Origin of the sequence: Pseudomonas sp. C2B4, assembly GCF_013359695.1 — a bacterium.
In the GTDB taxonomy this organism is placed as follows: Bacteria; Pseudomonadota; Gammaproteobacteria; order Pseudomonadales; family Pseudomonadaceae; genus Aquipseudomonas.
The window spans coordinates 54779-111648 of record NZ_JABFMU010000001.1; the positions used below are offsets into that span (position 1 = coordinate 54779).

The following is a 56870-nucleotide window of genomic DNA, read 5'->3' on the forward strand; positions in this document are numbered from 1 at the left end:
ATGGGATTCTTGAGTTGCATGGGATTTCCGATGTGGGCGGCGCCGGGAATGGGCGCGGCAAGCAGTGTCGCTTCCGTTTCAGTGACGCCAGTATATAATGCCGCAGATTTTGTGTGCGCTTTGTCCCAGCGTAGGATGAAGTTCACGAGAGCGACAGACCTTGATTGCGCACTAGAACGCAGCACGCTCTCAACCCTGAAAAGGTCGTTTTATGACGAAATGGCTGCTAGCTGCCGGTGTCTTGATGCCGCTTTACAGCGCTCAGGCTACACAGGATCCGGAAGCTGTGTACAACCGTGTTTGTGGTGCCTGTCATTCCGGCCAACTACCCATGGCGCCCAAAAGAGGCGATCAGGAAGCTTGGACGCCGAGGTTGGCGAAAGGTATGGAGACGCTGGTGCAACACGTGACCCAGGGTTTCAAGGCGATGCCGCCGCGTGGTTTGTGCATGGACTGCAGTGCCGAGGATTACCGAGCCATCATCCAGTGGATGAGCGAGTAAGCCCGGCCCATAACTCTTAACCCTTAGCCGTAGTTGGATTAGCTGATGAACAAATTGATCGTGAGTCTGCTGTTGACCGTGGGAATCTCCGGCATTGCCCATGCTGCAGGTGAGCCAGTAAAACCTGGTGACGCCGCCGCAGGCCAGGCAAAAGCCGCCGTATGTGGCGCCTGTCATGGCCCGGATGGCAACAGCATGGCGCCAAACTTTCCAAAACTGGCGGGGCAAGGTGAACGCTACCTGACCAAGCAACTGCACGACATCAAGTCGGGCAAGCGCACCGTCCTGGAAATGACCGGTCTGCTGACCAACCTGAGCGATCAGGACCTGGCGGACATCGCCGCCTACTTCGCCAGCCAAAAAGGCAGCGTCGGCGCCGCGGACCCGAAAATCGTGGCGCGCGGTGAAGCACTGTTCCGTGGCGGCGACCTGGCCAAGGGCTTGCCGTCCTGCACCGGTTGCCACTCGCCGAATGGCGCGGGCAACGCAGCAGCCGGCTTCCCGCACCTGGGCGGCCAACACGCTCAATATGTTGCCAAGCAACTGACCGATTTCCGCAAGGAAGAAGGCGGCCGCACCAACGATGGCGACACCAAAACCATGCAAACCATCGCCAAACGGTTGAGCGACGAAGACATCGCAGCAGTGGCCAGCTACATTCAAGGCCTGCACTAAGACCGGCGAATCGGGCGTTGCGCGAGACATACATCTCTTGCAATGTTAACGCTCGATTAATCCGTCGCAGCAAGTATAAAAAGGGTGGCTTTGGCCGCCCTTTTTTGTGGCCGCTGCCGTTACACTACAGAACTCAGGCCCGCCATGACCTGTCTGAATACAGGTCACGCGAGGCGATAAAATTTGTCCAGGAGTAAAGCATGCGTAATCTGATCATCAGCGCCGCACTCGTCGCTGCCAGCCTGTTCGGCATGTCTGCCCAGGCCGCTGAAACCCCCGCCGCCCCTTACGTCGAACTGAGCAATCCGGTTCCGGTCGCCGTTCCTGGCAAGATCGAAGTAGTGGAACTGTTCTGGTACGGCTGCCCGCATTGCTACGCCTTCGAACCGGTGATCAATCCCTGGGTCGAGAAGCTGCCTTCCGACGTGAATTTCGTCCGTATTCCTGCCATGTTCGGCGGACCGTGGAACGCACACGGCCAGATGTTCCTGACCCTGGAAGCCATGGGTGTCGAACACAAGGTCCATGCTGCCGTGTTCGAAGCCATTCAGAAAGAACACAAGAAGTTGACCGACAAGAATGACATGGCGGACTTCCTGGCCACCCAGGGTGTCGACAAGGACAAGTTCCTGGCCACGTTTGACTCTTTCGCCATCAAAGGCCAGATCGTCAAGGCCACTGACCTGGCCAAGAAATATGAGATCACCGGGGTTCCAACCTTGATCGTCAACGGCAAGTATCGCTTTGACGTGGGCTCTGCCGGCGGTGCCGAACAAGCCCTGCAACTGGCCGACAAACTGATCGACAAAGAGCGAGCGGCTAACAAGGCTGCCGCCAACTAAGGGCAGCACCCGCCATGCGCCGCTGGGGAACTGAACGCATCGTTGGCCTGCATGATCCGCGGGTCAACGAGCATCATCTGGAGTCGACGGGCCTGCCCGAAGACAGCCGTTTGCGCTTGCTCAGTTTCAATATCCAGGTCGGCATCAGTACCGAGCGGTACCGGCATTACCTGACCCGGGGCTGGCAACACCTGTTGCCGCACACCGGGCGCGCCGACAATTTGCAGAAAATCGGCAACCTGCTGGGCGATTTCGATCTGGTCGCCTTGCAGGAAGCCGATGGCGGCAGCTTGCGCTCAGGCTACGTCAATCAAGTCGAACACCTGGCCCAGCTCGGCGCCTTCCCCTACTGGTATCAACAACTCAATCGCAACCTCGGACGCCTCGGCCAGCACAGCAACGGTGTGCTCAGCCGCCTGCGCCCGTGGGCGATTGAAGATCATCCGCTACCGGGACCCAAGGGTCGCGGGGCCATTCTGGTGCGCTTCGGCGAAGGTCCGGAAGCGCTGGTGGTGGTGATGATGCACCTGGCATTGGGCGCCCGGGCCCGCAGCCTGCAGTTGGCTTACATCCGCGAAGTGATTGGCGGCTATAAGCATCAGGTGCTGATGGGCGACATGAACACCCATGCCAGTGATTTGCTGCAGCACTCGCCGCTGCGCGACCTCGGCCTGCTCGCGCCGCAACTGGAGGCAACATTCCCCAGTTGGCGCCCGCAGCGCTGCCTGGACCATATTCTATTGAGCCCTACCCTGACCCTTGAAAAGGTCGAGGTGCTGGCCCAACCCATTTCCGATCACCTGCCGGTCGCGGTAGAGATTCGTTTGCCGGGTTCGCTCACGGCCGACGCATTGCCCGCGTTGAGTCCTGCCCCTTCGCGGAACCCCTGAATGAGCGACGAAGTACAGCGCTGGAAAGAGAAATACCTCAAAAGCATCGAACAACAGGAAAAGCTCGAACGTCGTTGGGATGCCCGCCTCGACCTGCTGCGTCGTGGACTGGTACGCAGCACCCTGGCGGCCGAAGGCACCGACCGCACCGTTGACCAATGCATGAAGGAAATGCGTGAAGTCGTGCGCACCGATGACATGGATGCCGGCCTGGCCGCCCTGCTCCCGCGCCTGGAAAAAGCCGTGCTCGACTCCGAGCAGCGTCGGGAAACCCGAGTCAATCAGACCAGCGCAGCCCTGACGGCGTTGGTCACTCAGCTGCAAAAATTGCCGCTGCCGCGGGAAGTCAGCCGACCGCTGAAGCACTTCGCCAAACAGCTCGATAGCCGCGTCAGCCAGGCTCGCGAGATCCCGTTGCTGCTTAGCGAATTGAGCGGTTTGCAGGGCAAAGCCTTGAGTCAGGTGGAGAATCCGCCAGAACACGCTCGCCCAGGTCTGTTGCAACGGTTGTTCGGCCATCGTGAGGCCGATGAGGCGGCAACGCCGGCTCCCCCTGTCGTCGAGCAGGTCGCCAAGGCGATGCCTGCCGAAGCGGTCTCAGCGCAGGTGATTTCGACCAGTGAACTTGCTTCGACCGTCGATGAACCGCAAGTCGAAGCCCAAGAACCGATCATTGCCGCTACCGAGCCACAAGTCGCTCAACCCCGCACCGAGACTCCGCAGCCCCTTGCTGCACCAGCGCCAGACGCCGTTCCTCCGCAGACACCAACCCCGGTCTCGGACGCACAACCGGATCAGCCCGACGAATCGGCGTCATCTGCCGAAACACACGCGCTCCACGCAGAGCCGGCAGGCAACCCCGATGAGCTGATCCCGACAGAAACGCTCGCCCCCCTGCCAGCGCCTCTGATTCACCATAGCGGTGATGCGCAACAGCCTGAGCACGACGTGCTTTACGCGCTGCCGGACTCCCCCGAACCGTCCTACAGTTCGGTGGCCAAGCACATCGAAGACACATTGCTGGGCCTGCTCGACGATTTGACCCTCCCCGAGCGTCACCGCCCGCAAGCCGAATCGATGCGCGACCGTCTGAAAAACGGCTTGAACTGGTACGAGTTGCTACCGATCCTCGATGATCTGGCGACCTTGATGTTGGCGATCTCAGACAGCGGCCAGCATGAGTTCGAAGCGTACTTGCAGCGTCTCAACGAGCGTCTGGAGTCGTTCCAGAGCAATCTGCAAGCCGCCAGTGCGGGTCATGCCGACAGCCGCTCCGCCGCCGAGGCCATGGACACGCAGATCCGCGAACAGGTCGACGGCCTGCAGAACAGCATGCACGAGGCGGCCGACCTGGACGATCTCAAGCACGTTCTGGAAAACCACCTCGAAGGCCTGCTCGGCACCATGGACCAGCACCGCAAGCAGCGCGACGAGCGCGAGCAAGAAGTCGCGGCCCGACTACAGAGCCTGGCGGAACGCGTGGCTCACATGGAACAGGAGGCCCTGGGCTTCCGTGAGCACCTGGAAGAACAACGCCAGAAAGCCTTGATCGACCCGCTGACCGGACTGCCCAATCGCGCGGCCTGGAGCGAGCGGCTGGATCACGAAATCCGCGAATGGCAACAACACGGCAACACACTGATGTTGGCCATGCTCGACCTCGACCACTTCAAACGAATCAACGATAACTACGGTCACCTGGCGGGTGACAAAGTGCTGAAAATTATCGCCACTGTGTTGCGCAAGCGTCTGCGCGGGACGGACTTCATTGCACGATTTGGCGGTGAAGAGTTTGTACTGCTCATGCCATCCACAGTCCCCGCGGCCGGCATGAAACTGCTGGAGCATTTGCGGACGTCAATCGAAGCCTGCCCGTTCCACTTCAAGGGTGAGCGAGTGACGGTCACCATTTCCATGGGCCTGACTGCGTTCAAACCTGGCGAACATAGTGATCTGGTGCTCAAAAGAGCCGATCAGGCGCTGTATCGTGCAAAGAATGCGGGTCGCAACCGAGTGGAGCTGGGCTAGAAGTTGGCGGCGGGCCAATTGTTCCATTTTATTTAAAACGTGGCGATTGCCCTCCGCAGGCAAGGCAGTACGTTACACTGTTGCATTACTGTCTTGCGTGTATTGCCTCTCGCCATGAAATTTCTCGCTCTCATCGCGTCGCTGTTACTACTGGCCGGTTGTGCCAGTGGCCCCCGTTTCGACACCAGTCACCCATCAGCCAATCACGACAGCCGCATCCAGTTCGTGGTGGTCCACTACACCTCCGCCTCGCTGGAGCGCTCGCTGCAACTCCTGACCCATGGTGAAGTCAGCGCCCATTACCTGATCGGCGACGACCAGAAGGCGACCATTTACAAACTGATGGATGAAAACCTGCGCGCCTGGCACGCCGGAGAAAGCCAGTGGCAGGGCCGGACCTGGATGAACTCCAGCTCCATCGGTATCGAAATCGTCAATCCGGGCTTCAAGGACACCCCTACCGGACGCCTCTGGTATCCCTACAGCGAAGCGCAGGTCCAATCCTTGATCGTCCTGCTCAAGGACATCAGCAAACGCTACGCCATCAGCCCGCGCAGCATCGTCGGTCACAGTGACATCGCCCCCTTACGCAAACTCGATCCCGGACCACTGTTTCCCTGGAAGCTCCTGGCTGCGCAAGGTATCGGCATCTGGCCTGACGAGAAGGCCGTGGCGCGGCAGCAGCCACAGTTCGAACAACAGCTTCCGAGTATCAGTTGGTATCAGGCACAGTTGGCCCGTGTCGGCTATGACACACCGCAGACCGGTGAACTGGATGTCGCCACGCGCCATGTGATCGCCGCCTTCCAGATGCATTTCCGACCGTCCCGTTTCGACGGCACGCCGGATGCGCAAACGGCGGCGCTGCTTCAGGTGTTGAATCAGACAAAATAATGACGCCCGCCCGACGGTCAGCGCGCATTTTCCAACCAGCAGCTATAACTCATTGGTAATCGTCGGATATTCCATAATGCCTGCTGCCCGAGAGACATTCCGTAGTTGGTTCTATCGCCCCTGGTTTTTGGCGATGATGGCGGCTGTCTTGAGCGCGATACTGCTGATGGTGGGCAGCCTGTTCATCGCCCTGCATCAACTCGAGCAGAACGAAAGCCAGGAAATGAACGCTCAGGGCGAACGCTTCCTCGCTCGCCTGGAGCAGCTGTTCGGGCAGTTGCGAGAAAGCCTCGACGACCTGGAAGCACAGCCTTTACGCGGTTGCGATGACGAAATGATCGCGACCTTGCAGCAGGTCAGTTTCAATTACCGCTTCGTTTACGAAGCCGCTTATATGGACTCCTCGCGGATTTGCTCCAATCGACCCCGCCAGGAAGGGTTATCGCTGGTACGACCACCGGACATCAAAGGTCCCACCTACAGCTACTGGCTGAACACCACCACCGAACCCGATGAAAACCGTGCGGCTCTCATGTTGGGACGCGGAAATTTCCGTGTCGCAACTTCCCGTGGGCATTTGACCGATATGGTCGATTTGTCCCCAGGCAGCAGCCTGCTGGTGGTCCTTGATCACGGCACCCGGGCGATTCCGGTGCTGGGGGTATCACAGGCCTGGCCCCCGACCGGGCACTGGCCGCCGGAAACGCCTGATGCGCTGCAAGTTACGCAGACACGCTTGATTTATCGCATGCCCACCGACAACCCCGAGTACCAACTGGTGCTGATCAGCCCGCGCGGTGGGCCCCATATACCGCCCGTGTGGTGGTGGTTACTGCCGGTTTGCCTGGGGCTGGCCTTGTGCGTCGGTTTCCTGGTGTTTCTGCTGGTGCGCCAGCGCCAGTCTCTGGACGCCGAACTCACCGGCGCCATCCGCCGTGGCGAGTTGCAGGTTCTGTATCAACCGATCTTCGACCTCGACAGTCGCAACTGCGTGGGGGCTGAGGCCTTGCTGCGCTGGCGAAGGCCGGATGGGACGCTCACCAGCCCCGACCTGTTCATTCCCATGGCGGAGAACACCGGGCAGATCCGCCAGATGACCGATTTCGTCCTGCAACGCTTGCTGGAGCAACTGGGGCAATTGCTGCGAGCCAATCCCCAGCTGTATATCTCGGTCAACCTGGCAGCGTGTGATGTGATGGTGCCGCGTATCGGGCAGGTAATGGCGCGCCTGCTGACGCTGCATCGAGTCGCTGCCAAACAGATTGCTTTCGAAGTCACCGAACGCGGACTGATCGATGTCGTCGTCGCTCGGGAAAACCTGCAAGCCTTGCGCGATGTCGGGCATCAGGTACTGATCGATGACTTTGGCACGGGCTATTGCAGCCTCGCCTATCTGCAAACGTTGCCGGTGGACTGCCTGAAAATCGACAAGGCCTTCATCGATGCGCTTGGCCATGACGCGGCCAGTAGCGGTGTAGCCCCCCACATCATCCACATGGCTCAGTCATTGCACCTGAAGGTCATCGCCGAAGGTATCGAGCATGAAGCCCAGGCAGCGTTACTGAGCAGTGAAGGGGTGAAATTTGGTCAGGGCTGGTTGTTCGCCCATGCGTTGAGTGCGGTGCAGTTCATTGAACTGATTACCCGCGGCCGCCGATTGGCCAATCGACGCCTGGATGATGAAGCGTAACGTCCGCTAGACTGTCAGCGCCATATAGAACTGCGTGCCCTGCCCCGGCCGCGAATAGACCCCCATCCGCCCGCCATGCAACTGCACGATTTCCTTGCACAACGCCAGGCCTAGCCCGGCCCCGCCTTTCTTGCGACCGACCTGCACAAAGGGCTCGAAGATTCGCCCCTGCTGCCCGTACGCAATGCCTTCACCATTATCTTCAACGCTGATGATCACCCGCTCCCCATGACGCCGGGCCTGCAAGCGTATGAGGCCACCCGCTGAGGTGTGGCGCAATGCGTTATCGATCAGGTTGTCGAGCACACGGTCCAGTTGCGGCTGATCGGCCTGCAACCGTGGCAGCGGCCCTTGCACCTCTACCAACAACTCGACGCCCTTCTCTTCTGCGCCGCTGGCAAAGCGTAGCTGTGCCTGCTCCAGCAAGTTCTCGATGGAACACGGCGCCAAGGTCAGTTTCTGCAAACCGTTCTGATAGCGCGAGAAATTCAGCAAGTCGTTGATCAATTGCATCAAACGCTGCATTTCTTCGTTCACCGTGTCCAGCAGATCGGCTTCACGGGAGTCCTGGGCGAAATGCGTTCGCTCGCGGAACAGGCCGAATGCCATGTGCATGCCGGTGACCGGAGTCCGCAGCTCATGGGAAGCGCGCAGCACGAATTCGCTGCGTACCCGCTCAAAGGCGCGCTGCTCTGTGACGTCGTGCAGCACCATGACCGCCCCGAGAATATGCCCCTGCGTATGGATGACAGGCGTCAGGCTGAAGGTCAGGAGCCGCGTCTCGCCATCGACCTCAATGCTCAAGTCCTCCGGTGCTTTTTCCAGCGTGCCGCCGCGCAGGACCAATTGCAGCTGCTCATCAAGCTCGGGACGCAGCAGTGCCGCGCCCAACCCCTGGCCGACCCGATCGTTATCCCATCCCAACTGGCGCTGCGCCACGGGATTGAGGTGTTCCAGATGCCCCTGGCGATCGATTATCAATAAACCGTCGTCAATGCTGTCGAGCACGGCCTGCAGTCGCTGCTGGCCTGCCAGCAGTTCATCGACGTTGGTGGCCTGGTGCTCGCGCAACGCCTCGGCCATGATTCCGAAACGTCGGGTCAGTTGGTTCAGCTCGACAGCCGAGGAAACCGGCAGCGTAACGTCGAAATTGCCTTGGCCGATGTTGTCCGCTGCCTGTGCCAACGCTTCGATGGGCTCACCGAAACGCCGCGCGATGGCATGGGCGGTCACGAAGCCGATGACCAACACCGCCAACCCGACCAGGCCGAGCAGGCCGGCAATCAACAAGGCGCGTTCACGGGCCTGGCGCTCGGTGTCGTTAATGTTATCCAGTGCGCGCTTGTGCTCGGTAATCAAGCCATTGCGCAGTGCGTTGAATTTTTCGGTGAGCTCGTCGTTGCCGCTCAGGACATGCGTGGTATTGGGCGCAACTTCATAGGCCTGGATAAAGCTGAGGTAGTCCGCCTTGGCTTTCTTGAAACCGTATTCACTGCCAGCATCCGCCGGCTCCTGGGCGATGCCTTCTTCCAGCAATTGGAAGTAACGCTGCTTGGAAGCCTCGAAGGCCGAAGAGTCTCGTTGCTCGCTGAGCATGATGATCAACTGGTCGCCCAGCGTTTGACGCAACTTCAGCCCGATATCGAGGGTGACGAAATTGTTGCGCACCAGCGCTTCCTGGCTCCCGGCCATCTGCATCACGCTGACCAGCCCAAGCAGCAGCCCAAGCAACGCGACGGTGATCAGTGCGGAAATGCTCAGGAACAGCCGGGTCCGCAACTTCATCGCCAGTTTCATCGGCGGCGGCTCACAAGTTGTACTGTTTGCGTTTGCGGTACAGCGTCGACGCATCGATACCCAGGGTCTTGGCAGCTTGATCCAGCGTGCCGGCGGTAGCCAGAACCGCGCCGATATGCGCTTTCTCCAGTTCATCCAGACTCAACGCGGCGCCAATGCGCGGCGCATTATTGACCGGTGTTTCGGCCATGCCCAAGTGGCTGATCTCGACCCGTTCCTGCGGACAAATGATGCTGGCCCGCTCCACCACGTTGCGCAGTTCGCGGATGTTCCCCGGCCAGCGATAACCCAGCAGCGCTTCGCGGGCCTCATCGCTGAACCCCCGGGCCGGGCGTGCGTATTCCTTGACGAAACGCGCCAGAAAGCGATCGGCGAGGTTAAGAATGTCTTCCCTGCGTTCGCGCAGGGGCGGCAGGTGCAAGGTGATGACGTTCAGCCGATAGAGCAGATCTTCGCGAAAACGACCGTCACGGACCATGTCCTCGAGATTCTGGTTAGTCGCCGCGAGGATACGGACATCGGCGCGACGGGTGACCGGGTCGCCCACGCGCTCGTATTCCTTGTCCTGGATGAATCGCAGTAACTTGGGCTGCAAAACCAGTGGAAAGTCGCCGATTTCGTCGAGAAACAGCGTGCCTCCATCAGCCTGATTGACTCGACCCAATGTGCTTTCACTGGCCCCGGTAAACGCGCCACGGCTGTGGCCGAACAATTCGCTTTCCATGAGTTCGGCGGTCAGCGACGGACAGTTGATGGTGATGCAGGACTTCTTCGCGCGTTTACTCCAGCCGTGAATGGCCTGGGACAGCTCGCCTTTACCGGTGCCGGACTCGCCGAGAATCAGGATATTGGCATCGGTAATGGCAACCTGGCGGGCCGTTTCGAGCACGACTTTCATGGCCGGGCTGTGGGAGTCCAGGCCATCCCTGGGTTTACGCACCTCGCCTTCCAACGCCTCGAGACGCGCCGACAACTGCCGAACTTCCAGCTGCTTGGCAGTGGCCAGGCGCAATTGATCGGGACTGCACGGCTTGACCAGATAGTCGGCGGCACCGGCCTGAATGGCATCGACAGCTGTGTCCACGGCCGAGTGCGCCGTGACGATCACCACCCGCATCCAGGGCGCTTGAATGCGCATCTGGGCCAACACGTCCAGGCCATTGTCTTCACCCAGGCGCAGATCGAGGAAGCACAGATCAAAGACCTGACGTTGCAGCAATGCTTCGGCTTGCGCGGCGCTGTTGGCTGTCGCCACGCTGTAGCCTTCGTCTTCGAGGCAATAGCGGAAGGTACGCAGGATAGCGGACTCATCATCCACCAGGAGAATACGGCCTTGATGCTCAGCGGCTGATTCCATTTTCCTACGCTCCTTAATGAAAGATCTTAATTAGTCCCGGAAAAATCGGGCAAGTTGCATGGTTCATTCTGATCCATTCCCGCCATAGCAGGTAGCAATCCCCCGAACCGGCCGGTTTTTCGCCTGATTGAGTAAGCTTCTTATAGATAGCTCCTTTTCAGACGATGGATCACGTCTTTTTCTGACAGCTGCGCCCTCCTCTCAATTCAAAAATATTGCGAAGACTGCCGCCTCGATCGTGCATTACGCACGACCGCGCCACGGCCCATCGTGCAGGATGCGTCCACAAAGCCTTTTTAAAACAGCTCAACTTATTGATTTATATATATTTTTTTCTGAAAAAAAATCTGGCATGCGGGCTGCAACAACCTGAATAACGCAGGGCAATAACAAAACGCCCTCAACCCGATGACCCCCGTGTGGGAGGAGCTTCAGGATGAATCGCCAACGTGCCACCCCATTGCATCTCTCGCCCCTGCACCTCCAGCAAGGCATGTTTGCCGTACTGGCGCTGTTGATCACCCTGATTGGCGGCCAGCAGTTTCTGCGTTGGGAGCAGAGCCAACAGCAAGAAGGGCCAAGCGTATCGTTTCAGCACCCGATCCAAACCCACTTCAGCGCCGCCAGCAGCGGTATGGCCGACAGCACTTCGATGCGAATGATGGACGTCGACCAGCATCAGGCGATGGACGAAACGCCTCGCCAGGAACGTTGGGTGTTCTAAATACACACACTTGGCGCGCCCGATGCGCCGGGAAACGCAGCACCTCTAAATAGAAGCGTAAGGAGAATCATCATGTTGAGCTGGGCAATCACCTTCCTGATCATTGCCATCGTCGCTGCCGTCCTGGGCTTCGGTGGTATCGCGGGCACCGCCACGGGTATCGCCAAGATTCTCTTTGTCGTGTTCCTGGTGATGTTCATTGCTTCCTTCTTCTTTGGCCGTCGCGGCCGAGGCTGAGCATGAGCGCTATAGACACTGGCAGCCGCCCTGCTTTCGGGCGGCAGGCTCAGGAATGACCCGAACGGGTACAGATTTCAGATATACGAAAGAAGCCATCGCTTCTTCCCTGCGCCCACCTGAGGAAGGCCGGCGCATGACCAAGGGGTCGGGACGTTCTGCCTGTTTCAGGGGCGGAGTGACCTACGGGTACAGGGAGTGCCTGCGCAGAGGGCCGGGTCAGGAAAAGCTGCGACGCAAGTTCGCCGGTCGATCATGACTCGACGGACTTGCGAAGAGCTTGAACACATAAACGTACAGCGAGCGCGATCCATCGTTTTCATCCTTTCTCCCGGCAATCCCCCCGCCTCTGGCCTGAAAATACTTTTCCCGGTATTTCATCATCGACCGTATATCGAGAAAAAAGGCGCTTCTTTTGCCGTAAATAATACCCGTGCGCTGTGGGATTTTCCTGAAAACATCCCCCCTTTGCGACTGATCAAAAAATACTCAATCTACGCTGTGATGGCCGGTTCACGGCACTTATACCTGCCGAAATGTCACATTCGAACCGTTTGCGACGTCGCTTTCAGTGAAAAAACCTCATGCCGATTCGGCATAGGGTAGGCGTTTACGGCATTAGACGTCGCTTCCTTGCATCGGAATAGTTGCGCCTTTTTTCGCCTGCCAGAGAGCCATAAAAAGCGCTCCGGGGCTCCTTATACGGGGGTAGATGCACACGACTTTTTCGCCACGAGCGTTCCAGTTCGCGCATCTGCCCGAGTCAAACTGAAGTAAGGGTAAAGATATGAAGAAGGCAAAGCTTAGCCTCGCCTGGCAGATCCTCATCGGTCTGGTCTTGGGGATTGCAATCGGTGCGCTGCTCAACCATTTCAGTGCCGAGAAAGCCTGGTGGATCAGCAACGTTCTGCAACCAGCGGGCGATATCTTTATCCGTCTGATCAAGATGATCGTGATCCCGATCGTGATCTCCTCGCTGATCGTTGGCATTGCTGGCGTCGGTGACGCGAAGAAGCTCGGTAGCATCGGCCTCAAAACCATCATCTACTTCGAAATCGTCACCACCATTGCCATCGTCGTCGGCTTGCTGCTGGCCAACCTGTTCCATCCGGGTGCCGGCATCGACATGAGCACCCTGGGTACCGTGGATATCTCCAAGTACCAGGCTACGGCGGCCGAGGTTCAGCATGAACATGCGTTCATCGAAACCATCCTCAACCTGATCCCGTCCAACATCTTCGCGGCCATGGCCCGCGGTGAAATGCTGCCGATCATCTTCTTCTCGGTGCTGTTCGGCCTCGGTCTGTCGAGCCTCAAGCCGGAACTGCGTGACCCGCTGGTGACGATGTTCCAGGGCGTATCGGAAAGCATGTTCAAGGTCACTCACATGATCATGAACTACGCACCGATCGGCGTTTTCGCACTGATCGCGGTCACCGTGGCCAACTTCGGCTTCGCGTCGCTGCTGCCGCTGGCAAAACTGGTGATCCTGGTTTACGTCGCCATCGCCTTCTTTGCCTTCGTGGTACTGGGCCTGATCGCTCGCCTGTTCGGCTTCTCGGTGATCAAGCTGATGCGCATCTTCAAGGATGAGCTGGTGCTGGCCTACTCCACCGCTTCCTCCGAAACCGTGCTGCCACGTGTGATCGAGAAGATGGAAGCCTACGGCGCGCCAAAAGCCATTTGCAGCTTCGTGGTGCCAACCGGTTACTCGTTCAACCTCGACGGCTCGACCCTGTACCAAAGCATCGCGGCGATCTTCATCGCTCAGCTGTACGGCATCGACCTGTCGATCAGCCAGCAGCTGTTGCTGGTCCTGACCCTGATGGTCACCTCCAAGGGCATCGCCGGTGTGCCGGGCGTGTCCTTCGTGGTGCTGCTGGCCACCCTGGGCAGCGTGGGCATCCCGCTGGAAGGCCTGGCCTTCATCGCCGGTGTCGACCGCATCATGGACATGGCCCGTACTGCACTGAACGTGATCGGCAACGCTCTGGCCGTGCTGGTTATCGCTCGCTGGGAAGGCATGTACGACGAAGCCAAGGGCCAGCGCTACTGGAACTCCCTGCCGCACTGGCGCAGCAAAGAGAAGCTGCCGGTTGGCGAGGTTTCCAGCAACTGATCAAAGTTGTGGGGATTGGCTTTTCTGTGGGAGCGAGCCTGCTCGCGATTGCGGTGCATCGAACAACAGCAATGTTGAATGTGCCGCCCTCTTCGCGAGCAGGCTCGCTCCCACAAAGTTTGAGTCAGATCTCAAATTCCTATTGCCCCCACAAGCAAGCCAAACAAACCCCGGAGAAATCCGGGGTTTGTCGTTTCTGGCCACCCCGCTATCATTCGCGCATCTTTTGGGGGATTTGACTGATGCTTAATGGCCTGTGGCTTGGCTTCTTCATCGTGGCCGCCGTGTCGGCGCTGGCGCAATGGCTGATCGGCGGCAACGCCGGAATCTTCGCGGCGATGGTGGAGAGCATTTTCGCCATGGCCAAGCTCTCGGTCGAAGTCATGGTCCTGCTGTTCGGTACCCTCACCCTCTGGCTGGGCTTTCTGCGGATCGCCGAAAAGGCCGGGATCGTCGAATGGCTGGCCAGGGCCCTCGGCCCGCTGTTTCTGCGGTTGATGCCGGAGGTTCCGGCGGGCCATCCAGCCATCGGCCTGATCACCCTGAACTTCGCCGCCAACGGCCTGGGCCTGGACAACGCCGCCACGCCGATCGGCCTCAAGGCCATGAAATCCCTGCAGGAACTCAACCCCAGCGACACCATCGCCAGCAATGCGCAAATCCTGTTTCTGGTACTCAACGCGTCGTCCCTGACGCTGCTGCCCGTGACAATCTTCATGTACCGCGCCCAGCAAGGTGCGCCTGACCCGACACTGGTGTTCCTGCCGATCCTGTTGGCCACCAGTTGCTCGACCATCGTCGGCTTCCTGGCCGTCGCGTTCATGCAACGTTTGCGTGTCTGGGACCCGGTGGTCCTGGCCTATCTGATTCCCGGCGCCCTCGCCCTTGGCGGCTTCATGGCGTTGCTGGCGACGCTCTCGGCGACCGCGCTGGCCGGTTTGTCGTCGATCCTCGGCAATCTGACGCTATTCGGCATCATCATGACATTCCTGGTCATCGGCGCGCTGCGCAAAGTGAAGGTCTACGAGGCATTCGTCGAAGGCGCCAAGGAAGGGTTCGACGTGGCGAAAAATCTGCTGCCGTATCTGGTGGCAATGCTGTGCGCGGTGGGTGTATTGCGGGCGTCCGGGGCGCTGGATTTTGGCCTGGACGGGATTCGCCACCTGGTGGAGTGGGCCGGTTGGGATACGCGCTTCGTCGATGCGCTGCCGACGGCGATGGTCAAGCCATTCTCCGGCAGCGCCGCTCGGGCGATGCTGATCGAAACGATGAAAACCTCCGGTGTGGACAGCTTCCCGGCGCTGGTAGCGGCGACGATCCAGGGCAGTACCGAAACCACGTTCTATGTGCTGGCCGTGTACTTCGGCGCGGTGGGCATCCAGCGGGCGCGGCATGCGGTAGGGTGTGCGTTGCTGGCGGAGCTGGCCGGTGTACTGGGCGCGATTGGCGTCTGCTACTGGTTCTTCGGCTGATAGAAAAACCTGTGGGAGCGAGCCTGCTCGCGAAAGCGGTGTGTCAGCCAACATCAATGTTGAATGATAAAACGCCTTCGCGAGCAGGCTCGCTCCCACATTGGGTCCTGTGTCGGGCTTATGGTCTTGGCGGCGGCGCGACTTTCTGCCCTTGCTCCACCGCCCAAGCCACCACCTGCGCCGTCAATTGATCATTGGCCTGACCGAATCCAGTGACAACGGCGGGCACCTTCACATCGTTCAATGGCTGACGCACCTCAAAGCGGCGACTGGCAAGAATGCGCTGGTCATATCCGCGCACCAGCAGCGCATCCAGCCGCACGACCACACTGGCGGCGGTGCCTTGATACTCCGTCTGGAACGCCTGCAAATTGCCGCCTAGCTCCAGGTCTGCCAGGAAGTTACTGTCGTCGGTGCTGAGCAACGTCACCCGACCATCACGCTGAAAACCATCCAGCAGTCGATTGCGCAGCAGCACCGGTGCCGGGTCGCTCCAGCGCGAGCCCTTGTAGCTGCTCATCACATCACCCTGGGGGATGACCGCAATATCCGGCCGGTTCAAGGCCTCGCTGGCCTGGGGTTTGTTCAGGCGCAATGACCAGCGTTGGGGCATGGATTGGCTGGCTGGCGCGCTGGTTTGCGCTGACGGCAATCGATAGATTTCAAACGGTTCGGGTTTGGGCAGGATCGAGCACGCACCGATCAGCGTGAAACTGGCGAGGAGGGCGAGAGCGGTAAGCTTCATGGAGTGAATTCCTTGTGCTTGTCGCTGCCCAGCAGGTAACCGCTGGGGTCTGCCTCCAGGCGTCGCGAGATGGTGCGCAATGAGGTCAGGGTTTCGCGAAGCTCACGCACCGCCGGGGCCAGGCCATTGAGGCCCTGCATGCCACTATTGAGCGAGTCCTGGTTGGCAATGATCAGCTTGTTGATCGTCGCACTGCTCTGTTCCAGCGACTTCATGGCCTGCTCGGCACTGCCGATCATTTGCTTGCCATGGTCATTGAGCAGCCCGTTGGCATTGCGCATCAGCGCCGATGTTTGTTCCAGCATGGTGCCGGCTTGCTTGCTGATCGAAGCCAATTGCTGCATTGCCTGCCGAATATCATCGCGCTGGTCGGCGATGGTGCCGGTGGTGACGTCCAGATGCTCGAGGATCTTGCTGATATGTTGGATGTTTTGCTCTGAAAACATGTGGTTGGCGTTCTGCATCAGCGTGTTTACGCCGGACATCAAGTCATTGCTGTCGTTAATCAGCCGAGCGATGGGCGAGGGCGAGGCGACGATCACCGGCAGCTTGCCACCCTTACCCTTGAGCGTCGGACTCTGCGGAGTACCGCCACTGAGCTGAATGATCGACGTCCCTGTGACGCCGGTCAGCGCCAGCTTGGCCTGGGTATCCTCCTTGACCGGCGTATCACCAGCCAGGCGAATCCGCGCCAGCACCCGGCGCGGGTCTTGCGGGTCCAGACGCAGCGAAATCACATCGCCGACCTTGATCCCGCTGTACTGCACGGAGCTGCCGTTGGACAGGCCGCTGACCGTTTCATTGAACACCACTTCGTAGTCCTTGAACTCGGTGTCGACGCTGGACTTGGCCAGCCACAGGCCGAAGAGCAGGGCGCCTGCCACCACAATGACGGTGAACAGGCCGATCAATACATGATGGGCGCGGGTTTCCATGTCAGACCTCGTTGAGCTGTTGAGCGGCACTCAGCGCCGCGCGGCCGCGAGGGCCATGGAAGTATTCGTGAATCCACGCATCGTCGGTTTCCGAGACGACATCGATGGCATCGGCCACCAACACTTTCTTCTGCGCCAGCACCGCCACCCGGTCGGTGATGGTGTAGAGCGTGTCGAGGTCGTGGGTCACCAGAAAAACGCTCAGGCCCAGGGCGTCCCGCAAGGTCAGGATCAACTGGTCAAATGCGGCGGCGCCAATCGGATCGAGGCCGGCGGTGGGTTCGTCGAGGAACAGGATGTCCGGATCCAGTGCCAACGCCCGGGCCAGCGCCGCGCGCTTGATCATGCCGCCGGACAGGGACGCGGGGTACTTGTCCGCCGCCGACAGCGGCAACCCGGCCAGCGCCATTTTCACCGCCGCCAGGTGCTCGGCGTCATCACGGCTCAAACCGGCGTGCTCGATCAGGGGCAGGGCGACGTTCTCGGTCACGGTCAGCGAAGAGAACAGGGCGCCTTTCTGGAACAGTACGCCGAAGCGCCGCTCCACCAGCGATCGTTCCTGCTCGGACAGACTCGGCAGGTTTTTACCAAGGACCTTTACCATTCCCTCACTGGGCTGGCGCAAGCCGACGATGCTGCGCAACAACACCGATTTGCCACTACCGGAGCCGCCGACCACCGCCAGGATTTCGCCCTTGTACAAATCCAGATCAAGGTTTTCATGCACGCTCTGGCGGCCGAAGCGATTGCACAACCCACGGACTTCGATCACCGCCTCGGCGGGCGCTCGGGCAATACGGCTCACCAACTCATCTCCATGAAAAACAGGGCGGCCACGGCGTCGAGCACGATCACCACAAAAATCGACTGCACCACGGCGGAGGTCGTGTGCGCGCCAACGGACTCGGCGCTACCGCTGACCTTGAAGCCTTCAAGGCAGCCAATTGCAGCGATCAGGAAGGCAAACACCGGCGCCTTGATCATGCCCACCAGAAAGTGCTGAACACCGATGTTCGATTGCAGCAGCGACAGAAACATCGCCGGGGAGATGTCCAGTGACACCGCACACACCAGTGCCCCCCCGACAATCCCCGACACCATCGCCAGAAAAGTCAGCATCGGCAACGCAACGAGTAGGGCCAGGACCCGGGGCACCACCAGCAGTTCCATGGGATCGAGGCCCAGGGTGCGGATCGCGTCGATTTCTTCGTTGGCTTTCATCGAGCCGATCTGCGCGGTGAAGGCGCTGGCGGTTCGCCCAGCCATCAGGATCGCCGTCAGCAACACCGCGAACTCACGCAGGAAAGAGAACGCCACCAGATGCACGGTGAACACCGTGGCACCAAAGTTGGCCAATACCGTCGCCCCAAGAAATGCCACCACGGCGCCCACCAGAAAGGTCAGCAGGGCGACGATGGGCGCGGCGTCGAGGCCCGTCTGTTCAACATGCGCAACCATCGAGGTGACACGCCAGCGTTTCGGGCGAAACAGACCGCGGACGATGGTTTCCAGAATCAGGCCGACGAACCCCAGCAGTTGCAAGGTGTCCTGCCAGACCGTGTCCACCGCGCGACCAATGCGGGTCAGCAATTGAATGCCGACGCTGATTTCCGGCTCCTTGATCGGCACGCAGAAGTCCGTCAGGGAGCGATAGACCGTTTGCAGCAACGCGCGGTCGGCGGGGGAGATCGTGCAATCGGGGTGTTCGGCGGAACGGCCCAGGCGTTCGGAGCCCAGTAGCTCCACCAGCAGCGAAGCACCCGCCGTGTCGAGGGCGCCGAGGCCGTTGAGGTCGATGCGGGTGCTGTCGTCGTATCGGCCTTCGAGCTTTTCGCTCACCCGCTTGAGGTCGGCGTAGTGGGCGAGCGTCCAGTCCCCCGTCACCCGTATCTGAGGCGGAGTGTGCGAGGTATCCAGTTGGGCATTGCCGGCCACTGTGCTGCTGGTCATAAGCTCCGTGCTTTCTCGGCTGTTACGCAGACCTACGTAATAGCACGAACCGCACTACTTTTCTTTGATCGGTGTGCTGTCGGTGATCTTGAAGCGCAGCACACCGATGACCTGGCCATCTTCGGTCAGCACCCGCACCTGCCACTTACCCGCCGGATTGCCGGGGAAGTTCTGCTTGTGTGTCCAGGCCCGGTAGCCTTCCTTGCGTCCGCCGTGGATGTCCAGCGCAATGCGGTCGACCTCTTTACCGTTGAACTGCCAGACGTGATAAATCCGCTCGTCCAGGCCGCGTGGCGCGTTGATGGCGGTGTAGGCGTACAACCCGTCGGCACGGATCTGCGCAGCGCTGACCTCTTCCAGGCTCTTGCCCGGGGTGCGGTCCTGCAATTGCGTGCTGATGGCCACGTCCGTCATCCACAACGTCGCGGGAGGCACCCACGAGCGCAGAACCCAGCCCACGCCACCGATGCCTATGGTGATACTCAGGATCGCCAGCGCGTTGCGCACCGTACGGATCGGGAAGATCGAAGCGAGACTCGGGAATGACAGCAACACCGCGATGCCCAGCGCCCATTTGAAACTCTGCGACGTGGTCAGGTGCATGATCACCGGCAACGCCGTGAGCAGGGCAGCGAACAGGGTCAGGGTGTGCAACGCCAGGAACGCCCAGCGCCGTGGCGCCAGCCACTTGTAGTACAGCGGGTCGATGATGGAAATCAGTGCGGCGATACCCAGCAGCCCGGTGAAGAACAGTTGGCCGCTGTTCCAGGTGGTGGTGATGAAAAAGAACGGCAGGACGAAGAACAGGCTTTCCTGATGAATCATCTGCGTCGCGTAACGCAGCAGTGGCTGGGGAATTTCCCGCTTGAAGATTTTGGTGAACAGCTTGGTCAGGCTGTTTTCCAGCATCAGCCAGACCCAACTGATCAGCATGATGGTGGTGATCCAGCTCGCCAGGCCCTGCTGACGGTCCACCAAAATGAAGCTGCCGACCCCGGAGATAAAACCGCCAAGCGCAATGACCCCAGGATAGCGCTTCATCAATTCGAGGATGCGCTGTACGAAAAGGGTCAGAGTCGGCATTCGGAGGTTCACAGTAGTCGTAGGAAAATCCTCGACAGGGTAACGCCGGCGGGGCGGTGTGGCGAGAGGCCAGCGCCGGTTAACGTGCGAAACCTGTGGGAGCGAGCCTGCTCGCGAAGAGGTCGGCAGAATCCAGCATTGATATCGCCTGCTATACGCCTTCGCGAGCAGGCTCGCTCCCACAAGGACCCGTTACTTTGCGCGATGAAAGCGCCAGGCCGCCAGACTCAGCACGATCAATCCCAGCAGTCCGGCAATCATCCACAGCAACTGGTCATCACTGAGCAACGGCTTCTCGATCCTGATATACCCCGGTTGCAGGAGCAATTCGCGCATGGCCTTGTTGGCTTCTGCCAGGGTCACCGCGTGCAGTTCCTTGACCGGGTCGGCGAAACGGCCGTCCTCGTAGTCCCCAAGGGCGCTCCAGTAGTAATCGGCCAGCGCGCTGTTGCCTTGCACGGCCCAGGCCTGACGGGCGATGGCGGCCTGTTTGAGGCGGTTGAAGGTCTCTGCATTCAGGCCGTCCTTGAGTAACCCGGCCTTCAATTCTTCCAGCACCTTCTGTGCCTCGGCGACGTCATCGCGCTCCAGGTCGGCATTCAGGCTCATGAAGCCGACACCGCCGAACACTTCGCGCTCGGCCCACGGCCCGTAGGACAAGCCATGCGCCAGGCGTAACTGGCGATACAGCGCCCAGTCCAGATAGTCCTTGAGCAGGTCGAAGGTTTCGTCGTGTTGATCCTCCAGCACCGGTTCCGGTACCAGCCAGTGCAACTTGGCCCCGCCACCGACAAAGCCCCGCGTCAGATTTCGCTCATGGGCGGCGCTGGCCTGAATTTGCGGAAGCGCCAGGTGGTCGGTCGGCTCGATCGGTTTCAGCGCGCCATAGGTGCGGTCCAGATAGGCTGGCAACAAGCGGTCAAGATCGCCGACCACGATCAGTGTCATGTTGTTGGGCGCGTACCAATCCTTGCGCACTTTCTCCAGTTGCTCGCGGGTCAGTTGATCGACCTCGGCGCGTTCGGGGCATTTGAGGCCCAACTCCACGGCCAGTTGCTTGCTGGCGGTATGCCCCAGATCCTGGCGATCCAGCCAGCGCTGCAAGTGCGAGTAATGGCCGCCGTCTTCGCGCTCGACCACTTGCTTGGCGGCGTTGATGGCGTTGTCGTCGAATCGGGTCTGGGTCAGTAGCGCGAGCAGCAAGTCGAGGACCTTACGCTGGTTTTTCGCCGGGGCTTCGATCACGAACGTGGTGTCGGCGTTACTGGTGAAGGCGTTCCATTCGCCGCCCAGCGCCTGCATGCGCTCCTCCAGGCCGCCTTCGCCACTGGCGTCGATGCCGCTGAACAACAGGTGTTCGAGCAGGTGCGGCAGTTCTTTTTCGGCACAGCCGAAATCATCGATACCGACACCGATCACCAACCGAATCGCCACGTGCCCGCGTTCCGCGCCGGGCTTGAGCAGCATTTGCAGACCGTTGCGCAGCGTGTAGCCCTCGACCTGGAAGCGATCCAGGGCCAACGAAGGGAATGAGCCCAGCAACAGACAGACGAACAACAGACAACGCATAACGAGCTTCCAGGCAACCAATCGGAGATCCGTGTCGTCAATCAGGCCGTCTTCGCGAGCAGGCTCGCTCCCACACTTGATTTGCAGCGTTCACAAAACCAATGTGGGAGCGAGCCTGCTCGCGAATAGCCATCAGGCAGAACCAATGTTACTGACTGGCCACACTGCCAGACGTTCAAGGCGAATGCGTGATGTCCGCCAGATCATCGGCCGCCAGCGCTCCAGTTTCGGACGTTTCCAACACCACATAAGCGCTGCTGCAAAACAGCGAATTCAGCCGCTTCATATCGGCGATCAACTCCAGGTGCAGGGAACTGGTCTCGATACTCTGCACGATCTTACGTTGCAAACGGCTGACATGCGCATGGGCCAAGCGGCGCTCCTGTGCGCGAAAGCGACGTTTCTCACGCAGCAACTGACGGGCACTTTCCTTGTCGGCGCTGAGAAACACCGACAGGCCCAACCGCAAATTGGCAATCAACTGGCTTTGCAGCCCTGCCAACTCCTCCAGCCCCACCTCGGAAAATGAGCGGCGCTGGGAGGTTTTCTGCTGCTGAACCTTGCGCAACATGCGTTCGATCAGGTCGCTGGCGAGTTTAAGGTTGATCGCCAGCTCGATGATTTCGGCCCAGCGCCGACTGTCCTGATCACTGAGGTCTTCCCGGGGCATTTGCGCCAGATACAGCTTGATGGCGCTGTAGAGCGATTCCACGTCATCCGTCAGGCGACGCAGTTCCTGAGTGACGGCCGTTTGCTTGCCGTGCAACACGTCCTGCATGGCCTCGAGCATGTTATCGATCAGGTCACCCATACGCAGGGTTTCCCGGGCGGCGTTGGCCAGCGCGAGGCTGGGCGTAACCAAAGCGGTCGGATCAAGGTGTCGGGGTTTGGCGGTGCCATTGACTTGCGGGCGCTCCGGCAGCACCCACGCACAGAACCTGGCCATTGGCCCGACGCTGGGCAGCAGGATCAGGCAGCGCGCGGTGTTGTACAGCAGGTGGAAACCGATGACCATTTCCTGGGGGCTGAAATCCAGGCTGTCGATCCAGTGCACCAAGGGGTCGAGCACCGGAATGATCAGCAGCAGGCCAATCAGCTTGTACAGCAGACTGCCCAACGCCACCTGACGCCCGGCGGCGTTCTGCATGCTGGTGCTGAGAAACGCAAGAATGCCGCTGCCGATATTGGCGCCGATCACCAGGCCGATGGCCACCGGCAGGCTGATCACGCTGGCGCCCGCCAGGGTCGCGGTCAGCAGTACCGCCGCCAGGCTGGAGTAGGAAATCATCGCGAACAACGCACCGACCAGGGCATCGAGCAGGATATCGCCGGTCAGCGAGGCGAAAATGACCTTCACCCCTTGGGCGTGGGTGATCGGCGCGGCGGCCTCGACGATCAGCTGCAGCGCCAGAATGATCAGCCCCAGGCCGATGCTGACACGCCCCATCTGGCCAAGCCGCGTCTGTTTACGCGACAGGAAGAAAATCACCCCGAGAAAGATCAGCAGCGGCGACAACCATGACAGGTCAAAAGTCAGCACTCGTGCCATCAGCGCCGTACCGACATCGGCCCCGAGCATGGTCGCCAAGGCCGGCGTCAGCGCCATCAGGCCCTGACCGACAAACGACGTGACGAGCATCGCCGTGGCGTTACTGCTCTGGACCATGGCGGTCACCACGATCCCCGAGACGAAGGCCAGCCAGCGTTTGGACATGTTCTGGCCAATGACATGGCGCAGGTTGGAGCCGTAGACCCGCAGGATGCCGGTTCGGACGATGTGTGTGCCCCAGATGAGCAAGGCCACGGCTGAGAGCAAATTGAGCAGGGTGAGCATGCAGGCCCCCTGTGGTGGTAACGCCCCAAAGGAGCAAGTTGACGGTACCGCGCGACGTTCTACGTTCTGTACTTAAGCTGTAGTTGGCTAACGGTCTGGGCGCCAGCATCGCATAGCTAAAGAAGTGATTGAAACAAAACTGTCATGAAAACAGCTTCATGCGGGCAAGCAAAAGGGGCCCGAAGGCCCCTCGCAATTCGCTTTCTGTAGGAGCGAGCCTGCTCGCGATGGTATCAAGGACACCGCGTTCATTCAGACAGCACGCGTTATCGTTAACGACCATCGCGAGCAGGCTCGCTCCTACAAGGGTTTTGCGTTACTGCCCCGGAATATCCTTGCGCAGTTTCACCGGGTCCTGCTGTTTGCGTTTTTTCGCAATGGCAGTGCGCATCTTGATGTTGATCGCTTCCACCGCCAGCGAGAACGCCATGGCGAAGTAGACGTAGCCTTTCGGAATGTGCATGTCCAGGGACTCGCCAATCAGCACGATACCGACCACCAGCAGGAACGACAGCGCCAGCATTTTCAGCGACGGGTGCTTGTCGATGAACTCGCTGATGGTGCCCGAGGCCAGCATCATTACCAGCACCGCCACGACGATGGCCGCCACCATGACCGGTACATGGGACACCATGCCGACTGCGGTGATCACCGAGTCCAGGGAGAACACGATGTCGATGATCGCGATCTGGATGATGGTGTAGAGGAAGTTTCCGCCTTTGACACTCGGCTCATCGTCGGTTTCGTCTTCGCCTTCCAGCGCGTGGTACATCTCTTGCGAGCTTTTCCACAGCAGGAACAGGCCACCGAAGAACAGGATCAGGTCGCGCCCGGAAATACCCTGGCCGAACACTTCGAACAGGTCGGCGGTAAGGCGCATGACCCAGGTGATCGACAGCAGCAACAGAATCCGCGTGATCATGGCCAGCGCCAGACCGAAAATCCGGGTGCGCGCCTGCATGTGCTTGGGCATGCGGCTGACCAGGATCGAAATCATGATGATGTTATCGATGCCCAGAACGATTTCCAGGGCGGTCAGGGTGAAGAAGGCAACCCAGATTTCAGGGTTGGTCAGCCATTCCATGTGTATTCCTTTGAGCGAGTGTTATACCACAAAGGGCCCGGGCTTCAAACAGCGAAGCCTGGACCCCGAGTGGTGAGTCTTGGGCTTATAGAGTGCTGAACAGCGGAAAAATCCCCATCAGCAACGCGGCAACCAGTATGCACATGCACACCAGCACTGCCCACTTCAGGGTGAAGCGCTGGTGATCACCAAAATCGATCCCGGCCAGGGCCACCAACAGGTAAGTCGATGGTACCAACGGGCTCAACAAATGGACGGGCTGACCGACGATCGAGGCACGTGCCATTTCTACCGCGGTTATACCGTAGTGGCTGGCGGCTTCGGCAAGTACCGGTAACACGCCGTAATAAAATGCATCGTTCGACATGAAGAAGGTGAACGGCATGCTCACCAGTGCCGTGATCACGGCCAGGTACGGGCCGAGGAAGTCCGGGATCACCGACAACAGGCTTTTCGACATGGCATCGACCATACCGGTGCCCGACAGGATACCGGTGAAGATGCCCGCGGCAAAGATCAGCCCGACCACTGCCAGCACGCTACCGGCGTGAGCCGCGACGCGGTCCTTCTGCTGTTGCAGGCACGGGTAGTTGACGATCATCGCGATACTGAAAGCCACCATGAACAGCACCGGCAGCGGCAGCAGGCCGGCGATCAGGGTGCACATCAGTGCCAGCGTCAGGGCACCGTTGAACCAGATCAGATTCGGACGACGGGCATCCGGGAACTGCGAAACGCTGATTTCGCTGTGATCGATCTCATCACCAACCAGGTGCAGTTCACCCAGACGCGCACGTTCACGTTTGCCGTAGAAGTAAGCGATGGCCAGGATGGCCACGACACCAGCGGCCATTGCCGGGATCATCGGTACGAAGATCGCCGACGGGTCCACGTGCAGCGCACTGGCCGCACGGGCGGTCGGGCCACCCCAGGGGGTCATGTTCATCACGCCACCGGCGAGGATGATCAGGCCGGCCATGATCCGCGGGCTCATGCCGATGCGGCTGTAGAGCGGCAGCATGGCAGCCACGCAGATCATGTAAGTGGTCGCGCCGTCACCATCAAGGGAAACGACGAGCGCCAGTACGGCGGTGCCGACCGACACTTTCAGCGGGTCGCCCTTGACCATCTTGAGGATCTTGCGCACGGCCGGGTCGAACAGGCCGGAGTCGATCATCAGGGCGAAGTACAGAATGGCGAACATCAGCATCACGCCGGTCGGGGCGAGCTTGGTGATGCCTTCGAGCATCATCGGGCCGATTTTCGGGCCGAAACCACCGAACAGGGCGAAGACGATCGGGATGATGATCAGAGCGATCAGCGCGGACAGGCGCTTGGTCATGATCAGGAACATGAAGGTGATGACCATGGCGAAGCCAAGGAAAGTCAGCATGGGAATACTCCAGGCGTGGCGCGGCTAGGGAATGAGCGGACCGGGTGGGATCAGCGCAAAACGGGAAGCACGAGACGTACGGGTGGAGTTGTGGCGAAGCGGCGGGTAAAGGACATCAGGATCACCATTGTTGTTGTTAAATGGACCTGGCGAGCAGTCGAACACTCGCATTTGGCCAACCGGTCTATTGCCGGCAGTGAGGGCGATCCTAATCGCGCAAGCTTTCAGCCAGCTTTCGGCAATGAAAGCGTTGACGGGAAGTACAACCGGTCGTCGGACCGGGGCAGGGAGGCAGACCGGGTCGAGACCTTCGCGAGCAGGCTCGCTCCCACAGTGATTTTGTGTTTGACGCAGATCCAGTGTGGGAGCGAGCCTGCTCGCGAAGACGTCAGTGAGAACACATCAGGAGGCACCAGCATGGCCAACATCCACACAGGCGGCTGCCACTGCGGACAACTGCGCTACCAAATCAGCGGGCCATTGCACGATATCGCCCACTGCCATTGCTCGATTTGCCGACGGGTCAGCGGCGGCATTGTGACCACCTGGATCACCGTACCGGCATCCGCCTTTCAATGGCTGGCCGGGACGCCGGCGCGCTACGACTCTTCATCGACCTGCGCGCGTTATTTCTGCGGTCACTGTGGGGCGCAACTGGCGCTGGTGACTCACCTGAGCCCCGAGAGCATCGACGTGACCATCGCGACCCTTGACCATCCAGAGCAGGCGCCCGCCGAGCGGCACATCTGGACTGACAGCCGCTTGCCATGGCTGCACCTGGACGAGCATTTGCCCGGCGAGCCGGAAGAAACCTTATAAACTTACATTAAGCCTGATCAAAAAATAGACAGATCCAACGGACGAATCGCGCCCATCCAGATGGCGTGCTCGCTGTGGTCCAGCAGATCGTCGCCAGTGTCCGGGTGCAGGAACACCACCAGCCCCTTGCGGTTGAGCGCAAGCCACGGCAGCACCTCGCCGATCAACTCCGGTCCGAAGGCCAGTTGGCAACTCCAGTCCGGGTGCGGACCGACCGGGCGCTCGTGCACGCGGCCCATCTTCAGAGGGAACAATTGCGCTGCCTGCTCACACAAGGCGCGTGCTTGCTCGATGGTGCCGGCATCGAAATACACATGGGCGTGGTAGCCCTTGATCGTTTGCATCTGAAGCCCTCTGAATCGGTTCGAACCCTTGATGTTTCCTGCGGGTCACACGCCATATAGATGGGAAACAAGGAGCCCAGCCATGAAAAATGCCGAAACCCCAGTCGTGAAAGTGGTGCTTTATGGTGCCATGAGTAGCCTGGGCAGTGCGCTGATGGCTGAAATGCTGCGACGTCAGCATGAAGTGATCGCCATTCTCGATGACCTGACGGCACTCGCGCCGCGACCGGGTCTGCGCACCAAGACCGGCGACCTGTTTGAGGCTGAGCGGGTCAGGCAAAGTGTGGCGGGCAGTTCGGCCGTCATCTGTCTGTTAGACGCACCGGGGTTGCCGTACAACAGTGAGCATGTGGAAAAAAACGTCGTGCCCGGCCCGGTCGAGCAGGTATTGGCGGCGGATGCGTTGATCGATGGCATGCAGGCGGCGGGCATTTCCCGATTGTTTCTGGTGGGCGATTTCGACGTACTGGACGATCCGGAAACATTCGACCCTCTGCAACGTCACGCGGCCGAGGAAATCCGCGAGGCCCTGCAAAGCAGCGCCTTACGGTGGACCCTTGTGAATGCGCCGCGAGGTGTCCCCGGATTGACCATCGAACATTTCAGCCGGATCGGCAGCCATCTGGAACCTGACCTGGCCGAACCGATAGCGCGCCTGTCCCGGACGGCCGTGGGCATCGCCGACGAATTACACCTGAACCTTCACATTGGTGAGCACGTCAATTTCGTCGCGACTGAGAGCTAAACGGCAATAGACGGCAACGTCAGGCCATTGAGCGATTGCGCACTGCTGGCCTGCTCGGCCATCAACCAATCGACAAACCGCTGAATCAAGGCGCCGCGCCGTTTGCGCTGCGGCAGCACCACGTAATATCCCAATCGAGAAATCACCGTTTCGGCAATCGGGCGGCACAACAAACCTTGGGCCAGCAAGTTATCCACAAGGTGTCGCCAACCAATGGCCACACCCTGACCACCAATCGCGGCCTGGATCAGCAAGGTGTAGTTGTCAAAGCGCAACTGCCCCGGGGCAGGGGGCGAGGTAATTCCCAACTCGCGGAACACGCCACTCCAGTCGAACCAATTGCTGCTGTGCTCGCCACGTAAATGCAGCAGCGGAAATTCCAATAACGTCTGGGCGGGCAAGGGCAGGGGACGTTCATTCAATAGCTGCGGGCTGCACACGGGGAAGACTTCTTCGCTGAACAGCCAGTGACTTTCACCCTGCTTGAAGCGGCCGTCGCCAAACAACACCGCGACATCGATATCCGTACGGAGCATGTTGTGGCTGCGCTCACTGGTCACCAGGCTGACATCAACCTGTGGATTCGCCGCGTGAAAACGGTGCAACCGTGGCATCAACCAGTACGCGGCAAAGGCGAAATCGGTGGCGACCTGGAGAACTTCGTGCTGTTGTTGGGCACTTATCGCGCTCAATCCTGCGTCGATTTGCTGCAAACCGAGTTGAACCTGCTCGAAAAGGATGATCCCGACCTCAGTCAGCTCAATACCGCGATAGATACGATCAAATAACCGGGCTGCCAGTTGTTCCTCCAACCGCTTGATCTGCTGGCTGATGGCTGGCTGCGTGGTACCCAGCTCCACCGCCGCCGCCGTGAAGCTTCGGTGTCGGGCCGCCGCTTCAAAGGCACGCAGCAGATCCAGTGAGAGGTCACCGAGGGCGTCATACATAAGCTGTGCTTATCCTAGTCATTGCCGTGCATGGGCTTTACCACGAAGTGCGCGGGTTACATGCTCGATCCCAGCACTCTCGCATAAACATCCACTATGGAATGCCGCGATCACATGAAGCGCAAGAACATTCTTTTCATCATGGCCGATCAAATGGCCGCGCCAATGTTGCCGTTCTACGGCCCTTCGCCGATCAAACTGCCTAATTTGAGCCGCCTCGCCGCCCAAGGCGTGGTGTTCGACAGCGCCTATTGCAACAGTCCGCTGTGCGCGCCGTCGCGTTTTACCCTGGTCAGCGGCCAGTTGCCGAGCAAGATCGGCGCCTATGACAACGCGGCGGATTTCCCTGCCGATGTACCGACTTATGCCCATTACCTGCGCCGCCTCGGCTACCGCACCGCGCTCTCGGGCAAGATGCATTTCTGCGGGCCGGACCAGTTGCACGGCTACGAAGAACGCCTGACCAGCGACATCTATCCAGCCGACTACGGTTGGGCGGTGAACTGGGATGAACCGGATGTGCGCCCGACCTGGTACCACAACATGTCGTCCGTGCTGCAAGCCGGCCCCTGCGTGCGCACCAATCAACTGGATTTCGATGAAGAAGTGGTATTCAAGGCCCAGCAATATCTGTTCGACCACATTCGCGAGGATGGCGACCAGCCGTTCTGCCTGACCGTTTCGATGACGCATCCGCACGATCCCTACACCATTCCCAAAGCGTTCTGGGATCTGTACGACGACGCCGACATCCCGTTGCCGACAACCCCTGATCCGCACGATCTCGATCCGCACTCCCAACGTTTACTCAAGGTCTATGACCTGTGGGATAAACCGCTGCCTGTGGATAAGATTCGCGACGCACGCCGGGCCTATTTCGGGGCATGCAGCTATATTGACAGCAACGTCGGCAAACTCCTGCAAACGCTCGAAGATACCGGGCTGATCGATGACACCATCATCGTATTCTCCGGTGACCACGGGGATATGCTCGGCGAGCGTGGCCTCTGGTACAAAATGCATTGGTATGAAATGGCAGCGCGGGTGCCCCTGTTGATCAGTGCGCCCGGGCAATTCGGTGCCGGCCGGGTCAGCGCCTCGGTGTCCACCGCCGACCTGCTGCCGACCTTTGTTGAACTGGCCGGTGGCTCACTGGAACCGGGCCTGCCGCTGGATGGCCGCTCACTCGTCCCGCACCTGCAAGGGCAGGGCGGTCACGACGAAGTATTCGGCGAATACATGGCCGAAGGCACCATCAGCCCGTTGATGATGATCCGCCGCGGCAACTACAAATTCATCTACAGCGAAGATGACCCTTGCCTGCTCTTCGATGTGCGAAATGATCCCCGTGAACTGGAAGAACTCAGCCAATCACCGCAACATCGCCAGCTTTTCGACGATTTTCTCGCCGACGCACGGGCCAAATGGAACATTCCGGCGATACACCACCAGGTGCTCGCAAGCCAGCGGCGTCGGCGCTTCGTCGCTGACGCCCTGACTATCGGCAAGCTGAAGAGCTGGGATCACCAGCCGCTGGTGGACGCCAGTCAGCAATACATGCGCAACCACATCGACCTTGATGACCTGGAGCGTAAAGCACGTTATCCACAACCCTGCCAAAACCAATAATGTTAAGGGGAAGTCCATGCAACGGTTATCCACAGTACTGACGGTCGGGCTCCTGGCCCTGGGCAGTGCATCGGCGTACGCCGATCAATGCGAGACGGTGAAAATGGCTGATCCAGGCTGGAGCGACATCGCTGCAACCAATGCCATCACCGGGTTTCTGCTGGACGGCATGGGCTACAAGGCCAAGGTCGATACCCTGGCGGTGCCGATCACCTTTGGCGGACTCAAGGACGGTCAGGTCGATGTTTTCCTGGGCAACTGGATGCCGGCGCAACAGGGCTTCTACGACAAGTTCGTGGCCACCGGCGACGTCACGCAACTGGCGAAAAACCTCGACGGCACCGAATTCACCCTCGCGGTTCCGGATTATGTCTGGGATGCGGGCGTGCATACCTTCGCCGATCTGAACAAGTACGCAGACAAGTTCGACCGCAAGATCTACGGCATCGGCTCCGGCGCACCGGCCAACATTTCCCTGCAAGAGATCATCAAGAAAAACGATTTCGACATGGGCCAATGGAAACTGGTCGAGTCCAGCGAACAGGCGATGCTGGCCGAAGTGTCTCGCGCGGTGAAGAAACAGAAGTTCGTGACCTTCCTCGGCTGGACCCCGCATCCGATGAACGTGCAGCTGAAAATGCATTACCTCAAGGGCGGCGAGCAATACTTCGGCGACACCGGCAGTGTCCACACTCTGACCCGCAAAGGTTATGCACAGGCGTGCCCGAATGTCGGCAAGCTGCTGACCAACCTGAGTTTCACTCAGGAGATGGAGAACAGCATCATGGCTGAGGTGGTGAACAAGAAAGTCAGCAATGCCGACGCGGCCAAGGCGTGGATCAAGGCCAACCCGGCGGTGCTGGATAAATGGCTGGATGGCGTGAAAACCGTGGATGGCAAGGATGCGCTGCCAGTGGTCAAAGCCAAGCTCTAAACCTGTGGGAGCGAGCCTGTTCGCGAAGGGGCCATCAGATCCGACATTTATATCGACTGACACTCCGCATTCGCGAGCAGGCTCGCTCCCACAATGTCCGGTGCTGATACCCTTGTGCAAAACCCCAACCGAGAGGCTTCATGGCCCTTCCCAGCCGCCATTCACTCTTCCCGTTCCTCACCTGGTTGCCCCGGCAAACCCGCGCCAGCGTCGGTCGTGACCTGATCGTCGGCCTCAGCGGCGCGATTCTCGCGTTGCCGCAATCCATTGCCTACGCCCTGATCGCCGGTCTCCCGCCAGAATACGGTTTATACGCAGCGATCATCCCGGTATTGATCGCGTGCCTCTGGGGTTCATCGTGGCATTTGATCTGCGGTCCTACAGCCGCGATCTCCATTGTCCTGTACGCCAGCGTCAGCCCTCTGGCCGTACCGGCGACGCAGGACTACGTCACCCTGATTCTGTTGCTGACATTCCTGGCCGGGATTTTCCAGTGGTTGCTGGGCTTGCTGCGCTTTGGTGCGCTAGTGAATTTCGTCTCCCACTCGGTGGTGCTTGGCTTCACCCTCGGCGCGGCGGTGGTGATTGCCATCGGCCAACTCCCCAACCTGCTGGGTTTGGATTTGCCCAGCCACGCCACCGCGCTGGACAGCTTCATCACGTTGCTCAAACACCTCGACGAACTCGATCAACCCTCGCTGGTGCTGGGGCTGGCGACCGTGGTGGTGGGCATCCTCCTCAAGCTGTGGCTGCCGCGCTGGCCGACGCTGTTGATCACTCTGGGGCTGGGTGCGTTGTTGGTCTGGCTCTGGCCTTCGATGTTCGGCCATGTAGAACGGGTCAGCGCATTCATGGGCAAGCTACCGCCCTTCAGCCCTTTGCCGCTGGACCTCGACCTGATCCTGCGCTTACTGCCCAGTGCCGTGGCCGTGGGCATGCTCGGGCTGGTTACCAGCCTGTCGATTGCCCGCTCGCTGTCGGCGCGTTCGCAGCAGTTGCTCGATGCCAATCAGGAAGTCCGCGCCCAGGGTTTCTCCAATATCGTCGGGGCGTTTTTTTCCGGATCACTATCAGCCGGCTCCTTCACCCGCTCGGCCCTGAGCTACGAAGCCGGCGCCTGCTCCCCCCTGGCGGGGATTTTTTCAGCGCTGTGGGTGGCGCTGTTCGCAGTTTTCGGCGCGCAATTGATTGCACACATTCCGATCCCGGCCATGGCCGGCAGCATTTTGCTGATCGCCTGGGGTCTGGTGGATCATCGTGGTATTCGTGCGTTGCTGCGGGTCAGTCGCGCCGAGTTCCTGGTCATGGCCCTGACCTGTGTCGCCACCTTGCTGCTGGAACTGCAGACGGCGATCTATGCCGGGGTGCTGGCGTCGCTGTTCTTTTACCTCAAGCGCACGTCGCAACCACGGGTACAGCATGTGCGCGACGGCGACGAAGACATTCTGCGGGTGGGCGGCTCGATCTTTTTCGGCGCCAGCCATTACCTGCAAGTCCGCTTGCAACGAATGCATGGCGCACGCGTGGTGATCGAGGCGCAGCAGATCAACTTCATCGACTATTCAGGGGTGGAAATGCTGCATCAGGAAGCGCGGCGGCTATTGCGTCAGGAACGCAGCCTGACCCTGCGCCGGGCGCGGCCGCAGGTGGTGGAGGAATTGAGGAAGCTGGAAGGGGCAGAGAAATGCCCGATTAGATTTGAAGATTGAAACACCACTCCTGTAGGAGCGAGCCTGCTCGCGAAGGACGCAAGGACAACGCATGTATTCTGAACGCACGAGTTATCGTTGACGTCCATCGCGAGCAGGCTCGCTCCTACAGGGGGTTACGCGGCCAGTTGTCGGCGAAGTTCGGCCAACACCGGCGCCGTGTCCGGGCGCACCCCACGCCACAGGAAAAACGCCTCCGCCGCCTGTTCGGCGAGCATGCCCAAGCCATCCATCGCCACCGCCGCGCCGTGTTCGGCGGCCCAACGACAGAACGAGGTCGGCTCCTTGCCGTACATCATGTCGTAGCACACCGTTTTGCCCGGTTCGATCAGGCTGGCGGCAATCGGCGGCACATCGCCCGAAAGGCTCGCGGAGGTCGCATTGATGATCAGGTCCACCGATTCCTGCAGCCAGTCATAGCCGCTGGCCGATACCGGGCCCAGATCGCAGAACAGCTCGGCCAGTAATTCGGCCTTGTCCACGGTGCGGTTGGCGATGATCACCGACGCCGGCTGCTCGGCCAGCAATGGCTCCAGTGCACCGCGCACCGCGCCACCGGCACCGAGCAGCAAAATGCGTTTGCCCTTGAGGCTGAACCCGGCGTTGACCGTCAGGTCCCGGACCAGGCCAGCGCCGTCGGTGTTGTCGCCCAGAAGACTGCCATCGTCCAGCTTGCTCAGGGTATTTACCGCACCGGCCCGCTGGGCCCGCGCAGTCAAGGTGTCCGCCAGGCGATAGGCCTCTTCCTTGAACGGAACCGTCACGTTCGCTCCCCGGCCTTCGAGGAAAAATGCCCGGGCGCAGCCGGAAAAATCGTCGAGAGGCGCCAGCGAAGTGCTGTAGTCGAGTTTCTGCGCGGTCTGTTCGGCGAACAGCCGATGAATCAGTGGCGACTTGCTGTGGCCAATCGGGTTACCGAAAACGACATAACGGTCCATCAATATTCCTCGTTCAGGCCTCGGCCAACCAGTCGCGGTCTTGCAGGAAATACTCGGTCAGGCGCGCTTCTTCGCTGCCAGGTTGGGCTTTCCAATCGTAACCCCAACGAACCTGAGGGGGCAGGGACATGAGGATCGACTCGGTACGTCCGCCCGATTGCAGGCCGAACAGGGTGCCGCGGTCGTAAACCAGGTTGAACTCGACGTAACGTCCGCGACGGTACTCCTGGAACTCACGCTGCTCGGCGGTGAATGCATCGTGCTTGCGGCGCTGCACGATCGGCAGATAAGCATCGATGTAGGCATCACCAATGGCGCGCATGAAGGCGAAACTGGTGTCGAAGTCCCACTCGTTCAGATCATCGAAAAACAGGCCGCCGATGCCACGAGGCTCGTGGCGATGCTTGATGTGGAAATAACTGTCGCACCAGGCCTTGTAACGCGGGTAGACGTCCGGGCCGAATGGCGCACAGGCCTGCTCGGCGACACGATGCCAGTGCACGCAATCATCGATGTTGCCGTAATACGGTGTCAGATCGAAACCACCGCCGAACCACCAGACTGGCTCTTCGCCTTCTTTTTCGGCGATGAAAAAACGCACATTGGCGTGGGACGTCGGTACGTGCGGGTTGTGCGGGTGAATCACCAGCGACACGCCCAAGGCTTCGAAGCCACGCCCGGCCAGTTCCGGCCGATGGGCGCTGGCGGATGGAGGCAAACCACTGCCGAAGACGTGGGAAAAGTTGACACCACCTTTTTCGATGACCGTACCGTTTTCAATCACCCGCGTCCGTCCGCCACCGCCGGCAGGCCGGGTCCAGGCGTCTTCGACAAAGCGCGTGCCGCCGTCTTCGGCTTCCAGTGCAGCGCAAATGCGGTCTTGCAGGTCGAGCAGGTAGGCTTTTACGGCCTCGGTGCGGGTAGTCATGGCATCACCTTGGATCGGGCAAAGCTACGCGGCGCTCCACAGGAGCCAGCCTGCGCAAATGGGCGCGTAGCATACCACCGCCGATACGCTCGTCGCAGTTGACGAAGATCAAGCTTAGGAGTTCGATAGGGAGCTTCGCATTGACGACCCAAGGAGAAGGCAAATGGCAAAGCGTATCCAGTTCCGCGTCCATGGCGGCCCCGAAGTACTCGAGTATGTGGAGTACCAACCCGCCGAGCCCGGTCCGCAGCAGGTCCGCGTGACTAACAAGGCCATCGGCCTGAACTTCATCGATACCTATTACCGCAGCGGGCTCTATCCGCCACCGTCCCTGCCATCGGGCGTGGGCTCCGAAGGCGCAGGGGTGGTCGAGGCGGTCGGCAGCGAAGTCACCCGGTTCAAGGTCGGCGATCGCGTGGCTTACGGCAGCGGCCCCTTGGGCGCCTACAGTGACGTTCACGTTTTGCCCGAGGCCAATCTGGTTCACCTTCCGGATGCTATCAGCTACGAACAGGCGGCCGGGGTGATGCTCAAGGGCCTGACAGTGCAGTACCTGTTGCGTCAGACCTATGAACTCAAGGGTGGCGAAACCATCCTGTTCCACGCCGCTGCCGGTGGTGTGGGCTCCCTGGCCTGCCAGTGGGCCAAGGCCTTGGGCGTTAAGTTGATCGGCACGGTGAGTTCAGCGGAAAAAGCCGCCCTGGCCAAGGCCAATGGCGCCTGGGCAACCATCGACTACAGCCATGAAAACGTCGCACAGCGCGTACTGGAATTGACTGACGGCAAGAAAGTACCGGTGGTGTACGACGGCGTCGGCAAGGACACCTGGCTGACCTCTCTGGACAGCGTCGCGCCCCGGGGGCTGGTGGTGAGTTTCGGCAATGCTTCGGGCGCAGTGGATGGCGTGAACCTGGGGATTCTGGCGGCGAAAGGTTCGCTGTACGTGACCCGGCCGACCCTGGGAACCTACGCCAATAATGCAGAGAACCTGCAACGCATGGCCGATGAGCTGTTCGAGATGATCATCAGCGGCAAGCTGAACGTGGATATCAGCCAGCGTTATCCACTGGCGGAGGCGGCGAAGGCGCAGACTGAATTGTCGGCGCGGCGCACGACGGGCTCGGTGGTTCTGTTGCCTTAAAGACGCTTTCGCGAGCAGGCTCGCTCCCACATTGATCGTTGTCGAACACCCATCCTGTGTTCACTGAAGATCTACTGTGGGAGCGAGCCTGCTCGCGAATGGTGTCACCTCGGTCTCAATCCGGACGCACCACGTGCCCGGTCGCCAGATCGCGAATCACGCTCGGGTTCTTGCGCCCACCCAACATCCCGCCCAGCACCAGATCAACCTGCCCACGGAAATACTGCTCGACGCGAACCCGCGTACGCGCCGCCGGCCGGCCCTGCGGGTTGGCGGACGTCGACACCAGAGGCCCGACAAGGGCGCATAGGTCCCGTACCTGCGGGTGATCGCTGACGCGCAAGGCCACCGTTTCATGCACGCCGGTAATCCACTGCGGCAACAGATTCTGATGCGGCACCAGCCACGTGTTGGGCCCCGGCCAGGTGCTGGCCATGCGGTCCATCCACAGCTCAGGGAAGTCTTCGAACAGAAAATCGAACTGGCGAATGTTATCCGCAACCAGAATCAGGCCTTTATCCACAGACCGGCCCTTGATCAGCAGCAAGCGGTCCACTGCCTCTTCGTCCCACGGGTCGCAACCCAGCCCCCAGACGGCTTCGGTTGGGTAGGCAATCACCGCCCCTGCGCGAACGGCTCGTGCGGCTTGTTGCACACGCCAACTGTTGACCATGAAAAACTCTCCAGAATAAGGCTCTGCGCAGTTTACCGATCTTCCTTATAAAACCTAGCTCACCCGTGCAAACCAGCGCCCGTTTTCACAGACCGCACGGCCCTCCATTTCCAGTTCGGTCAGCGCCGCCAGCACCTTTGGCAAGGCCCAGCCGCTGGCATCGGCCAGGGCTTCACTGGTGTGGGGCGCGGCGTGCAACAGCGTCAGCAAGGGATGAAGCACATCGCTCGCCGGCGTCCCTGGGGATAAAGGCAGCTGCTGCCAACCCCGCAAGGCTTCGAAGATATGTTCGACGGTTTCCACCAGCACCGCGCCGTCGCGGATCAGTTGGTGGCAACCCTTGGCGCCCGGATGATGGATCGAGCCCGGAATCGCATACACCTCGCGCCCTTGCTCCACCGCCAACCTCGCGGTGATCAATGAACCGCTGGCCACACTGGCCTCGACCACCAGCACGCCGAGGGACAAACCACTGATGATGCGATTGCGCCGCGGGAAGTTGCTCGCCGTCGGGCCGGCGTCCAGCGGAAACTCGGAAAGCACCGCGCTGCCCGAGGCAATCATCGCGTCGGCCAGTCGCCGATTACGCTGTGGATAAAACTTTTCCAGTCCCGTGCCAAGCACGCCGACCGTTTGCCCGCCAACGTCCAAGGCTGCCTGGTGCGCGGCGGCGTCGATGCCCAGGGCAAGACCACTGGTGATGACAAAACCGGCACTCGCCAGGCAGCGGGAAAATGCAACGGCGGTGTCCATGCCCGGTCGTGAAGCACGACGACTGCCAACCATCGCCAGTTGCGGTTTTTCCAGAATGCCCGGATTTCCTGCCACGAATAACAGCGGCGGGGCATCGCTGATTTCCGCCAGCAGTGCGGGATAGTCAGGCTGGTCCCACATCAGTAAATGCTGGGCCGGACGCTCCAGCCAGGCCAATGCATGGCTCGCGCCATCGCGAATTTCCGCAGAGCGCCGAGCCTCCGAACAGGCCAGCGGCAAGCCCAATGCACGCCAGGCACTGGCCGGGGCGCTGATGGCTTTGGACGCTGAACCGAAGGCTTCCAGCAGCTTCTTGAAACGCGCCGGGCCGAGTTCAGGCAGACGGTGCAGACGTAAACGAGCTTCCAGTTCCGCAGGGGAAACCGGTGTGACGGCCGACTGTGACATGGATCTTCCTTGATCGTTATAAGCACCCGTCCAAGCGGGAATAAGCTGTGGATAACTCTGTTGGTAACTTGTGAAGCACGCTTACGGATTTCGCACTTTGTCCATCACCGCCAGCGAGCGCGATGCGTTGAGCACCAGACCGTAACTGAGTTTGTCGTAAGTACGGAAAACCATGAGCAGGCCCGCGCGCTCATCAGGAATTTTCAGCGGTTGGCCGGTGATCCGGTCACGCACGGTTTCACCTGTCTTCATCACCACCAACACATTGCCTTCGGCCAAGCCATCGCGCTGGCCCTTGTTCAGCGTCACCACATCCAATGCGCCGATCTGCGTGACCCCGCGTGGGACATCAATGATCAGGCCGTTGATATCGGTGCCGGGGGCGCTGGGCATGAAGGTCGAGTTGATCGAGCGTTCTTCGCCACTGAACAGGCGGTCGCCCAGGCGCACTTCCTGGGTTGTGCGCTGCAGCGCCAGCGTGGCGACATCACCTTCGGTCGCAACGATCTCGCCGCCGCCGACGTCGTCCGCGTTGATCCCCAGAAACTCCTGGGTCTGCGGATCGGTGTAGACCTTGCCCTGGCGGAAGATGCCGTAGACCGGTTGCGCCGGGTCGAAGTGGCCGCGGGCGAAGATGCGGTCACCCATACCGCTGAGCACACGTTCGGCATCACCGGCGACGATGTAGGGCGCCAGGTCGAAATCCTCGACCTTGTCGACGATGCGGTTGCTCAGCAGGAAGCTGTTGATCGATTTCAGCGGAATGCTCGGAATCGCATCGGCCACCGGGCTGCTGCGCACTCGTGGCGAGAGTTTGATAGTGCCTCGGGAGGCGCCTCGATTGAGCGTCAGTCGTGGCTGACCGTTGACGTAGACCAGCGAAAGCGTATCGCCGGGGTAAATGAGGTTGGGGTTTTCGATGTGCGGATTGGCTTGCCACAGCTGCGGCCACTGCCATGGTTCACGGAGGAATTTTCCGGCGATGTCCCAGAGCGTGTCCCCCGACGCCACCGTGTATTGCTGTGGAAAACCTTCCCTGAGTTGCACTTGCCCGTGCGCCAGGCCGGCAGAGACCAGAAGGAGCAGGGCGAGTAGTGATTTCCTCATGCGGTGAATCCCTTTATTATGTACGTTCGCGTGAAACGCCAGAGCCATCAATGGCTCGCTCCCGGCTTGCTTATGAAGAGAAGGGAGCTACGTTTTACAACGGTAGCCTGCATCTTCGGACCAGCCACCGACCCGACCTTACTTCACACGTGCAGTCATCAAGCTTATGGCCATTTTGAACATCCTCGAATTCCCTGACTCGCGCCTGCGCACCATCGCCAAACCGGTGGCCGTAGTGGACGATGAAGTACGTCAGTTGGTCGATGACATGTTTGAAACAATGTATGAGGCTCCGGGCATCGGCCTCGCCGCGACCCAGGTCAACGTGCACAAACGTATCGTCGTGATGGACCTTTCCGAAGACCGCACCGAGCCACGAGTGTTCATCAACCCCGAGCTCGAACCCCTGACCGACGACATGGGCCAGTACCAGGAAGGCTGCCTTTCGGTACCGGGTTTCTACGAAAATGTCGATCGCCCGCAACGGGTCAAGGTCAAGGCGCTGGACCGCGACGGACAGCCTTACGAACTGATCGCCGAAGACCTGCTCGCCGTGTGCATCCAGCATGAATGCGACCACCTCAACGGCAAATTGTTCGTCGATTACCTGTCCACGCTCAAACGCGATCGCATCAAGAAGAAACTGGAAAAGCTTCATCGCCAGAACGCCTGATGCCCCTCTTCAAAGGCTTGCTGCGGCAAGCCTTTTTCTTTTCAAGAAGCTTTGCAATAGAGAGCCACCCATGACCGAGCCACTGCGCATTGTCTTTGCCGGCACCCCGGAATTCGCCGCCGAACACCTCAAAGCCCTGCTGAGCAGTCCTTACGAGATCGTCGCGGTCTACACCCAACCGGATCGCCCGGCAGGTCGTGGGCAGAAGCTGATGCCGAGCCCGGTCAAGCAGTTGGCGCAGGAGCACAACATCCCGGTGCTGCAACCGCCAACGCTGCGCAACGAAGACGCTCAGGCCGAACTGACCGCGCTGAAACCGGACTTGATGGTAGTGGTCGCTTACGGCCTGATCCTGCCGCAAGTGGTACTGGATATTCCTCGCCTGGGTTGCATCAACAGCCACGCCTCCCTGCTGCCGCGCTGGCGCGGTGCGGCGCCGATCCAGCGTGCCGTCGAAGCGGGTGACGCAGAAAGTGGCGTGACGGTCATGCGCATGGAAGCAGGGCTCGATACCGGGCCGATGTTGCTGAAGGTCACCACGCCGATCAGCGCCGAAGACACCGGTGGCAGCCTCCATGATCGACTGGCTGAAATGGGCCCACCGGCCGTGGTGCAGGCGATTGCCGGCCTCGCCGCCGGAACGCTGGAAGGTGAAGTGCAGGACGACAGCCTCGCCACCTACGCGCACAAATTGAACAAGGACGAAGCCCGCATCGACTGGACGCGCCCGGCTGTTGAGCTGGAGCGACTGGTACGCGCCTTCAACCCGTGGCCGATTACCCACAGCACACTGAACGGCGAAGCGCTGAAAGTCCTGGCTGCGAATCTGACTGAAGGCAAGGGCGCCCCGGGGGAAATCCTCGGCGCCAGCAAGGACGGCCTGATCGTCGCTTGCGGTGAACAGGCCTTGTGTCTGACCCGTCTGCAATTGCCCGGCGGCAAGGCGCTGAACTTCAGTGATTTGTTCAACAGCCGCCGTGAGAAATTCGCCACCGGTACCGTTCTGGGCCAAACGGCGGACGCTCAATGAATCCACGTCTGGCCGCCGCCAAGGCACTGGCTGCTGTTCTTAACGGAAAAGCCTCACTCAACAGTTCACTGCCGACTCAACTGGACAAGGTCGAGGACCGCGACCGCGGTTTCACCCAGGACCTGGCGTTCGGCACTGCGCGCTGGCAGCCTCGCTTGTCGGCGCTGGCAGCCAAGCTGCTGCAAAAGCCGTTCAAGGCTGCTGACGCCGATGTCGAAGCACTGCTGCTGGTCGGCCTCTACCAATTGCTCTATACCCGTGTCCCGGCCCATGCCGCCATCGGTGAAACCGTTGGGTGCGCCGACAAACTGAAAAAGCCCTGGGCCAAGGCCTTGCTCAACGCCGTGCTACGCCGCGCCCAACGGGAAAGCGAAGCATTGCTGACCGAGCTGGAACGTGACCCGGTAGTGCGCACCGCCCACCCACGCTGGCTGCAAAAATCCCTCAAAGCCTTCTGGCCTGAACAGTGGGAAGCCATTTGCACGGCGAACAACGCGCACCCGCCGATGATTCTGCGGGTCAACCGCCGCCATCAAACCCGTGATGCTTACCTCGAGCTGTTGAGCGGAGCCGGCATCGCCGCCAACCCGTGTGTTTATAGCCGGGACGGCATCATCCTCGACGCTGCCGCCGACGTACGCAGTCTGCCGGGTTTCACTGAAGGCTGGATCAGCGTGCAGGACGAAGCGGCGCAACTGGCGGCCGATCTGCTCGACCTGGCACCGGGCCAGCGCGTGCTGGACGCCTGCTGCGCACCGGGCGGCAAGACCTGCCACATTCTTGAAGCCGAGCCAGGATTGGCCGGTGTTGTGGCAGTGGACCTGGAAGCCAAGCGTCTGGTACGGGTGCGGGAAAACCTCGAACGCCTGGGCCTGAACGCCGAACTGATCGCCGCCGATGGCCGCGACACTCAGGCCTGGTGGGACGGCAAGCCATTCCAGCGCATCCTGCTGGACGCACCATGCTCGGCCACCGGCGTGATTCGTCGTCACCCGGACATCAAGCTCACCCGCCAACCCGATGACATCGCCGCGCTGGCGGTTCTGCAGGGCGAACTGCTCGATGCCATGTGGAAAACCCTGGAGGTCGGCGGCATCCTGCTCTACGCCACGTGCTCCACATTGCCGACCGAGAACACCGAAGTCATCGAGGCATTCCTCACCCGCACACCGGGTGCCCGTGAGCTGGACCTGGCAACCGCAGCGGGCATCAAGCAGCCCCATGGTCGCCAGTTGCTGGCCCAGGAAGGCGGCCATGACGGGTTCTACTACGCCAAGCTGATCAAGATCGCCGCCGCGCGCGGTTAAACGGATTCAATGGAGTGACTGGATGAAAATCATCATCCTTGGTGCGGGGCAGGTCGGCGGTTCGCTGGCGGAACACTTGGCCAGCGAGGCCAACGACATCACGGTGGTCGACACCGACGGCGAACGCCTGCGCGATCTCGGCGACCGCCTCGACATTCGCACGGTACAGGGTCGTGGCTCGATACCGAGCGTGCTGCGTCAGGCCGGCGCGGACGATGCCGACATGCTGGTCGCCGTGACCAACAGTGACGAGACCAACATGGTGGCCTGCCAGGTCGCCCACACGCTGTTCCACACCCCGACAAAAATCGCCCGGGTGCGCGAGGCCGGGTACCTGACCCGCACCGAACTGTTCGATAACGAAGCGATCCCGGTGGATGTGCTGATCAGCCCGGAGCAAGTGGTCACCAACTACATCAAGCGCCTGATCCAGCATCCGGGCGCGTTGCAGGTGATCGACTTCGCCGAAGGCAAGGCGCAGCTCGTCGCAGTGCGGGCGTATTACGGCGGCCCGCTGGTGGGTCAGCAACTGCGCCAGTTGCGCGAACACATGCCCAACGTCGAAACCCGCGTCGCGGCGATTTTCCGTCGGGACCGGCCGATCCTGCCTCAAGGCGATACGGTGATCGAAGCAGACGATGAAGTGTTTTTCATCGCTGCGAAGGCCAACATTCGTGCGGTCATGAGTGAAATGCGCCGTCTCGACGAGACCTACAAGCGCATCGTCATCGCCGGCGGCGGACAGATCGGCGAACGACTGGCCGAGGCCATCGAAAGCCGCTACCAGGTCAAGATCATCGAGATGAACCCGGCGCGCTGCCGTCATCTCTCGGACACCCTCGACAGCACCGTGGTGTTGCAGGGCAGTGCCTCGGACCGCGATCTGCTGCTGGAAGAGAACATCGCCGACGCCGATATCTTCCTGGCCCTGACCAACGACGACGAGGCCAACATCATGTCGTCGCTGCTGGCCAAACGGCTGGGGGCGAAGAAGGTGATGACCATCATCAACAACCCGGCCTATGTCGACCTGATCCAGGGTGGCGACATCGACATCGCCATCAGCCCGCAACTGGCAACCATCGGCACCTTGCTGGCTCACGTGCGGCGCGGTGACATCGTCAGCGTGCACTCACTGCGCCGAGGCGCGGCGGAAGCGATCGAGGCCATTGCCCACGGTGATGAAAAATCGAGCAAAGTCATCGGCAAGGCCATCGAGAACATCGGCCTGCCGCCGGGCACCACCATTGGCGCGATCATTCGCGACGAAGAAGTGATCATCGCCCACGACGACACAGTGATCGCAGCCGGTGACCATGTGATTCTGTTCCTTGTGGATAAAAAGCATATTCGTGATGTGGAAAAGCTGTTCCATGTGGGATTGAGCTTTTTCTGATCTGGCCTTTGTGCTGACCAGGCGGGCCTCTTCGCGAGCAGGCTCGCTCCCACAGGGGTTCCCGGCTGTACACAAGGTTTGTATTTACTGAAGATCAACTGTGGGAGCGAGCCTGCTCGCGAGGCGATCTCACCAAAACAGATCTTTTCCTGACACACCTGTACAAGGAATCCCCCCATGATCGAATCCCTGGAAAAAATGCTCGCCAAGGGTGTGGATAACTCATTGCTACGCTTCGGCCTGGGCAAGGGTTATCTGGATTTGGGGGAGAACGCCAAGGCCGTGGAGCATTTTCAGCGTTGCGTTGAGATCGATCCGAAATATTCGGCGGCCTGGAAACTACTGGGCAAGGCGCATCTGGCGCTGGCGGATTACGCGGCTGCGCGCCAGGTTTGGGAGAAAGGGATCGAAGCGGCCCAAAATCACGGCGATAAACAGGCCGAGAAGGAAATGACAGTCTTCCTGAAGAAACTCGACCGCCAGGCGCACTGATCAGAGGTAACGCAGGCCAATGCCTTCGGCGTCCACCTGCACCACTTCCATGCGCACCCGTGGCGCACCTGTGGGTAAGTCCTGGACCTGCCCGTAAACCACCGCGCCTCTGGGCAGCCTCGACAATGCCGGATGCTTGACGTAGACGCCTGTGGTCGACAGATTGCGCGTCTGACCCAGGCATTCGCCAACGCTTTCGTGAGTGATCTTGATGCGAAATGACTTACGGTGTTCGGACATCTGCGGCGCCCTTGAATGAACAGTTGTGGATAACCCCGATCTCCAGTTTATCCACAGATCATGCCAACCGACTCAATACCAGCGTTCTTCGCCGGGCGGGCGCTTCTTGAAGCGCTTCATGCTCCACATGTACTGGCTCGGATACGCTCGCACATAGCGCTCGACGACCTGACTCATGGCCGCGCAGGACGTGGCGGTATCGGTGCTGTACATGGCCTCGGGCGCGGCTTCCAGGATGACCTTGTAGCCCGAACCGTCTTCCAGCCGCAGTGCATGCAGGAACACACCGACCGCTTTGCCACCGGCGAGCATGTTCGGCACGAATTTGCTGGTCAGCGCCTGCGTGGCGAAAAACGGCACGAATATCCCGGCGGACTCGGCCGGTTCCGGGTCGGCGGGAATGCCCACCGCACCACCTTTGCGCACTTCCTTGATGACGCTGAGGATGCCTTCCTTGGTTGACGCAGCCACTTTGTTGCCCAGTTGCACCCGCTGCTTTTGCAGCAGTTCATCCACCGCCTTCAATTTTGGCGGACGGTAGAAAATGATCGGTTTGCACTGGCTGCAATAGAAGTGGTTAAGCACTTCCCAGTTGCCCAGGTGACTGGTGATGCCCACGACGCCTTTTCCGGAGGCGAGCGCGTCTTTCAACACATCGAGGCCTTCGACTTCGCGCACCAGGTCGATGGATCGCTGGGCCGGCCAGATCCAGGCGCAGGCGCTTTCCGTCAGGGACTTGCCGATATCTTTCAGGCTCTGGCCCACCAGGCGCTCGCGATCGGCGGGGTCCATGTCCGGGAAGCACTTGGACAGATTGATCCGCACCACGTCGCGGGACCGGTTGGGGGTTTTCCACATCACCCAGCCAATCGCCGAGCCAACGGCCTGCACTGCCCACCAAGGGAGCAGGGCAAACAGCCGCAGAGCGCCTACCAGCAAGGCGCCTTTAAACTTATCCACAGGTCACTCCTGATCTTGTGCTGTGCGCGAGGCGGCTATTCTAACCGCCGTTCGCCAGCATCGCGTAGCGATCGCAATCCTGCGTGTGGTCCATGACCATGCCCGAGGCCTGCATCAGCGCATAGCAAATGGTCGGGCCGACGAAGGTGAAGCCGGCTTTCTTCAAGCCTTTGCTCATCTCCACCGCTTCCGGCGTGATGGCCGGCACTTCGCTGCGATCCTTGAAATGATTGATCTTGGGTACCCCCCCGACGAAGGACCATAGAAACGCTACCGGATCCTCCAGCGCCAGCCAGGCCTGGGCATTGCGCCGGGCGGCATTGAGCTTGAGGCGATTGCGGATGATGCCCGGATCAAGCATTAACTCATCGATTTCCGCATCGCTCATCTGCGCCACGCGTTGCACGTCGAAGCCGTACATCACCTGACGATAATGCTCGCGTTTGCGCAGCACCGTGATCCAGGAAAGCCCGGCCTGGAACCCTTCGAGCAAAAGCAACTCGAACAAACCCTGCGCATCGCGTAGCGGCGTGCCCCACTCCTGATCGTGATAAGCCATGTACAGCGGATCTTCGGAACACCAAAAGCAGCGTGGCATAAGGCTCCAGGGGGCGTGCGCAGCAATGAATCGGGTATACTCCCGCTCTTTAAATCGCAGCCCAAGAAACAGGTGAATTTCGTGAGCCAGCCTACGCCAGCCGTGCGTACCTTCCAAGACTTGATCCTCGCGCTCCAGCAATACTGGGCCGAGCAAGGTTGTGTGGTACTTCAGCCCTACGATATGGAAGTAGGCGCCGGCACTTTCCACACTGCAACATTCCTGCGCGCCATTGGCCCGGAAACCTGGAACGCCGCCTACGTGCAGCCAAGCCGTCGCCCGACTGACGGCCGCTACGGCGAAAACCCGAACCGTCTGCAGCACTACTATCAGTTCCAGGTTGTCCTGAAACCGAACCCGGACAATTTCCAGGAGCTGTACCTGGGCTCGCTCAAGCACGTGGGCCTGGACCCACTGGTGCATGACATTCGCTTCGTCGAAGACAACTGGGAATCGCCGACCCTCGGCGCCTGGGGTCTTGGCTGGGAAGTCTGGCTCAACGGCATGGAAGTGACGCAGTTCACTTACTTCCAGCAAGCGGGCGGTATCGAATGCTACCCGGTCACTGGCGAGATCACTTACGGTCTGGAACGCCTGGCCATGTACCTGCAAGGCGTGGATTCGGTCTACGACCTGGTCTGGGCTGACGGTCCGTTCGGCAAGGTGACCTACGGCGATGTGTTCCACCAGAACGAAGTGGAGCAGTCGACCTACAACTTCGAGCACGCCAACGTCGAGAAGCTGTTCGAACTGTTCGATTTCTACGAAAGCGAAGCCAAGCGTCTGATCGAACTCGACCAGCCGCTGCCGTTGCCGAGCTACGAAATGGTGTTGAAGGCTTCCCATACCTTCAACCTGCTGGATGCACGCCGGGCGATTTCCGTGACCGCGCGTCAGCAATACATTCTGCGTGTTCGCACCCTGGCGCGTTCCGTTGCGCAAGCCTACCTGCTGGCTCGCGCCAAGCTGGGCTTCCCGATGGCGACCCCGGACCTGCGTGACGAAGTACTGGCCAAGCTGGAGGCTGCACAATGAGTGCTCTGGATTTTCTGGTTGAACTGGGCACTGAAGAACTGCCACCCAAGGCCCTGAACACCCTGGCCGAGGCGTTTCTTGCCGGTATCGACAAGGGCCTGCAAGCCGCCGGCCTGAACTACGAAACCAAAACCGTTTACGCGGCGCCACGTCGTCTGGCCGTGCTGATCACCTCGCTGGCCACCCAGCAACCGGATCGCAGCATCAACCTCGACGGTCCGCCACGTCAGGCTGCGTTCGATGCCGAAGGCAATCCGACTCAAGCGGCACTGGGCTTTGCCAAGAAATGCGGCGTCGACCTGAGCGAAATCGATCAGAGCGGCCCGAAACTGCGCTACAGCCAGAGCATTGCCGGCAAGCCGACCGCGAGCCTGCTGCCGACCATCGTCGAAGATTCCCTGAACGACCTGCCGATTCCAAAGCGCATGCGCTGGGGTGCGCGCAAGGAAGAATTCGTTCGTCCGACTCAATGGCTGGTGATGCTGCTCGGTGACCAGGTCATCGACTGCACCATCCTCGCCCAGAAGGCCGGCCGTGATTCCCGTGGCCACCGCTTCCACCACCCGGAAAGCGTGCGTATCGGTTCGCCGTCCAGCTACCTGGCCGACCTGCGTGCCGCTTACGTATTGGCCGATGCCAACGAGCGTCGCGAGATCATCAGCAAGCGCACCGAAGAACTGGCGACCCGCCAGGAAGGCACCGCGATCGTGCCGCCGGACCTGCTCGACGAAGTGACCGCACTGGTCGAGTGGCCAGTACCGCTGGTGTGCTCGTTCGAAGAACGCTTCCTCGATGTACCGCAAGAAGCCCTGATCACCACCATGCAGGACAACCAGAAGTACTTCTGCCTGCTGGATGTCGACGGCAAGTTGCTGCCACGCTTCATTACCGTGGCCAACATCGAGAGCAAGGATCCGCAGCAGATCATCGCCGGTAACGAGAAAGTGGTTCGCCCACGCCTGACCGACGCCGAGTTCTTCTTCAAGCAAGACAAGAAGCAGAAACTCGAAGATTTCAACCAGCGCCTGCAAAACGTTGTGTTCCAGGAAAAACTCGGCAGCGTCTACGACAAGGCCGAACGTGTTTCCAAACTGGCCGCCTACATTGCCGCGCGAATTGGCGGTAACGCCTCCTGGGCTGCTCGTGCAGGTTTGCTGTCCAAGTGCGACCTGGCGACCGAGATGGTCGGCGAATTCCCGGAAATGCAAGGTGTCGCCGGCTACTACTACGCCCTCAACGATGGCGAGCCGGAAGATGTTGCACTGGCGCTGAACGAGCAGTACATGCCGCGCGGTGCTGGCGCTGAACTGCCATCCACCCTAACCGGTGCGGCCGTGGCCATCGCCGACAAGCTCGACACCCTGGTCGGCATTTTCGGTATCGGTATGCTGCCAACCGGCAGTAAAGACCCGTATGCCCTGCGCCGTGCGGCACTCGGCGTGCTGCGCATCCTGATCGAGAAGCAACTGGATCTGGACCTGAACGACGCCGTGGCCTTCGCCGTGAATGCGTTCGGCGCCAAGGTCAAGGCAGCCGGTCTGAACGACGCGGTGCTGGAGTTCATCTTCGACCGTCTGCGTGCGCGCTACGAAGACGAAGGCGTTGACGTCGCGACCTACCTGTCGGTCCGCGCCTTGAAGCCGGGTTCTGCCCTGGACTTCGACCAGCGCGTACAAGCGGTGGAAGCGTTCCGCCAATTGCCGGAAGCCGCGGCACTGGCTGCGGTGAACAAGCGTGTATCGAATCTGCTGAGCAAGGTCGAAGGTTCCGTGCCGACCGTCGTGGAAGCCAAGTACTTCGACAACGCCAACGAGTTCTCCCTGTACTCGGCGATCCAGCAGGCAGACCAGGCTGTTCAGCCTATGGCTGCTGCACGTCAGTACAGCGAATCCCTGGCACGCCTGGCTGCACTGCGTGAGCCTGTGGATGCGTTCTTCGAAGCGGTGATGGTCAACGCTGAAGACGCCAAGGTCCGTGCCAACCGCTATGCGCTGCTGGCGCGTCTGCGTGGCTTGTTCCTCGGCGTTGCCGATATTTCGTTGTTGGGGTAATTCTGTTTGAAACTGCTGATTCTCGATCGGGACGGGGTGATCAATTACGACTCCGACGCTTACATCAAGTCGGTGGAGGAGTGGATTCCACTTCCCGGTTCGATCGAAGCCATCGCGCAGTTGAGCAAGGCCGGCTGGACAGTAGCGGTCGCTACCAACCAGTCGGGCATCGCTCGCGGCTATTACGACATCGCCACCCTGGACGCCATGCACGAGCGCTTGCGCTCGCTGGTGGCGCAGCAGGGTGGTGAAGTCGGGCTGATCGTCTACTGCCCGCACGGGCCGGACGACGGCTGCGATTGCCGCAAGCCAAAACCCGGGATGTTGAAAAGCATCGCCGCACATTACAACATATCGCTGACTGATCTATGGTTTGTCGGCGATAGTCTCGGTGACCTGGAAGCCGCCAAAGCCGTCGATTCTCAGCCAGTTTTAGTTAAGACCGGGAAAGGCGAAAAGACTTTGGGCAAGACCCTACCGGTAGGCACTTTGATTTTCGACGATCTGGCGGCGATTGCCGCAGAACTTATCCACAATTAGAGCGCTTTCGACAGTTCGGGAGTGCGCTTGAACAGTCGGGCAGTGCCCGTAACGGTAAACGTCGCCATGTCGATACTGCAGGCCATCAGAACCTTCCTCTTTTACCTGCTGCTGGGCACCAGCTCCTTGCTGTGGTGCAGCCTGAGCTTTTTTATCGCGCCCTTTCTGCCGTTCAAGGCGCGTTATCGCTTCATCAACGTGTACTGGTGCCGCTGCGCCTTGTGGTTGAGCAAGGTGTTCCTCGGTATCCGTTATGAAGTGAAGGGAGCCGAGAACGTGCCTGACCGGCCCTGCGTGATTGTCTCGAATCACCAGAGCACGTGGGAGACGTTTTTTCTTTCCGCCTACTTCTCACCACTGAGCCAGGTGCTCAAGCGCGAGCTGCTGTACGTTCCATTCTTTGGATGGGCCATGGCCATGCTGCGACCAATCGCCATTGATCGTGACAACCCGAAAGCCGCACTCAAGCAAGTCGCGTCAAAGGGCGACGAACTGCTCAAGGATAATGTCTGGGTACTGATTTTCCCTGAAGGCACCCGCGTTCCTTACGGTACCATTGGCAAATTCTCCCGCAGCGGGTCGGCGCTGGCGGTCAATGCCGAGCTACCGGTACTGCCGATTGCGCATAACGCTGGCAAGTTCTGGCCAAAGTTGGGTTGGGCCAAGAAACAGGGCGTGATTACCGTGATCATCGGCGCACCGATGTATGCCGAAGGTAGCGGTCCTCGCGCCATTGCTGATTTGAACGATCGGGTACAGGCCTGGAACGAGCAGATGCAGCGGGAAATGGGCTCGCTGCCGCCGGCTCCGCAAGCTCCGGTTTCCAACGATCAGGCAGTTGTCTGAGATTTTGTGGATAACCTGTGTACTGTTTTCGTGAAAACCGTCAATCTCAATTCATAACTATATGATTTATATACATATTTCTTAAACAGATAAAACACCGAAAAGCGTGCATAAGTTTTTTTCGGACGCAAAAAAACCGGCTGATATAGCCGGTTTTTTTATACCCGCGATTAAGCCATTTCCATCGTCGTACAAAGTGAAGTGCAAGCCGAACTGCGACACTCTGCACACAATAAAAAAGGCCAACGCATAAGCGTTGGCCTTTTTGTTTGACGGGGAGTCTGAATCAGAAATCCAGGTTGGAAACCGCCAGGGCGTTGCTTTCGATGAAGTCACGACGAGGTTCGACCGCATCACCCATCAGGGTGTTGAAGATCTGGTCTGCGCCAATGGCGTCTTCGATGGTCACTTTGAGCATCCGGCGCACGCTTGGGTCCATGGTGGTTTCCCACAGCTGATCCGGGTTCATCTCGCCCAGACCTTTGTATCGCTGGATGGTGTGACGCTTGGTGCTTTCAGCCATCAGCCAGTCCAGGGCTTCCTTGAACTCGGTGACTGCTTTCTTGCGCTCACCGCGCTGGATGTATGCGCCTTCGTCCAGCAGGGTGCTCAGCTGAGCCCCCAGGGAAACGACAGTCTTGTAGTCGTTGCTGCCGAAGAAGTCGCGGTTAAACGTGACGTAGTTCGACAGGCCATGGGAGATCAGTTCGACCTCTGGCAGCCAGACGTTACGTTCACGGTCTTCACGCAGGCTGGCCTTGTAAACCAGACCGGATTTTTCGACGGTGCGCAGACGCACTTCGTACTGGGCCAACCAATCCTGCATCGCTGCGTGATCGGACAGCTGCTCCAGGCTGACAGCCGGCAGGTAGATGAAGTGCTCGGTCAGTTCCTGTGGGTACAGGCGTGACAGACGCTTGAGGGTCTTCATCACCAGGCGGAAGTCATTCACCAGACGCTCAAGGGCTTCACCGGAGATTCCTGGTGCATCTTCGTTCAGGTGCAGGCTGGCATCTTCCAGGGCCGACTGCGTCATGTACTCTTCCATGGCGTCGTCGTCTTTGATGTATTGCTCTTGCTTGCCTTTCTTGACCTTGTACAGCGGCGGCTGGGCGATATAGATGTAACCGCGCTCGATCAGCTCTGGCAGCTGACGGAAGAAGAAGGTCAGCAGCAGGGTACGGATGTGCGAACCGTCGACGTCAGCATCAGTCATGATGATGATGTTGTGATAACGCAGCTTGTCGATGTTGTACTCTTCGCGACCGATGCCGCAGCCCAGCGCGGTGATCAAGGTGCCCACTTCCTGGGAAGAGATCATCTTGTCGAAACGCGCCTTCTCGACGTTCAGGATTTTACCCTTGAGAGGCAAAATAGCCTGGGTCTTGCGGTTACGGCCCTGCTTGGCGGAACCGCCAGCAGAGTCACCTTCCACGAGGTAGAGCTCGGACAGGGCAGGGTCCTTTTCCTGGCAGTCAGCCAGTTTGCCCGGCAGGCCGGCGATGTCCAATGCACCTTTACGGCGTGTCATTTCACGGGCCTTGCGCGCCGCTTCACGGGCACGAGCGGCGTCGATCATCTTGCCGACAACCAGCTTGGCTTCGTTCGGGTTCTCCAGGAGGAAGTCCGAGAAGTACTTGCCCATTTCCTGTTCGACCGCGGTCTTCACTTCGGAAGACACCAGCTTGTCTTTGGTCTGGGAACTGAACTTCGGATCCGGCACTTTCACCGAAATGATCGCGGTCAAGCCTTCACGGGCATCGTCACCGGTGGTCGCGACCTTGTGCTTCTTCGCCAGGCCTTCGGCTTCGATGTAGGTGTTCAGGTTACGCGTCAGTGCCGAACGGAAACCCACCAGGTGAGTACCGCCATCGCGCTGTGGAATGTTGTTGGTGAAGCACAACAGGTTCTCGTTGAAGCTGTCGTTCCACTGCAGGGCGATTTCCACGCCAATGCCGTCTTCACGCTGGATGTTGAAGTGGAACACCTGGTTGACCGGGGTCTTGTTGGTGTTCAGGTATTCAACGAATGCCCGCAAGCCGCCTTCGTACTTGAACAGCTCTTCCTTGCCGCTGCGCTCATCCTTGAGGACGATGCCGACACCGGAGTTGAGGAAGGACAGTTCGCGAATCCGCTTGGCCAGAATGTCCCAGCTGAAGTGGATGTTCTTGAAGGTTTCGCTGGAAGCCTTGAAGTGAATCTGGGTGCCTGTGCTCTCGCTGTCGCCAACGATTTTCATCGGCTCTTGTGGAACACCGTGAACGTAGGTCTGTTCCCAGATCTTGCCACTACGACGCACAGTGAGGACAAGCTGTTCGGACAGAGCGTTCACCACCGACACACCTACACCGTGCAGGCCGCCGGATACTTTGTAGGAGTTGTCGTCGAACTTACCGCCGGCGTGCAGTACGGTCATGATGACCTCGGCTGCCGAAACGCCTTCTTCTTTATGCACGTCTACCGGGATGCCACGGCCGTTGTCGCGAACGGTGATGGATTCATCCGGGTGAATAATAATGCTGATGTCGTCGCAGTGGCCGGCCAGCGCTTCGTCGATCGAGTTATCGACCACCTCGAACACCATGTGGTGCAGACCGCTACCATCATCGGTGTCACCAATGTACATACCGGGACGTTTGCGTACGGCATCCAGGCCTTTCAGCACTTTAATGCTCGTTGAGTCGTACGTATTTTCTTCGCTCAATGCCTTCACTCCCGATGGTCGTGGGTCTGGGTGATACGGCCCTGTTCCACGTGGAACAGAGCGACTGGCGTTTCCGTCTGCCAGCCTTCCCTCAATAATTCGTGATCTACACAGGTGATAAACACCTGGCAGCGTAAGTCTTCCAGCAAGCGGCAAAGCGCGCGACGGTGGTGCTCGTCCAGTTCGGACGGCAGGTCATCCACCAGATAAATACACTGACCGCGTCGGGCTTGGCTGACCAGATGCCCCTGGGCAATCCGCAATGCACATACCACCAACTTCTGCTGGCCGCGGGACAAGATGTCTGCAGCATTGTGTGCGCCTAGTCTGAGACGCAAATCAGCACGTTGAGGTCCGGCCTGGGTATGACCCATCTGCTGATCCCGTTGCAGGGATCCTGCGAGTACTGCGCTTAATTCGCGGTCCTTGTCCCAACCTCGGTAATAGCTGAGCGTTAAGCCCTTGAGCTCAACCAGTTCGCTCAAGGTCTGTTCGAAGACGGGCTTCAAGGCTTTGATATAAGCGCGACGGTATTCATCGATTTCAGCGCTGGCCTGGCACAGTTCCCTGTCCCAAACCGCTTGCGAAACGGCGTCAAGTGTACCATGCCGCAGCCAAGAGTTTCTCTGGCGCAGGGCCTTCTGCAGTCGCTGCCAGGTCGACATGAACCGCGGTTCCACGTGGAACACGCCCCAGTCGAGAAACTGTCGGCGAATCTTCGGTGCACCTTCCAACAAACGAAAGCTGTCGGGGTTGATGAGCTGAAGCGGTAGGATTTCTGCCAACTGCGCAGCGCTACGAGCGTTTTGCCCATCGATGCGGATCTGGAATTCCCCCTGGCGGTCGCGTGAAATGCCAAGCGCACTATGCCCACCCTCAGCCAACTCAACCTGACCGAAAACCGTGCATGCCAATTGTTCGTACTGAATGACCGGCAACAGTCGGGCACTGCGAAACGAACGGGCAAGCCCCAGCAGGTGGATGGCTTCCAGAACACTGGTTTTGCCGCTGCCGTTGGCGCCGTAAAGAATATTGATTCGGGGGGAGGGGGAGAAGGTCACCGGGTGCAGATTGCGCACCGCGGTGACCGAGACGCGACTTAATGACATCTAGCTTCTGCTGAGCATGATTACAGACGCATCGGCATGACAACGTAGGCCGAGTCGTCATTGTCGGACTCTTGCACCAGCGCACTGCTGTTGGAGTCGGACAGGATCAGGCGCACCTGCTCGGTGGTCATCACGCCCAGTACGTCCAGCAGGTAGCTCACGTTGAAACCGATTTCCAGCGAGCCACCGTTGTACTCAACGCCTACTTCTTCTTCCGCTTCTTCCTGCTCCGGGTTGTTCGCCTGGATTTTCAGCTGACCATTGGCCAGTTGCAAACGGATACCGCGGTACTTCTCGTTGGACAGAATCGCGGTACGGCTGAAGGCTTCACGCAGCGCCTGACGGTCACCGAGTACCAGCTTGTCACCGCCTTTTGGCAGAACACGCTCGTAATCAGGGAACTTGCCGTCGACCAGTTTCGATGTGAAGGTGAATTCACCTGTGGTGGCGCGAATGTGGTGCTGACCCAGCACGATGCTGACGTTGCCGTCCGGTTCGGTCAGAAGGCGTGCCAGCTCCAGAATACCCTTACGTGGCACGATGACCTGATGGCGATCTAGCTGACCGATATCAGCCTGCATCGAGCACATCGCCAGGCGATGGCCGTCGGTGGCCACAGCGCGAATCACGCCGGCCGACACTTCCAGGAGCATACCGTTGAGGTAATAACGCACATCCTGCTGGGCCATGGCGAAGCTGGTGCGCTCGATCAGGCGGCGCAGTTTGCTTTGCTCGAGGCTGCAGGTCAGCGAGCCCGGGCCTTCTTCGACCGTCGGGAAGTCATTGGCCGGCAGAGTCGACAGCGTGAAGCGGCTACGACCGGCCTTCACCACCAGTTTCTGCTCGTCAACCTTGATGTCGATCAACGCATCGTTCGGCAAACTTTTGCAGATATCCATCAGCTTACGCGCAGGCACGGTGATGGAACCTGGTTCGGCAGGCTCTTCAAGTTGAACACGACCGACCAGTTCGACTTCCAGGTCGGTACCGGTCAGCGACAGTTGCTGGCCTTCGACAACCAGCAGCACGTTGGAAAGCACCGGCAAGGTCTGTCGGCGCTCGACGACGCCTGCGACCAGTTGCAGGGGTTTCAACAGGGCTTCGCGTTGAATGGTGAAATGCATGGTCTAGTCCCTTGCCTTAATTAGCTGCGCTGGTGTTCATCAAGTGGTCAGTGTACGCAGCAGGTTCTTGTAGTCCTCGCGGATGTCCGCGTCGGATTCCTTAAGTTCATTGATCTTGCGACAGGCGTGCAACACCGTGGTGTGGTCGCGTCCGCCGAACACATCGCCGATTTCCGGCAGGCTGTGGTTGGTCAGTTCCTTGGACAATGCCATGGCGACCTGGCGCGGGCGGGCGACCGAACGCGAACGGCGTTTGGACAGCAAATCGGAGATCTTGATCTTGTAGTACTCGGCGACGGTACGCTGAATGTTATCCACAGAGACCAGTTTGTCTTGCAGCGCCAACAAATCCTTCAAGGATTCACGAATCAGCTCGATGGTGATATCGCGGCCCATGAAGTGAGAGTGAGCGATCACGCGTTTAAGCGCGCCTTCCAATTCACGGACGTTGGAGCGAATGCGTTGGGCAATGAAGAACGCCGCATCGTGGGGCAGTTCGACTTTGGCCTGGTCGGCCTTCTTCATCAGAATCGCCACGCGGGTTTCCAGCTCCGGCGGCTCGACAGCTACCGTCAACCCCCAACCGAAGCGGGATTTGAGGCGCTCTTCAAGGCCTTCGATTTCTTTCGGGTAGCGGTCACTGGTGAGAATGACCTGCTGACCACCTTCAAGCAGGGCGTTGAAGGTGTGGAAAAACTCTTCCTGGGAACGTTCTTTGCGGGCGAAGAACTGAATATCGTCGATCAGCAAAGCGTCCACCGAGCGGTAGAAACGCTTGAACTCGTTGATCGCGTTCAGTTGCAGGGCCTTAACCATGTCCGCCACAAAGCGTTCGGAATGCAGGTACACGACCTTGGCGTTCGGGTTCTTCTTTAATAGATGGTTACCCACAGCGTGCATCAAGTGAGTTTTACCCAGACCCACGCCACCATAAAGGAAGAGCGGGTTGTAGCCATGCTTGGGATTATCCGCCACCTGCCAGGCCGCAGCCCGGGCCAGTTGGTTGGACTTGCCCTCAACGAAGTTTTCGAAGGTAAAGGTGCGGTTCAGGTAGCTGGTGTGCTTGAGCGCGCCTTCTACCTGCACGGTGCGTTGTTCCGCCCGAACCGGGGCCTGTTGCGAGCTGGCACCGGCCATCGGATCGAAGCTATCGCGCGACGGCTCTTCTTCAACAACTTCGCTGACTTTTTGCGCCGCGCGCTTGGTCGGTGTGGTTGTTGTCGGCTGCGGTGTATTGACCGGTGCCGGAGTAGCCTGGACCTGAGAAGCAGCAACGGCGGCTGCAAGCGGAGCATTCGGTGCGGCACGCGGTGCCGAGCTGCGCTTGCTGCCTATTAATAAGGAGAGCGCAGGCGCCATCCCGTTGCCGTGCTCATCCAGCAACTCCAGAACGCGGCTCAGGTACTTTTCGTTGACCCAGTCCAGAACGAAACGATTGGGCGCGTAGACGCGTAACTCGTCGCCTTCGGCTTCGACCTGTAGTGGACGGATCCAAGTGTTGAATTGTTGGGCAGGCAGCTCATCGCGCAAAAGCTCCACGCACTGCTGCCAAAGTTCCACTGACACGGATATCCCCTAAGTTGAAAGCCGGTGAGGCAAAAACAAGCGGCCATTGTAACGATCAGACGCCGACTTATCCACACGTAGGTAGGTCATCGACCAAGAAGAATCACTGTTTTCTACGCAAAAAAGACGACCAATGGTCTGTGCATAAGCTCTGTGGATAACCGGGTCTGAGCTCATTGCACAACTGGGGGCGAAACTCAGTGGATAACCTGCCTGTGGATAAAGCACACTTTCGCACACAGGTTTTCCGACAGTGCAGCACAGGCTGAACACGGTTTTCCACTGTAGTTGTCATTCTCTGTAC

Annotated in this window: 52 protein-coding genes (1 of these 52 cut by a window edge); 26 read left to right on the top strand and 26 right to left on the bottom strand. The window is 59.6% G+C overall.

The features are described from left to right. On the bottom strand, positions 1 to 20 hold the beginning of the coding sequence (gene yihA, locus HNQ83_RS00295) for a ribosome biogenesis GTP-binding protein YihA/YsxC (protein WP_175387140.1). The gene continues 622 nt to the left of window position 1, outside the view; the window shows 20 of its 642 coding nt (coding positions 1–20); it begins with the start codon at positions 18 to 20; its stop codon lies beyond the left edge, outside the window. A 191-nt stretch (positions 21 to 211) separates the two neighbouring features. On the opposite strand from yihA, the gene HNQ83_RS00300 reads away from it, so the two are divergent. The 7 genes from HNQ83_RS00300 to HNQ83_RS00330 all read left to right on the top strand — a co-directional run bounded on the left by HNQ83_RS00300 (position 212) and on the right by HNQ83_RS00330 (position 7521). Next, positions 212 to 502, top strand: coding sequence for a cytochrome c5 family protein (locus HNQ83_RS00300; RefSeq protein ID WP_128604476.1), 291 nt, complete (start codon positions 212 to 214; stop codon positions 500 to 502). 45 nt (positions 503 to 547) lie between these two features. Further along, complete coding sequence (locus tag HNQ83_RS00305; protein WP_175387141.1) at positions 548 to 1177, top strand: cytochrome c; 630 nt, start codon at positions 548 to 550, stop codon at positions 1175 to 1177. A gap of 200 nt (positions 1178 to 1377) precedes the next feature. Continuing rightward, positions 1378 to 2019 carry a thiol:disulfide interchange protein DsbA gene (gene dsbA, locus HNQ83_RS00310; RefSeq protein WP_175387142.1) on the top strand — a complete coding sequence of 214 codons (642 nt, stop codon included), beginning with the start codon at positions 1378 to 1380 and terminating at the stop codon, positions 2017 to 2019. A gap of 14 nt (positions 2020 to 2033) precedes the next feature. Continuing rightward, positions 2034 to 2909, top strand: coding sequence for an endonuclease/exonuclease/phosphatase family protein (locus tag HNQ83_RS00315; protein WP_175387143.1), 876 nt, complete (start codon positions 2034 to 2036; stop codon positions 2907 to 2909). Then, positions 2910 to 4937, top strand: coding sequence for a GGDEF domain-containing protein (locus HNQ83_RS00320; protein ID WP_175387144.1), 2028 nt, complete (start codon positions 2910 to 2912; stop codon positions 4935 to 4937). 114 nt (positions 4938 to 5051) lie between these two features. Then, on the top strand, positions 5052 to 5831 hold the full coding sequence (locus HNQ83_RS00325) for an N-acetylmuramoyl-L-alanine amidase (RefSeq protein WP_175387145.1): 780 nt from the start codon (positions 5052 to 5054) through the stop codon (positions 5829 to 5831). A 76-nt stretch (positions 5832 to 5907) separates the two neighbouring features. Continuing rightward, on the top strand, positions 5908 to 7521 hold the full coding sequence (locus HNQ83_RS00330; protein WP_175387146.1) for an EAL domain-containing protein: 1614 nt from the start codon (positions 5908 to 5910) through the stop codon (positions 7519 to 7521). A gap of 6 nt (positions 7522 to 7527) precedes the next feature. Here the strand turns inward: HNQ83_RS00330 and HNQ83_RS00335 are convergent, their stop codons facing one another. After that, positions 7528 to 9318 carry a KinB sensor domain-containing domain gene (locus HNQ83_RS00335; protein WP_175387147.1) on the bottom strand — a complete coding sequence of 597 codons (1791 nt, stop codon included), beginning with the start codon at positions 9316 to 9318 and terminating at the stop codon, positions 7528 to 7530. Between the two features lie 10 nt (positions 9319 to 9328). Then, positions 9329 to 10675 carry a sigma-54-dependent response regulator transcription factor AlgB gene (algB, locus tag HNQ83_RS00340; RefSeq protein WP_175387148.1) on the bottom strand — a complete coding sequence of 449 codons (1347 nt, stop codon included), beginning with the start codon at positions 10673 to 10675 and terminating at the stop codon, positions 9329 to 9331. Between the two features lie 436 nt (positions 10676 to 11111). Between algB and HNQ83_RS00345 the strand changes: the two genes are divergently transcribed. From HNQ83_RS00345 to HNQ83_RS00360, 4 genes are all read left to right on the top strand, one after another. Then, positions 11112 to 11399, top strand: a complete 288-nt coding sequence (locus HNQ83_RS00345; RefSeq protein WP_175387149.1) for a hypothetical protein — start codon at positions 11112 to 11114, stop codon at positions 11397 to 11399. A 72-nt stretch (positions 11400 to 11471) separates the two neighbouring features. Further along, positions 11472 to 11636: a DUF1328 domain-containing protein gene (locus tag HNQ83_RS00350; RefSeq protein WP_003170804.1), complete on the top strand. Its 165-nt coding sequence runs from the start codon at positions 11472 to 11474 to the stop codon at positions 11634 to 11636. A 787-nt stretch (positions 11637 to 12423) separates the two neighbouring features. Then, the gene (gene gltP / locus HNQ83_RS00355) at positions 12424 to 13755 is read left to right on the top strand and encodes a glutamate/aspartate:proton symporter GltP (RefSeq protein ID WP_175387150.1); all 1332 of its coding nucleotides are present in this window, start codon (positions 12424 to 12426) and stop codon (positions 13753 to 13755) included. A gap of 242 nt (positions 13756 to 13997) precedes the next feature. Then, positions 13998 to 15227: a nucleoside recognition domain-containing protein gene (locus tag HNQ83_RS00360; RefSeq protein WP_175387151.1), complete on the top strand. Its 1230-nt coding sequence runs from the start codon at positions 13998 to 14000 to the stop codon at positions 15225 to 15227. A gap of 118 nt (positions 15228 to 15345) precedes the next feature. Here HNQ83_RS00360 and HNQ83_RS00365 read toward each other — a convergent pair whose 3' ends face one another. The 9 genes from HNQ83_RS00365 to HNQ83_RS00405 form a co-directional block, all read right to left on the bottom strand. Next, complete coding sequence (locus HNQ83_RS00365) at positions 15346 to 15972, bottom strand: ABC-type transport auxiliary lipoprotein family protein (protein WP_175387152.1); 627 nt, start codon at positions 15970 to 15972, stop codon at positions 15346 to 15348. Beyond that, on the bottom strand, positions 15969 to 16907 hold the full coding sequence (locus HNQ83_RS00370; protein WP_175387153.1) for an MlaD family protein: 939 nt from the start codon (positions 16905 to 16907) through the stop codon (positions 15969 to 15971). The genes HNQ83_RS00365 and HNQ83_RS00370 overlap by 4 nt, the downstream gene beginning before the upstream one ends. A gap of 1 nt (position 16908) precedes the next feature. Continuing rightward, positions 16909 to 17712: an ATP-binding cassette domain-containing protein gene (locus HNQ83_RS00375; protein WP_175387154.1), complete on the bottom strand. Its 804-nt coding sequence runs from the start codon at positions 17710 to 17712 to the stop codon at positions 16909 to 16911. Next, positions 17709 to 18857, bottom strand: coding sequence for an ABC transporter permease (locus tag HNQ83_RS00380; RefSeq protein ID WP_175387155.1), 1149 nt, complete (start codon positions 18855 to 18857; stop codon positions 17709 to 17711). The genes HNQ83_RS00375 and HNQ83_RS00380 overlap by 4 nt, the downstream gene beginning before the upstream one ends. 54 nt (positions 18858 to 18911) lie before the next feature. Beyond that, entirely contained in the window at positions 18912 to 19940 is a 1029-nt protein-coding gene (locus HNQ83_RS00385) for a DUF5924 family protein (RefSeq protein ID WP_175387156.1), read from the bottom strand. Positions 19941 to 20132: 192 nt separating this feature from the next. Continuing rightward, positions 20133 to 21509, bottom strand: a complete 1377-nt coding sequence (locus HNQ83_RS00390) for a pitrilysin family protein (RefSeq protein ID WP_175387157.1) — start codon at positions 21507 to 21509, stop codon at positions 20133 to 20135. Between the two features lie 175 nt (positions 21510 to 21684). Then, positions 21685 to 23343: a Na/Pi cotransporter family protein gene (locus HNQ83_RS00395; RefSeq protein ID WP_175387158.1), complete on the bottom strand. Its 1659-nt coding sequence runs from the start codon at positions 23341 to 23343 to the stop codon at positions 21685 to 21687. Positions 23344 to 23659: 316 nt separating this feature from the next. After that, on the bottom strand, positions 23660 to 24427 hold the full coding sequence (locus tag HNQ83_RS00400) for a TerC family protein (protein WP_175387159.1): 768 nt from the start codon (positions 24425 to 24427) through the stop codon (positions 23660 to 23662). 85 nt (positions 24428 to 24512) lie between these two features. Beyond that, on the bottom strand, positions 24513 to 25820 hold the full coding sequence (locus tag HNQ83_RS00405) for a CitMHS family transporter (protein WP_175387160.1): 1308 nt from the start codon (positions 25818 to 25820) through the stop codon (positions 24513 to 24515). Between the two features lie 417 nt (positions 25821 to 26237). Between HNQ83_RS00405 and HNQ83_RS00410 the strand changes: the two genes are divergently transcribed. Further along, positions 26238 to 26639 carry a GFA family protein gene (locus tag HNQ83_RS00410; RefSeq protein ID WP_175387161.1) on the top strand — a complete coding sequence of 134 codons (402 nt, stop codon included), beginning with the start codon at positions 26238 to 26240 and terminating at the stop codon, positions 26637 to 26639. A gap of 17 nt (positions 26640 to 26656) precedes the next feature. Here the strand turns inward: HNQ83_RS00410 and HNQ83_RS00415 are convergent, their stop codons facing one another. Then, the gene (locus tag HNQ83_RS00415; RefSeq protein ID WP_175387162.1) at positions 26657 to 26983 is read right to left on the bottom strand and encodes a DOPA 4,5-dioxygenase family protein; all 327 of its coding nucleotides are present in this window, start codon (positions 26981 to 26983) and stop codon (positions 26657 to 26659) included. Positions 26984 to 27065: 82 nt separating this feature from the next. Here HNQ83_RS00415 and HNQ83_RS00420 point away from each other — a divergent pair, with 82 nt between their 5' ends. Then, complete coding sequence (locus HNQ83_RS00420) at positions 27066 to 27728, top strand: NAD(P)-dependent oxidoreductase (RefSeq protein ID WP_175387163.1); 663 nt, start codon at positions 27066 to 27068, stop codon at positions 27726 to 27728. Here HNQ83_RS00420 and HNQ83_RS00425 read toward each other — a convergent pair. Beyond that, positions 27725 to 28675, bottom strand: coding sequence for a LysR family transcriptional regulator (locus tag HNQ83_RS00425; protein WP_175387164.1), 951 nt, complete (start codon positions 28673 to 28675; stop codon positions 27725 to 27727). The genes HNQ83_RS00420 and HNQ83_RS00425 overlap by 4 nt on opposite strands. A 114-nt stretch (positions 28676 to 28789) precedes the next feature. On the opposite strand from HNQ83_RS00425, the gene betC reads away from it, so the two are divergent. The 3 genes from betC (at position 28790) to HNQ83_RS00440 (ending at position 32947) form a co-directional block, all read left to right on the top strand. Next, entirely contained in the window at positions 28790 to 30304 is a 1515-nt protein-coding gene (gene betC / locus HNQ83_RS00430; RefSeq protein WP_175387165.1) for a choline-sulfatase, read from the top strand. 16 nt (positions 30305 to 30320) lie between these two features. Beyond that, positions 30321 to 31238, top strand: coding sequence for a choline ABC transporter substrate-binding protein (gene choX, locus HNQ83_RS00435; RefSeq protein WP_175387166.1), 918 nt, complete (start codon positions 30321 to 30323; stop codon positions 31236 to 31238). A 140-nt stretch (positions 31239 to 31378) separates the two neighbouring features. After that, positions 31379 to 32947 (top strand): SulP family inorganic anion transporter, encoded by a 1569-nt coding sequence (locus HNQ83_RS00440; RefSeq protein WP_175387167.1) that lies wholly within the window; start codon positions 31379 to 31381, stop codon positions 32945 to 32947. 116 nt (positions 32948 to 33063) lie between these two features. Here the strand turns inward: HNQ83_RS00440 and aroE are convergent, their stop codons facing one another. Both aroE and hemF read right to left on the bottom strand, forming a co-directional pair. Further along, the gene (gene aroE, locus HNQ83_RS00445) at positions 33064 to 33885 is read right to left on the bottom strand and encodes a shikimate dehydrogenase (protein ID WP_175387168.1); all 822 of its coding nucleotides are present in this window, start codon (positions 33883 to 33885) and stop codon (positions 33064 to 33066) included. A 13-nt stretch (positions 33886 to 33898) separates the two neighbouring features. Next, positions 33899 to 34813, bottom strand: coding sequence for an oxygen-dependent coproporphyrinogen oxidase (gene hemF, locus HNQ83_RS00450; RefSeq protein ID WP_175387169.1), 915 nt, complete (start codon positions 34811 to 34813; stop codon positions 33899 to 33901). Between the two features lie 163 nt (positions 34814 to 34976). Between hemF and HNQ83_RS00455 the strand changes: the two genes are divergently transcribed. Further along, positions 34977 to 35954 (top strand): NADPH:quinone reductase, encoded by a 978-nt coding sequence (locus HNQ83_RS00455; RefSeq protein ID WP_175387170.1) that lies wholly within the window; start codon positions 34977 to 34979, stop codon positions 35952 to 35954. Between the two features lie 115 nt (positions 35955 to 36069). Here the strand turns inward: HNQ83_RS00455 and HNQ83_RS00460 are convergent, their stop codons facing one another. The 3 genes from HNQ83_RS00460 to HNQ83_RS00470 form a co-directional block, all read right to left on the bottom strand. Beyond that, a complete protein-coding gene (locus HNQ83_RS00460) occupies positions 36070 to 36627 on the bottom strand; it encodes an L-threonylcarbamoyladenylate synthase (RefSeq protein ID WP_175387171.1) in 558 nt (185 codons plus the stop codon). Positions 36628 to 36681: 54 nt separating this feature from the next. Further along, positions 36682 to 37788: a DNA-processing protein DprA gene (dprA, locus tag HNQ83_RS00465; RefSeq protein ID WP_175387172.1), complete on the bottom strand. Its 1107-nt coding sequence runs from the start codon at positions 37786 to 37788 to the stop codon at positions 36682 to 36684. 81 nt (positions 37789 to 37869) lie between these two features. Further along, positions 37870 to 38895 carry a LysM peptidoglycan-binding domain-containing protein gene (locus HNQ83_RS00470; protein ID WP_175387173.1) on the bottom strand — a complete coding sequence of 342 codons (1026 nt, stop codon included), beginning with the start codon at positions 38893 to 38895 and terminating at the stop codon, positions 37870 to 37872. A gap of 166 nt (positions 38896 to 39061) precedes the next feature. Here HNQ83_RS00470 and def point away from each other — a divergent pair, with 166 nt between their 5' ends. The 5 genes from def (at position 39062) to HNQ83_RS00495 (ending at position 43793) form a co-directional block, all read left to right on the top strand. Beyond that, the gene (gene def / locus HNQ83_RS00475) at positions 39062 to 39568 is read left to right on the top strand and encodes a peptide deformylase (RefSeq protein WP_175387174.1); all 507 of its coding nucleotides are present in this window, start codon (positions 39062 to 39064) and stop codon (positions 39566 to 39568) included. Between the two features lie 70 nt (positions 39569 to 39638). Beyond that, a complete protein-coding gene (gene fmt / locus HNQ83_RS00480) occupies positions 39639 to 40598 on the top strand; it encodes a methionyl-tRNA formyltransferase (protein WP_175387175.1) in 960 nt (319 codons plus the stop codon). Beyond that, positions 40595 to 41905 carry a 16S rRNA (cytosine(967)-C(5))-methyltransferase RsmB gene (rsmB, locus tag HNQ83_RS00485; protein ID WP_175387176.1) on the top strand — a complete coding sequence of 437 codons (1311 nt, stop codon included), beginning with the start codon at positions 40595 to 40597 and terminating at the stop codon, positions 41903 to 41905. Before fmt ends, rsmB begins: the two co-directional genes overlap by 4 nt. A gap of 22 nt (positions 41906 to 41927) precedes the next feature. Beyond that, complete coding sequence (trkA, locus tag HNQ83_RS00490) at positions 41928 to 43301, top strand: Trk system potassium transporter TrkA (RefSeq protein WP_175387177.1); 1374 nt, start codon at positions 41928 to 41930, stop codon at positions 43299 to 43301. Between the two features lie 177 nt (positions 43302 to 43478). Then, positions 43479 to 43793: a tetratricopeptide repeat protein gene (locus tag HNQ83_RS00495; RefSeq protein ID WP_175387178.1), complete on the top strand. Its 315-nt coding sequence runs from the start codon at positions 43479 to 43481 to the stop codon at positions 43791 to 43793. Here the strand turns inward: HNQ83_RS00495 and HNQ83_RS00500 are convergent, their stop codons facing one another. From HNQ83_RS00500 to tag, 3 genes are all read right to left on the bottom strand, one after another. After that, positions 43794 to 44033, bottom strand: a complete 240-nt coding sequence (locus HNQ83_RS00500; RefSeq protein WP_175387179.1) for a PilZ domain-containing protein — start codon at positions 44031 to 44033, stop codon at positions 43794 to 43796. 72 nt (positions 44034 to 44105) lie between these two features. Continuing rightward, positions 44106 to 44993 (bottom strand): lysophospholipid acyltransferase, encoded by an 888-nt coding sequence (locus tag HNQ83_RS00505; RefSeq protein WP_175387180.1) that lies wholly within the window; start codon positions 44991 to 44993, stop codon positions 44106 to 44108. Positions 44994 to 45033: 40 nt separating this feature from the next. Further along, the gene (gene tag, locus HNQ83_RS00510) at positions 45034 to 45591 is read right to left on the bottom strand and encodes a DNA-3-methyladenine glycosylase I (RefSeq protein ID WP_175387181.1); all 558 of its coding nucleotides are present in this window, start codon (positions 45589 to 45591) and stop codon (positions 45034 to 45036) included. 81 nt (positions 45592 to 45672) lie between these two features. On the opposite strand from tag, the gene glyQ reads away from it, so the two are divergent. From glyQ to HNQ83_RS00530, 4 genes are all read left to right on the top strand, one after another. Then, positions 45673 to 46626 (top strand): glycine--tRNA ligase subunit alpha, encoded by a 954-nt coding sequence (gene glyQ / locus HNQ83_RS00515; protein WP_003213601.1) that lies wholly within the window; start codon positions 45673 to 45675, stop codon positions 46624 to 46626. Continuing rightward, entirely contained in the window at positions 46623 to 48677 is a 2055-nt protein-coding gene (glyS, locus tag HNQ83_RS00520) for a glycine--tRNA ligase subunit beta (protein WP_175387182.1), read from the top strand. The genes glyQ and glyS overlap by 4 nt, the downstream gene beginning before the upstream one ends. Before the next feature lie 6 nt (positions 48678 to 48683). Beyond that, entirely contained in the window at positions 48684 to 49217 is a 534-nt protein-coding gene (gmhB, locus tag HNQ83_RS00525; RefSeq protein WP_175387183.1) for a D-glycero-beta-D-manno-heptose 1,7-bisphosphate 7-phosphatase, read from the top strand. A 66-nt stretch (positions 49218 to 49283) separates the two neighbouring features. Further along, positions 49284 to 50063: a 1-acyl-sn-glycerol-3-phosphate acyltransferase gene (locus tag HNQ83_RS00530; RefSeq protein ID WP_175387184.1), complete on the top strand. Its 780-nt coding sequence runs from the start codon at positions 49284 to 49286 to the stop codon at positions 50061 to 50063. Positions 50064 to 50349: 286 nt separating this feature from the next. On the opposite strand, the gene gyrB is transcribed toward HNQ83_RS00530, so the two are convergent. From gyrB to dnaA, 4 genes are read right to left on the bottom strand one after another with little or no spacing between them, the layout of a single operon-like run. Continuing rightward, on the bottom strand, positions 50350 to 52767 hold the full coding sequence (gyrB, locus tag HNQ83_RS00535) for a DNA topoisomerase (ATP-hydrolyzing) subunit B (protein WP_096515614.1): 2418 nt from the start codon (positions 52765 to 52767) through the stop codon (positions 50350 to 50352). Between the two features lie 5 nt (positions 52768 to 52772). Continuing rightward, on the bottom strand, positions 52773 to 53876 hold the full coding sequence (recF, locus tag HNQ83_RS00540; protein WP_175387185.1) for a DNA replication/repair protein RecF: 1104 nt from the start codon (positions 53874 to 53876) through the stop codon (positions 52773 to 52775). 20 nt (positions 53877 to 53896) lie between these two features. After that, on the bottom strand, positions 53897 to 55000 hold the full coding sequence (gene dnaN / locus HNQ83_RS00545) for a DNA polymerase III subunit beta (RefSeq protein ID WP_175387186.1): 1104 nt from the start codon (positions 54998 to 55000) through the stop codon (positions 53897 to 53899). Positions 55001 to 55039: 39 nt separating this feature from the next. Then, positions 55040 to 56566, bottom strand: coding sequence for a chromosomal replication initiator protein DnaA (gene dnaA, locus HNQ83_RS00550; RefSeq protein WP_175387187.1), 1527 nt, complete (start codon positions 56564 to 56566; stop codon positions 55040 to 55042). Positions 56567 to 56870: the final 304 nt, after the last annotated feature.

Excerpts from the sequence above, each read along its gene's own strand:
- HNQ83_RS00405 (WP_175387160.1), bottom strand. The coding sequence starts at position 25,820 with ATGCTGACTTTCCTTGGCTTCGCCATGGTCATCACCTTCATGTTCCTG.
- hemF (WP_175387169.1), bottom strand. The coding sequence starts at position 34,813 with ATGACTACCCGCACCGAGGCCGTAAAAGCCTACCTGCTCGACCTGCAA.
- HNQ83_RS00325 (WP_175387145.1), top strand. The coding sequence starts at position 5,052 with ATGAAATTTCTCGCTCTCATCGCGTCGCTGTTACTACTGGCCGGTTGT.
- HNQ83_RS00365 (WP_175387152.1), bottom strand. The coding sequence starts at position 15,972 with ATGAAGCTTACCGCTCTCGCCCTCCTCGCCAGTTTCACGCTGATCGGT.
- HNQ83_RS00460 (WP_175387171.1), bottom strand. The coding sequence starts at position 36,627 with ATGGTCAACAGTTGGCGTGTGCAACAAGCCGCACGAGCCGTTCGCGCA.
- HNQ83_RS00455 (WP_175387170.1), top strand. The coding sequence starts at position 34,977 with ATGGCAAAGCGTATCCAGTTCCGCGTCCATGGCGGCCCCGAAGTACTC.
- HNQ83_RS00315 (WP_175387143.1), top strand. The coding sequence starts at position 2,034 with ATGCGCCGCTGGGGAACTGAACGCATCGTTGGCCTGCATGATCCGCGG.
- HNQ83_RS00500 (WP_175387179.1), bottom strand. The coding sequence starts at position 44,033 with ATGTCCGAACACCGTAAGTCATTTCGCATCAAGATCACTCACGAAAGC.
- HNQ83_RS00400 (WP_175387159.1), bottom strand. The coding sequence starts at position 24,427 with ATGGAATGGCTGACCAACCCTGAAATCTGGGTTGCCTTCTTCACCCTG.
- HNQ83_RS00495 (WP_175387178.1), top strand. The coding sequence starts at position 43,479 with ATGATCGAATCCCTGGAAAAAATGCTCGCCAAGGGTGTGGATAACTCA.
- algB (WP_175387148.1), bottom strand. The coding sequence starts at position 10,675 with ATGGAATCAGCCGCTGAGCATCAAGGCCGTATTCTCCTGGTGGATGAT.
- tag (WP_175387181.1), bottom strand. The coding sequence starts at position 45,591 with ATGCCACGCTGCTTTTGGTGTTCCGAAGATCCGCTGTACATGGCTTAT.
- def (WP_175387174.1), top strand. The coding sequence starts at position 39,062 with ATGGCCATTTTGAACATCCTCGAATTCCCTGACTCGCGCCTGCGCACC.
- betC (WP_175387165.1), top strand. The coding sequence starts at position 28,790 with ATGAAGCGCAAGAACATTCTTTTCATCATGGCCGATCAAATGGCCGCG.
- HNQ83_RS00370 (WP_175387153.1), bottom strand. The coding sequence starts at position 16,907 with ATGGAAACCCGCGCCCATCATGTATTGATCGGCCTGTTCACCGTCATT.
- HNQ83_RS00390 (WP_175387157.1), bottom strand. The coding sequence starts at position 21,509 with ATGCGTTGTCTGTTGTTCGTCTGTCTGTTGCTGGGCTCATTCCCTTCG.
- HNQ83_RS00395 (WP_175387158.1), bottom strand. The coding sequence starts at position 23,343 with ATGCTCACCCTGCTCAATTTGCTCTCAGCCGTGGCCTTGCTCATCTGG.
- HNQ83_RS00470 (WP_175387173.1), bottom strand. The coding sequence starts at position 38,895 with ATGAGGAAATCACTACTCGCCCTGCTCCTTCTGGTCTCTGCCGGCCTG.
- HNQ83_RS00330 (WP_175387146.1), top strand. The coding sequence starts at position 5,908 with ATGCCTGCTGCCCGAGAGACATTCCGTAGTTGGTTCTATCGCCCCTGG.
- HNQ83_RS00440 (WP_175387167.1), top strand. The coding sequence starts at position 31,379 with ATGGCCCTTCCCAGCCGCCATTCACTCTTCCCGTTCCTCACCTGGTTG.
- dprA (WP_175387172.1), bottom strand. The coding sequence starts at position 37,788 with ATGTCACAGTCGGCCGTCACACCGGTTTCCCCTGCGGAACTGGAAGCT.
- dsbA (WP_175387142.1), top strand. The coding sequence starts at position 1,378 with ATGCGTAATCTGATCATCAGCGCCGCACTCGTCGCTGCCAGCCTGTTC.
- HNQ83_RS00425 (WP_175387164.1), bottom strand. The coding sequence starts at position 28,675 with ATGTATGACGCCCTCGGTGACCTCTCACTGGATCTGCTGCGTGCCTTT.
- HNQ83_RS00345 (WP_175387149.1), top strand. The coding sequence starts at position 11,112 with ATGAATCGCCAACGTGCCACCCCATTGCATCTCTCGCCCCTGCACCTC.
- HNQ83_RS00360 (WP_175387151.1), top strand. The coding sequence starts at position 13,998 with ATGCTTAATGGCCTGTGGCTTGGCTTCTTCATCGTGGCCGCCGTGTCG.
- trkA (WP_175387177.1), top strand. The coding sequence starts at position 41,928 with ATGAAAATCATCATCCTTGGTGCGGGGCAGGTCGGCGGTTCGCTGGCG.
- HNQ83_RS00305 (WP_175387141.1), top strand. The coding sequence starts at position 548 with ATGAACAAATTGATCGTGAGTCTGCTGTTGACCGTGGGAATCTCCGGC.
- HNQ83_RS00385 (WP_175387156.1), bottom strand. The coding sequence starts at position 19,940 with ATGCCGACTCTGACCCTTTTCGTACAGCGCATCCTCGAATTGATGAAG.
- HNQ83_RS00530 (WP_175387184.1), top strand. The coding sequence starts at position 49,284 with ATGTCGATACTGCAGGCCATCAGAACCTTCCTCTTTTACCTGCTGCTG.
- recF (WP_175387185.1), bottom strand. The coding sequence starts at position 53,876 with ATGTCATTAAGTCGCGTCTCGGTCACCGCGGTGCGCAATCTGCACCCG.
- dnaN (WP_175387186.1), bottom strand. The coding sequence starts at position 55,000 with ATGCATTTCACCATTCAACGCGAAGCCCTGTTGAAACCCCTGCAACTG.
- HNQ83_RS00350 (WP_003170804.1), top strand. The coding sequence starts at position 11,472 with ATGTTGAGCTGGGCAATCACCTTCCTGATCATTGCCATCGTCGCTGCC.
- HNQ83_RS00335 (WP_175387147.1), bottom strand. The coding sequence starts at position 9,318 with ATGAAACTGGCGATGAAGTTGCGGACCCGGCTGTTCCTGAGCATTTCC.
- aroE (WP_175387168.1), bottom strand. The coding sequence starts at position 33,885 with ATGGACCGTTATGTCGTTTTCGGTAACCCGATTGGCCACAGCAAGTCG.
- HNQ83_RS00420 (WP_175387163.1), top strand. The coding sequence starts at position 27,066 with ATGAAAAATGCCGAAACCCCAGTCGTGAAAGTGGTGCTTTATGGTGCC.
- HNQ83_RS00300 (WP_128604476.1), top strand. The coding sequence starts at position 212 with ATGACGAAATGGCTGCTAGCTGCCGGTGTCTTGATGCCGCTTTACAGC.
- glyS (WP_175387182.1), top strand. The coding sequence starts at position 46,623 with ATGAGTGCTCTGGATTTTCTGGTTGAACTGGGCACTGAAGAACTGCCA.
- HNQ83_RS00380 (WP_175387155.1), bottom strand. The coding sequence starts at position 18,857 with ATGACCAGCAGCACAGTGGCCGGCAATGCCCAACTGGATACCTCGCAC.
- gltP (WP_175387150.1), top strand. The coding sequence starts at position 12,424 with ATGAAGAAGGCAAAGCTTAGCCTCGCCTGGCAGATCCTCATCGGTCTG.
- rsmB (WP_175387176.1), top strand. The coding sequence starts at position 40,595 with ATGAATCCACGTCTGGCCGCCGCCAAGGCACTGGCTGCTGTTCTTAAC.
- HNQ83_RS00415 (WP_175387162.1), bottom strand. The coding sequence starts at position 26,983 with ATGCAAACGATCAAGGGCTACCACGCCCATGTGTATTTCGATGCCGGC.
- choX (WP_175387166.1), top strand. The coding sequence starts at position 30,321 with ATGCAACGGTTATCCACAGTACTGACGGTCGGGCTCCTGGCCCTGGGC.
- fmt (WP_175387175.1), top strand. The coding sequence starts at position 39,639 with ATGACCGAGCCACTGCGCATTGTCTTTGCCGGCACCCCGGAATTCGCC.
- HNQ83_RS00410 (WP_175387161.1), top strand. The coding sequence starts at position 26,238 with ATGGCCAACATCCACACAGGCGGCTGCCACTGCGGACAACTGCGCTAC.
- HNQ83_RS00320 (WP_175387144.1), top strand. The coding sequence starts at position 2,910 with ATGAGCGACGAAGTACAGCGCTGGAAAGAGAAATACCTCAAAAGCATC.